Annotated in this window: 33 protein-coding genes (1 of these 33 running past the window's edge); 17 read left to right on the plus strand and 16 right to left on the minus strand. The window is 61.7% G+C overall.

Going from position 1 to position 57,671, the window contains the following annotated elements:
* The first annotated feature begins 30 nt into the window (after nucleotides 1–30).
* Nucleotides 31–339: a DUF6124 family protein gene (locus ACIOWA_RS07040; protein ID WP_401159062.1), complete on the plus strand. Its 309-nt coding sequence runs from the start codon at nucleotides 31–33 to the stop codon at nucleotides 337–339.
* A gap of 67 nt (nucleotides 340–406) precedes the next feature.
* Here ACIOWA_RS07040 and ACIOWA_RS07045 read toward each other — a convergent pair whose 3' ends face one another.
* The 4 genes from ACIOWA_RS07045 to inhA form a co-directional block, all read right to left on the minus strand.
* Nucleotides 407–880, minus strand: a complete 474-nt coding sequence (locus tag ACIOWA_RS07045) for a hypothetical protein (RefSeq protein WP_339432437.1) — start codon at nucleotides 878–880, stop codon at nucleotides 407–409.
* A gap of 333 nt (nucleotides 881–1,213) precedes the next feature.
* Complete coding sequence (locus ACIOWA_RS07050; protein ID WP_339432436.1) at nucleotides 1,214–2,779, minus strand: PAS domain-containing methyl-accepting chemotaxis protein; 1,566 nt, start codon at nucleotides 2,777–2,779, stop codon at nucleotides 1,214–1,216.
* Nucleotides 2,780–2,880: 101 nt separating this feature from the next.
* On the minus strand, nucleotides 2,881–3,672 hold the full coding sequence (locus ACIOWA_RS07055) for a CPBP family intramembrane glutamic endopeptidase (RefSeq protein ID WP_339432435.1): 792 nt from the start codon (nucleotides 3,670–3,672) through the stop codon (nucleotides 2,881–2,883).
* Nucleotides 3,673–3,844: 172 nt separating this feature from the next.
* On the minus strand, nucleotides 3,845–4,531 hold the full coding sequence (gene inhA / locus ACIOWA_RS07060) for an isonitrile hydratase (RefSeq protein WP_401158973.1): 687 nt from the start codon (nucleotides 4,529–4,531) through the stop codon (nucleotides 3,845–3,847).
* Between the two features lie 89 nt (nucleotides 4,532–4,620).
* On the opposite strand from inhA, the gene ACIOWA_RS07065 reads away from it, so the two are divergent.
* Nucleotides 4,621–5,604 carry a GlxA family transcriptional regulator gene (locus tag ACIOWA_RS07065; protein ID WP_401158975.1) on the plus strand — a complete coding sequence of 328 codons (984 nt, stop codon included), beginning with the start codon at nucleotides 4,621–4,623 and terminating at the stop codon, nucleotides 5,602–5,604.
* 12 nt (nucleotides 5,605–5,616) lie between these two features.
* Here ACIOWA_RS07065 and ACIOWA_RS07070 read toward each other — a convergent pair whose 3' ends face one another.
* The 3 genes from ACIOWA_RS07070 to ACIOWA_RS07080 all read right to left on the minus strand — a co-directional run bounded on the left by ACIOWA_RS07070 (nucleotide 5,617) and on the right by ACIOWA_RS07080 (nucleotide 8,877).
* Nucleotides 5,617–6,006, minus strand: a complete 390-nt coding sequence (locus ACIOWA_RS07070) for a hypothetical protein (RefSeq protein ID WP_339432432.1) — start codon at nucleotides 6,004–6,006, stop codon at nucleotides 5,617–5,619.
* 251 nt (nucleotides 6,007–6,257) lie between these two features.
* Nucleotides 6,258–8,084 (minus strand): glycoside hydrolase family 15 protein, encoded by a 1,827-nt coding sequence (locus ACIOWA_RS07075; protein WP_339464952.1) that lies wholly within the window; start codon nucleotides 8,082–8,084, stop codon nucleotides 6,258–6,260.
* On the minus strand, nucleotides 8,077–8,877 hold the full coding sequence (locus tag ACIOWA_RS07080; protein WP_401158977.1) for a glucose 1-dehydrogenase: 801 nt from the start codon (nucleotides 8,875–8,877) through the stop codon (nucleotides 8,077–8,079). The genes ACIOWA_RS07075 and ACIOWA_RS07080 overlap by 8 nt, the downstream gene beginning before the upstream one ends.
* Before the next feature lie 175 nt (nucleotides 8,878–9,052).
* Between ACIOWA_RS07080 and ACIOWA_RS07085 the strand changes: the two genes are divergently transcribed.
* Nucleotides 9,053–10,225: an MFS transporter gene (locus tag ACIOWA_RS07085; RefSeq protein ID WP_401158979.1), complete on the plus strand. Its 1,173-nt coding sequence runs from the start codon at nucleotides 9,053–9,055 to the stop codon at nucleotides 10,223–10,225.
* Nucleotides 10,226–10,245: 20 nt separating this feature from the next.
* Here the strand turns inward: ACIOWA_RS07085 and ACIOWA_RS07090 are convergent, their stop codons facing one another.
* A complete protein-coding gene (locus ACIOWA_RS07090; protein ID WP_401158982.1) occupies nucleotides 10,246–11,379 on the minus strand; it encodes a cupin-like domain-containing protein in 1,134 nt (377 codons plus the stop codon).
* A 129-nt stretch (nucleotides 11,380–11,508) separates the two neighbouring features.
* On the opposite strand from ACIOWA_RS07090, the gene ACIOWA_RS07095 reads away from it, so the two are divergent.
* The 5 genes from ACIOWA_RS07095 to ACIOWA_RS07115 all read left to right on the plus strand — a co-directional run bounded on the left by ACIOWA_RS07095 (nucleotide 11,509) and on the right by ACIOWA_RS07115 (nucleotide 41,188).
* Nucleotides 11,509–12,246 carry a thioesterase II family protein gene (locus ACIOWA_RS07095; RefSeq protein WP_401158984.1) on the plus strand — a complete coding sequence of 246 codons (738 nt, stop codon included), beginning with the start codon at nucleotides 11,509–11,511 and terminating at the stop codon, nucleotides 12,244–12,246.
* Between the two features lie 241 nt (nucleotides 12,247–12,487).
* Nucleotides 12,488–24,808, plus strand: coding sequence for a non-ribosomal peptide synthase/polyketide synthase (locus ACIOWA_RS07100; protein WP_401158986.1), 12,321 nt, complete (start codon nucleotides 12,488–12,490; stop codon nucleotides 24,806–24,808).
* Nucleotides 24,808–39,798, plus strand: a complete 14,991-nt coding sequence (locus ACIOWA_RS07105) for a non-ribosomal peptide synthase/polyketide synthase (protein ID WP_401158988.1) — start codon at nucleotides 24,808–24,810, stop codon at nucleotides 39,796–39,798. Before ACIOWA_RS07100 ends, ACIOWA_RS07105 begins: the two co-directional genes overlap by 1 nt.
* A gap of 68 nt (nucleotides 39,799–39,866) precedes the next feature.
* A complete protein-coding gene (locus tag ACIOWA_RS07110; RefSeq protein WP_401158990.1) occupies nucleotides 39,867–40,826 on the plus strand; it encodes an alpha/beta hydrolase in 960 nt (319 codons plus the stop codon).
* Nucleotides 40,827–41,020: 194 nt separating this feature from the next.
* Nucleotides 41,021–41,188: a metallothionein gene (locus tag ACIOWA_RS07115; protein WP_221733310.1), complete on the plus strand. Its 168-nt coding sequence runs from the start codon at nucleotides 41,021–41,023 to the stop codon at nucleotides 41,186–41,188.
* 23 nt (nucleotides 41,189–41,211) lie between these two features.
* Here ACIOWA_RS07115 and ACIOWA_RS07120 read toward each other — a convergent pair whose 3' ends face one another.
* Together ACIOWA_RS07120 and ACIOWA_RS07125 are read right to left on the minus strand one after the other, a co-directional pair.
* Nucleotides 41,212–41,484, minus strand: coding sequence for a hypothetical protein (locus ACIOWA_RS07120; RefSeq protein ID WP_339431910.1), 273 nt, complete (start codon nucleotides 41,482–41,484; stop codon nucleotides 41,212–41,214).
* Nucleotides 41,485–41,524: 40 nt separating this feature from the next.
* Nucleotides 41,525–41,752 carry a DUF6555 family protein gene (locus tag ACIOWA_RS07125; RefSeq protein ID WP_221734424.1) on the minus strand — a complete coding sequence of 76 codons (228 nt, stop codon included), beginning with the start codon at nucleotides 41,750–41,752 and terminating at the stop codon, nucleotides 41,525–41,527.
* 136 nt (nucleotides 41,753–41,888) lie between these two features.
* Between ACIOWA_RS07125 and ACIOWA_RS07130 the strand changes: the two genes are divergently transcribed.
* The 3 genes from ACIOWA_RS07130 to ACIOWA_RS07140 all read left to right on the plus strand — a co-directional run bounded on the left by ACIOWA_RS07130 (nucleotide 41,889) and on the right by ACIOWA_RS07140 (nucleotide 43,976).
* Nucleotides 41,889–42,665, plus strand: a complete 777-nt coding sequence (locus tag ACIOWA_RS07130) for an AraC family transcriptional regulator (protein WP_401158992.1) — start codon at nucleotides 41,889–41,891, stop codon at nucleotides 42,663–42,665.
* 149 nt (nucleotides 42,666–42,814) lie between these two features.
* A complete protein-coding gene (locus ACIOWA_RS07135) occupies nucleotides 42,815–42,988 on the plus strand; it encodes a DUF1427 family protein (RefSeq protein WP_095138741.1) in 174 nt (57 codons plus the stop codon).
* 31 nt (nucleotides 42,989–43,019) lie between these two features.
* Nucleotides 43,020–43,976 (plus strand): zinc-binding alcohol dehydrogenase family protein, encoded by a 957-nt coding sequence (locus tag ACIOWA_RS07140; RefSeq protein WP_401158994.1) that lies wholly within the window; start codon nucleotides 43,020–43,022, stop codon nucleotides 43,974–43,976.
* A 124-nt stretch (nucleotides 43,977–44,100) separates the two neighbouring features.
* Here the strand turns inward: ACIOWA_RS07140 and ACIOWA_RS07145 are convergent, their stop codons facing one another.
* Both ACIOWA_RS07145 and ACIOWA_RS07150 read right to left on the minus strand, forming a co-directional pair.
* A complete protein-coding gene (locus tag ACIOWA_RS07145) occupies nucleotides 44,101–45,123 on the minus strand; it encodes a purine-nucleoside phosphorylase (RefSeq protein ID WP_401158996.1) in 1,023 nt (340 codons plus the stop codon).
* A gap of 15 nt (nucleotides 45,124–45,138) precedes the next feature.
* On the minus strand, nucleotides 45,139–46,098 hold the full coding sequence (locus ACIOWA_RS07150; protein ID WP_401158998.1) for a nucleoside-specific channel-forming protein Tsx: 960 nt from the start codon (nucleotides 46,096–46,098) through the stop codon (nucleotides 45,139–45,141).
* Between the two features lie 295 nt (nucleotides 46,099–46,393).
* Between ACIOWA_RS07150 and selD the strand changes: the two genes are divergently transcribed.
* Complete coding sequence (gene selD / locus ACIOWA_RS07155) at nucleotides 46,394–47,428, plus strand: selenide, water dikinase SelD (RefSeq protein WP_339431915.1); 1,035 nt, start codon at nucleotides 46,394–46,396, stop codon at nucleotides 47,426–47,428.
* Nucleotides 47,428–48,531 (plus strand): tRNA 2-selenouridine(34) synthase MnmH, encoded by a 1,104-nt coding sequence (gene mnmH, locus ACIOWA_RS07160; RefSeq protein ID WP_401159000.1) that lies wholly within the window; start codon nucleotides 47,428–47,430, stop codon nucleotides 48,529–48,531. The genes selD and mnmH overlap by 1 nt, the downstream gene beginning before the upstream one ends.
* Nucleotides 48,532–48,585: 54 nt before the next feature.
* Here the strand turns inward: mnmH and ACIOWA_RS07165 are convergent, their stop codons facing one another.
* Nucleotides 48,586–49,260 (minus strand): histidine phosphatase family protein, encoded by a 675-nt coding sequence (locus ACIOWA_RS07165; protein ID WP_401159003.1) that lies wholly within the window; start codon nucleotides 49,258–49,260, stop codon nucleotides 48,586–48,588.
* Between the two features lie 226 nt (nucleotides 49,261–49,486).
* Here ACIOWA_RS07165 and ACIOWA_RS07170 point away from each other — a divergent pair, with 226 nt between their 5' ends.
* The 3 genes from ACIOWA_RS07170 to hemB all read left to right on the plus strand — a co-directional run bounded on the left by ACIOWA_RS07170 (nucleotide 49,487) and on the right by hemB (nucleotide 52,159).
* Entirely contained in the window at nucleotides 49,487–50,185 is a 699-nt protein-coding gene (locus ACIOWA_RS07170) for a glutathione binding-like protein (protein ID WP_401159005.1), read from the plus strand.
* Nucleotides 50,186–50,194: 9 nt separating this feature from the next.
* Nucleotides 50,195–51,037 carry a PhzF family phenazine biosynthesis protein gene (locus tag ACIOWA_RS07175; protein WP_401159007.1) on the plus strand — a complete coding sequence of 281 codons (843 nt, stop codon included), beginning with the start codon at nucleotides 50,195–50,197 and terminating at the stop codon, nucleotides 51,035–51,037.
* Nucleotides 51,038–51,184: 147 nt separating this feature from the next.
* Entirely contained in the window at nucleotides 51,185–52,159 is a 975-nt protein-coding gene (gene hemB, locus ACIOWA_RS07180; protein ID WP_221734359.1) for a porphobilinogen synthase, read from the plus strand.
* Nucleotides 52,160–52,273: 114 nt separating this feature from the next.
* Here the strand turns inward: hemB and ACIOWA_RS07185 are convergent, their stop codons facing one another.
* Both ACIOWA_RS07185 and ACIOWA_RS07190 read right to left on the minus strand, forming a co-directional pair.
* Nucleotides 52,274–53,809 carry an FAD-dependent oxidoreductase gene (locus ACIOWA_RS07185; RefSeq protein ID WP_401159009.1) on the minus strand — a complete coding sequence of 512 codons (1,536 nt, stop codon included), beginning with the start codon at nucleotides 53,807–53,809 and terminating at the stop codon, nucleotides 52,274–52,276.
* A 127-nt stretch (nucleotides 53,810–53,936) separates the two neighbouring features.
* The gene (locus ACIOWA_RS07190) at nucleotides 53,937–56,141 is read right to left on the minus strand and encodes a TonB-dependent receptor (protein WP_401159011.1); all 2,205 of its coding nucleotides are present in this window, start codon (nucleotides 56,139–56,141) and stop codon (nucleotides 53,937–53,939) included.
* Between the two features lie 190 nt (nucleotides 56,142–56,331).
* On the opposite strand from ACIOWA_RS07190, the gene ACIOWA_RS07195 reads away from it, so the two are divergent.
* Nucleotides 56,332–57,423: a DUF1615 domain-containing protein gene (locus ACIOWA_RS07195; RefSeq protein ID WP_401159013.1), complete on the plus strand. Its 1,092-nt coding sequence runs from the start codon at nucleotides 56,332–56,334 to the stop codon at nucleotides 57,421–57,423.
* 71 nt (nucleotides 57,424–57,494) lie between these two features.
* Here ACIOWA_RS07195 and ACIOWA_RS07200 read toward each other — a convergent pair whose 3' ends face one another.
* Nucleotides 57,495–57,671: the final stretch of a hypothetical protein gene (locus tag ACIOWA_RS07200; RefSeq protein ID WP_401159015.1), read on the minus strand. It continues 186 nt past the right edge of the window; the window shows 177 of its 363 coding nt (coding positions 187–363); its start codon lies beyond the right edge, outside the window; it ends in the stop codon at nucleotides 57,495–57,497.

The following is a 57,671-nucleotide window of genomic DNA, read 5'->3' on the forward strand; positions in this document are numbered from 1 at the left end:
TTATGGAGATCGATTTACCAGGTTGAACTGGTGAAAGAAGGGCTTGCCTTACGGCAGGCCGTTACCGGCCCGCACACAAAAAATCTGACACTCCCCCTGGCGACCCTGCCAAGCTCGCCCAGGTTTCGCCCCGTCTATCTCGTCGCCCCCACGCTGGATGACGAACCCCCGCGCGTCGAGGCCTGCGAGTCGCTTTCAAACGCCCATGCCATGGCCGGTAATATCGCCAGCTCGGTGGGCGGCCCGGAGCGCAAACCGCTACTGGCGCTGCAACAGGTGATCATGCTGAACGAACTGTCGGTCAATCGGCTATTGGATAAACTCCGTTTGCCGTCATAGCGGCGAAGATGATGAGTGGGGCGCTTGCCCCGCTCATCGGGCATAAACCGTAATGTCTGATGCTGATTTATTGATCGGTTCTTGTCAGTTTGAACGTGCCGTCCGGCTTTAAGCGATACCCAGCGGATTTGAATGTTGCGGTGAAATTGCCGGTGACCGTGCCTGTTTTCCGATCCAGTCTGATCGTGAGCTCCGCATCATCGGCATCGACAGTTGCGAATCCGGTGAAACCCGGTGGGGCCGGTATCGAATGGATATGGGAAACATGCAACCCTTGGCCGTCATTCAGTTTGTAGGTGTACTCCATCAAGTCTTCGTCCAGGTAAGGCACGCTCAAAAGCAAGGCGAAATAGTTTTCCTCCTCCCCCGTCCCGGTCGAACCGCTAAACACCCAACTTTCTTTGCCGGTCGGCGGGAAGACGCTGTAGTGAAACGAGCTGTCTTGAGCGTAGATTGGGCCCGCGTTGAAACTCCAGTGAAAATCATGGGTGGCGGGCTGAACACTGTTTTGCTTCGGGATGAAAATGCACTTGGCGCTCATGATGAAATCCTTCTTGGGGAATGAACAAAGACCGGCGAAAACACCTGAGTGCCCATTGATGGTGATTTTATGGACGCGTGTCTACTGTAAAACCTGACAGCTGGACGACCACGCGTAAGTGTGGGCGCTGAGTACAAATGTCCAGGTCGCGAGATACACGGTCCAGGATCGTTTGACCAGACCCCCTTGGGGGAGAGGGTTGGGGTAGGTCTCACCACAATAAAAAACCCGGAAGCTTTCGCTGTCCGGGTTTTTTAATGAAGCAAGATCAAAAATCCGCAGCCTTCGGCAGCTCCAGAGATCGGTGTAGAGGCTGCTGCGATCTTTTGATTGTCAGCGGTTAAACCGCTCCACCAGCGAATACTGCGTATTGGCAGTCTTGGTCAGCTCTTCACTCAGCAGCGCCGAGTTATGCGCCTGTTCCGAGGTCTGATCCGCCAGTTCCGAGATATTGCTGATGTTGCGGCTGATTTCTTCAGCCACCGCACTTTGCTCTTCGGTCGCGGCGGCGATCTGCGTGGTCATGTCGGTGATGTTGGCCACCGCCTCGCTGATGCCCACCAGAGCCTGATCCGCTTCCAGCACCCGTGCCACGCCTTCTTCGGCCTGGCGATGCCCGGCTTCCATGGTCTGCACGGCGCTGCTGGCGGTCTGTTGCAATTTGGCGATCAGGGTGTGGATCTGCCCGGTGGATTCGCTGGTGCGTTGCGCCAGTTGGCGCACTTCGTCAGCCACGACGGCAAAACCACGGCCCATTTCGCCGGCACGGGCCGCTTCGATGGCGGCGTTGAGCGCCAGCAGGTTGGTCTGGTCGGCGATGCCTTTGATCACGTCGACCACGCCGCCGATTTCGTCGCTGTCCTTGGCCAGTTGGGTCACGGTCAGACCGGTTTCCCCGACGACAACGGACAGGCGCTGAATGGCTTCGCGGGTTTCACCGGCGATGTCACGACCGCGACCGGTCAGGCGATTGGCTTCCTGGGTAGCGTCGGCGGTGCGCTGCACATGGCTGGCCACTTCCTGCGTGGTCGCGGCCATCTGGTTGACGGCGGTGGCGACCTGTTCGGTTTCCACGCGCTGACGTTCCAGGCCGCTGGAGCTGTTGTGCGCCAAAGCGTCGGACTGCTTGGCCTGATCGGTCAGGTGTTCGGCGGTGTCCTGCAGTCGGGTCAGGCAGGTTTTCAGGCGTGCTTCCTGGCTGAGGATCGACATTTCCAGACGCGCTTGGGCGCCACGGCTGTCGGTGTACATCTGTGCGATCAATGGGTCGGAGGTGGTCTGCTCGGCCAGGCGCAACAGGCGTTTGAGCCCGCGTTGCTGCCATTGCAGGCCCATCAGGCCCAACGGCACCGACAAACCGGCCGCCAGGGCAAAGCCCCAGTGCGAGTTCAGGGTCGCGCCGATCACGAAGCTCAGTTGGCTGACCAGAATGAACGGCAGCCAGTCTTGCAGCACGGGTAGCCATTTATCGCTGGAAGGGATCGCCGACTTGCCCTGGTTGATGCGTTGGTAGAGCGCTTCGGCACGGCGGATCTGTTCGGCAGTGGGTTTGATCCGCACCGACTCGTAACCGATCACTTGACTGCCATCGAACACCGGCGTCACGTAGGCGTTAACCCAGTAGTGGTCGCCCGTCTTGCAGCGATTCTTGACAATGCCCATCCATGGCAAGCCTTGTTTCAGTGTGCCCCACATGTGCGAAAACACCGCCGCCGGCACGTCGGGGTGACGGACCAGGTTATGCGGCGCACGGATCAATTCTTCACGCGAAAACCCGCTGATCTCGACGAAAGCGTCGTTGCAGTAGGTGATCATGCCTTTGGCGTCGGTTGTGGAAATCAACCGTTGCTGAGCCGGAAAGGTCCGTTCGCGTTGTGTAATGGGCTGGTTGTTACGCATGTTTTTCAATCCGCAAGGCTTTGAAAGGTTGTCGGCGCTGTCAGCTTTTTATTGAAGTTTTTTTTCAGTTTTAAGTACGGCGTCGCAAAACGGCTCTTGCTTCAGCCAGCGAGCATCGGATAAGTGAACAAGCCGAAATGGAGCAGGTTCAGTCCGAAGTGTGTGGCGATCGCCGCACCGAGTCCGCCAAATCGGTAGGCCAGACCATAGCCGACACCTGCCAAACCCGCCAGCAACACCCATGTCCAGCCTGCGCCGATATGCGCCAGTGCAAACAGCGATGAAGCCACTAGCAGGGCAAGGTTTTCGCCATAAGGCAGGTGTTTGAAGTGTCGGCTCAGACCGCCCTGTATATAGCCACGAAACAACGCTTCCTCGACCAGTGTCACCAACAGAAGATTGTTCAACACCCACAGCCACGCCGGATCCGGCCATTTCGGCGCCCAGGCGATCACGCCGAGCAACATCGCGCCGCCCAAAGCCAGAATGACGCTCAAGGTCAGGGCCAAAACAGTGGCGTAGACCGTCAGGCGCAACGACCGCCGCGCGACAATCCACGGGCACACCAGCAACAGCCAGAAACCGATCAGCGGTTTGTCGAGATTGAGGTACATCGAAAACGGCACGGCGTTGTCGGTGAAGCGTTGCGGGGCGATGGCCCGGCCGTTATAGAAGCCGGGCAGCCAGTGCAGGGCCAGCGCCACGGCCAAAACAATGAACAGACCATGCCCCAGATAACGTCCGACCGGCACCTGCTGCTGGCGTACGGCGAAGCCTGCGAATAACAGAAGCGCGATCGAGATCAATGCCAGCCAGCCGAGTTGGCCGAGGCTCAGCGCCAATCCGTAGCCGAGGCCGAGCAGTGCCAGATAGAACCATGGCAGAGACTTCATGGAGGGTCCTTGTGCAGAGGGTGTGGAGGGGCTTTCTACACGGACGGGCGGCGGGGGACAAGTGAAGGTGAAGTGAGAAACCGGGACAGCACCAAAGCCATTGGCCAAACACAAATCCCAATGTGGGGCTTGCTCCCACCGGGGATTTGTATTCCACCGGGGGGCAGGGGGATTAGCGCAGGTTGAGTTTTGCCGCTGCGCGTTCGGTAATTTCTGTGCGCAGCTTCAACGATGGCGCGGCGAGCAGACGGGCCTGGTCGACAATTGCGCTCGGTGCGGTGTCAGGAGAGCCGGAGTTGAACGGCGGTGCGGGCGCGTATTCGAGTTGCAGTTGCACCCGTTGTGCCGTTTCGGCATCGACCAGTTCAGCCGCCAGCACCAGCGCAAAGTCGATCCCGGCCGTAATTCCGCCCCCGGTGAACAGATTGCCGTCACGCACCACCCGTTCCTTCACCGCAATCGCGCCCAAGGTTGGCAGCAACTCGTGGTACGCCCAGTGCGTGGTGGCGCGCTTGCCTTGCAGCAGACCGGCGGCGCCGAGTACCAGCGAACCGGTGCACACCGAGGTCACGTAACGCGCTTGGGCGGCCTGGCGTTGAATGAACGCTAGGGTCTGCTCGTCTTCCATCAATGGCCCGACGCCGCCACCGCCCGGCACACAGATCACATCCAGATCCGGGCAGTCTTCGAACGTCGTGGTCGGTTTGAGCAGCAGACCGGTGCTGGCGGTGATGGGCATCAGATCCTTCCAGATCAGGTGCACCTGCACATCCGGCAGCGAAGCGAGCACGTCATACGGGCCCGTCAGGTCGAGTTGCTGAACCTGCGGGAACAATAGAAAACCGATCTGCAACGTCATGGTGTTTTTCTCCATTGAAGGGGTGGACGGCTTCACTGTAGGCGCGTAGGTTCTGGCGTATACGCCAATTACCCCACGAATTACGCCAAATGCCCAAAGCCATTCACGTACTCGCGTTTGCCAACATGCAGATCCTCGACGTCACAGGGCCTTTGCAGGTATTCGCCTCGGCCAACGACATTGCCCGCCAGCGCGGTTTGCCGATTCCGTATGCGCCGACGGTGATTGCCCGCGAGGGCGGGGCGGTGATGTCGTCGGCAGGCTTGGCGATATTGGCCGAACCGCTACCGCAAGAGCCCAGCGACACGCTGATCATTGCGGGCGGCTGGGGCATTTATCCGGCGGCTGAAGATGTGGCGCTGGTGGATTGGGTGCGCGAACACGCGGCGAAATGTCGGCGCGTGGCTTCGGTGTGCACCGGGGCTTTCTTGCTCGCAGCCAGTGGCTGGCTCGACGGTCGTCGCGTCGTCACCCACTGGACCCGTTGCGAACAACTGGCGCAGCAGCACCCGAAACTGCAGGTCGAGGCCAATCCGATTTTCATCAACGACGGCCCGGTCTGGACCTCGGCCGGCGTCACCGCCGGCATCGATCTGGCACTGGCGATGGTCGAGCAAGACCTCGGTCGCGAGATTGCGCTGGACGTCGCCCGGCATCTGGTGGTGTTCCTCAAACGCCCGGGCGGGCAGTCACAGTTCAGCGTGACGCTTGCGTTGCAAAATCAGGGCAATCGCTTTGATGACTTGCATGCCTGGATCGCCGAGAACCTGACCTGCGATTTAGGCGTGCCGACCCTGGCCGAGCAGGCGGGCATGAGCGAGCGCAGCTTCGTGCGCCACTACCGCGCCGACACCGGCCAGACCCCGGCGCGGGCGATTGAGCTGATTCGCGTCGAAACGGCGAGGCGGTTACTCAGTGATACGGGCTTGCCGGTCAAACGCATCGCCGCCCACTGCGGGTTTGGCAGTGAAGAGACGCTGCGCCGCAGTTTTCTGCGGGCGATTGGCGTGACGCCGCAGGCTTATCGGGAGCGCTTTTCGGTCAGTGCTGCAAAAGATCCAGCACTGCCCTGAGCGTTGGCCCGGTCAGGCTTCAGCTTCCGCCACCTGATTGAAATACTTGCTCCGATCCGGGGTAAACGTGACCCGCATCTTTGTCCGCGAACAGGTCAGCGAGCGTTCTTCACTCAAGTGAATATCCAGGTCTTCCCCGCGCAACCCCTGCCACTGGGCGAGGTATTTGAGCGAGCCGTACTTCTCGCTTTTCTTCAAGCTACGGCTGACGCCGCCTTTCCAGCCGAGTACCGGCAATTCGTCGGCGAGGCACTGTTGGGCGAGTTCGGGGAAACGGATGGCGCGCTGGCGGCCGATTTCCCAGCATTTGATCAGGCCTTTGTCGTCGGCCTCCCACAGTTGAGTGCGGGTCAGGCCGGTGCGCAGGGGCGAGTCGATGGTGCGCTGGACGTGGTGGGTCATTCTGGTTCCTTGAATCGGGTTTTGTTGGACAGCTCCGCTGTGCCCGTTGCGGTGGATGGTAGGGGCGGATTAAACAGCTGGCAACAAGGTATTTCGGGGTGTAAGTGCAAGTTGCAGGGGGAGGATGGATCAAGGGCTGTTGAGTATTTGTAGTCCCTCGCCGCAGGGACAGGACTTTCCTGCATCAGTGGCGGGTTTTAGTCCTACAGCGAGGGTTATTTGAGTGAAATTTCCGACAGCCTCTGACGACATTACGGCTGCCAAGCATTCTTTTCTCCGCTCAAACGACGATCCAGAAAACTTGCCGCGCTGATCAACGCCAGGTGTGTCAGCGCCTGTGGCGTGTTGCCCAAGTGGCGTCCATGGGTGTCGAACTCCTCGGCATACAGCCCCAGCGGGTTGGCGTAGCGCAGCAACTGTTCGAATTGCAGGTGCGCTTTGTCCACTTGCCCGGCGCGCGCCAGGCATTCGACGTACCAGAATGAGCAGGCGGCGAACGCGCCTTCGGTGCCGGGCAGGCCATCAATGCCGTTGTCGTCGTTGCGATAGCGATAGACCATGCCTTCGCGCACCAGGCTTTTCTCGATGGCTTGCAGCGTTGCCAGCCAGCGCGGGTCCTTGGCACTGACGAAGCGCATCAACGGCATCAGCAGCATCGAGCCGTCCAGCGCGGTGCCGCCCTGGTACTGAACAAAATGCCCATGTTCTTCGTTCCAGAAGTTTTCCCAAATGTCGCTATAAACGGCCTGTCGGGTTTGATCCCATCGCGCAAATGGCGCGGGCAGCGAGCGTTTGTAAGCCAGGCGAATCGCGCGATCCAGCGCTACCCAGCACATCAGCCGTGAGTGCAGAAAATGATGCTGCTCACCGCGCATTTCCCAAATTCCTACATCTTTGTTCTGCCAAGTCTCACAGACGCGGTCGACTATTTGCCGGACATGATTCCAGCCCTCGTGAGAAATCGCATCGCCGTACTTGTTGACCAGGTACACCGCGTCCATCAACTCGCCAAAAATGTCGAGCTGGATTTGGTCGTAGGCTTCGTTGCCGATCCGCACGGGCTGGGCGCCGCCGTGACCTGACAGGTGAGTCAGCTCGGTTTCCGGCAACCGCTGGCGCCCGTCGATACCGTAAAGAATATTCAGTTTCATCGATTTGCCGTGGCCATCGCTGACCCGGCCACGCAGCCAGCGCATGTAGTCGTTGGCTTCCCCGACAAAGCCAAGACGCATGAACGCATATACGGTGAATGAGGCGTCGCGGATCCAGGTGTAGCGATAGTCCCAATTGCGCGACCCCCCCGGCGTTTCCGGCAGGCCGAACGTGGCGGCGGCGAGGATGGCGCCGTGTCTGCGTGAGGTCAGCAGCTTGAGTGCCAGCGCCGAGCGGTTGACCATCTCGCGCCAGCGTCCGCGATAGCTGGACTGGCTGATCCAGTCGCGCCAGTACTTCAGGGTGCGCGCCATGCACAGGTTGCCGGCCCCTTCGGCAAAGCGAGGATCCTGGCTCTCACCGAGCATGAATGAGGCTTGCTGATCCTGCTGCAAGGTGAACGTTGCGACAGCCGCGCCTGCGTCAATGTTCAGCGCCTGGTCGGCAGCCAGCCGCAGGGTTGGATAACCGCTGGCACTGAATAACACGTCTTGCCTGTCCATCCGGGCGCTCGTTTCGGCGCGGGCGTAGTCATGCTTGACGGCGCAGCGCATATGAAACGTCGCCTGACCGCTGGCCACCCGAACCCGCCGCATGAGTACCGGCATGTCATCTTCGTTGTCGCCGATGGGAAGCAGGTCGGTGACTTCGACCACCGCGTGCTCACTGAGCCAACGGGTCTGCAAGACGTTGGTGCCCGGCAGGTAAATCTGTTCGCGCCGTGCATCGGGCAAGTCCGGTGCCAGTTGAAAAATCCCTGCTTCAGGGGTATCCAGCAGCGAACAGAAAATCGACGGGCTGTCGAACTCCGGCCAGCAGAAAAAATCCACGCTGCCCTTGTCGTTGACCAGTGCCGCACTGCGCATGTCGCCGATGATGCCGTGGGCGTCGATCGGGCTTTGTCGTTCTTGATGATGTTCAGCCATTGCCGCGAAACTCCGGATAGAGGCTCATGCCGCCGTCGATGAACAGGGTCGTACCGACGATGTAGTCGGACGCGTCAGAGGCGAGGAAGACCAGGGCGTTGGCGACGTCTTCAGCTTCGCCGATACGTCCGTAGGGAATCAGCTCGAGCAGTTTTTCGCCGGCATCCCCTTCAGTGGCCGCGGTATTGATCGCCGTGCGAATCGCTCCCGGCGCAATGCCGTTGATGCGAATGCGCTGATGGCTGACTTCCTGAGCGAGGGTCTGCATCAACTGATCGACGCCTCCCTTGGAGGCCGCGTAGTTGACGTGCCCGGCCCATGGGATGCGCTGATGCACCGAACTCATGTGAATGATCTTGCCAGCGGCCCGGGAGACGCCTTCGCGAATACCTTGGCGCTGGAAAATCCGCAGCGCGGCGCGGGCGCAGAGGAACTGGCCGGTGAGGTTGACGCCGATCACCGTGTTCCAGTCGTCCAGCGACATATCCACGGCGGCGGCGTCTTTTTGCAGGCCGGAATTGGCCACCAGAATATCCAGTGAGCCAAAGGCTTCCAGGGTGTCAGTGAACATCCGTTCGACCTCATCCTCTTTTGACACATCGGCGCCAATGGCGAGGGCTTGACCACCGTCGGCGATGATCTGCCGGACCAGCGCTTGGGCGGGTTCGGCATGACGATTGTAGTTGATGACGACCGCAGCGCCGGCAGCGGCGAGGGCTTTGGCAGCCGCATGACCGATGCCGGAGCTGGCGCCGGTGATGAGTGCCACTTGATGGGCGAGGGAAATCTGCATGCGAAGTCGCGCCTGGATTGAGGGCTTATTTAGCTGACTGATGGCCGGCGGCCAGAGTTCATCGACGAACATGAAATAAACGATAGGAAGGCTTTCACACTCCACCAACAATTCCCCGCTTCCACGCTCATCAGCCTTTATGGCAACTTGGCCGCCCCTGATGAGGCTGCAACCGATGGCAAACCCTTACCGCGAATTGTTCAATGCCCCCGGCGCCCGAAATTTTGTGCTCGCGGGGATGATTGCGCGTATGCCGATTTCCATGACGGGCATCGGCGTGATCACCATGCTGTCGCAGTTGAAGGGCGGGTATGCGCTGGCGGGTGCGGTGGCGGCGACGTTTGCCTTGGCCACCGCGTTTTGTGCGCCGCAGGTGTCGCGGCTGGTCGATCGGTTTGGTCAGGGGCGCGTTTTGCCGCTGTCGGCATTGATCGGTGGCGGGGCGTTGTTGATGTTGTTGCTGTGTACGCGGTTGCAGGCGCCGACCTGGACGCTGTTCATCTTCGCCGCGTTGGCCGGTTGCATGCCGAGCATGTCGGCGATGGTGCGCGCGCGCTGGACGCAAATCTATCGCGGCCAGCCACAACTGCAGACCGCGTATGCGCTGGAGTCTGTGCTCGATGAAGTCTGCTTTATCGTCGGCCCGCCGCTGTCGGTGGGATTGTGCGTGGCGGTGTTTCCCGAAGCCGGGCCGCTGGCGGCGTTGTTGATGTTGGCGATCGGCGTAACGGCGTTCGTGGCCCAGCGCAGCACCGAGCCGGCGGTGCATCCCCACGCATCCCATCACCAAGGCTCGATCATTCGCTCGACGGACGTTCAATGGTTGCTGCTGTTGATGACCGCCATGGGCATCATCGTCGGCGTGATCGATGTGGTCAGCGTCGCGTTCGCCCAGCATCAAGGGCAGCCGGCCGCGGCGAGCATTGTGCTGTCGGTGTACGCCATCGGCTCGTGCCTGGCTGGGATCGCGTTTGGTGCGATGCGTTCGAAACTGCCGTTGCCGCGATTGTTTTTGTATGGCGGTATGGCGACGGCGGTGACAACCTTGCCGCTGCTGCTGGCGAGCAATATTTTCGGGTTGTCGGTGGCGGTGTTTATCGCCGGGCTATTCTTCTCGCCGACGCTGATTGTGGCGATGGCGTTGATTGAGCGTATTGTGCCGCCGGCCAAACTGACTGAAGGGCTGACCTGGCTGGTGACCGGTCTGAGCATCGGCGTCGCTGTCGGTGCTGCCGGGTCCGGGGCGCTGGTGGATGCCTTTGGCGCGCGTAGCGGTTTCTGGCTGGCGATTGCGGCCGGAGCGGTGGTGCTGGTTTCGGCGGTGCAGAGCTTCCGACATTTGAAATGAGCTCGTCCTTGTGGGCGCGGTCACCAACCGCGCCCCGAGTTGACCCAGAAGTTCACCGACAGCGACGTCGACACCGACACCACTTGATGGAACCAGCCCTCCGGCAAGAACAGCAGGTCCCCTGCCTCCAGCGTCACCCGCAGGAATGTCACATCCCGCGCCGCCGGGAAGCGTTCGTAGTCCGGCGCATCCGGGTTGAAGTCACAGCCATCCAGACCGCCCTTGGGCGCCGTCGACCAGGTGCCCAGCGCTTCACGGTGATGAGGCGCGGCGAGGGTGAACGTCTTCTGCCCCCAGACCTGAGCAAACAGATTGTCGGTGTCGTCGCGATGCAACGGCGTCAGCGTGCCTTTGGGGCCGATCCAGATTCGTGGCGGGATGAACAGCGTGGCATCGAAGTAGGGCGGGTATTGGATCTGCTGCATCAATTGCGTCGGCAGAATGTTGTTGCCCATGTACGCCGGCGGTTCACCGTCTGCACTTTTGGCCGCTGGCGTGTCCAGCGAGGCGATGAAGTCGGCCATCGATGTCGAACGGAAATCACGTTCGGTAGAGAAGGTTTTCTTCACGTAATCGCCATGGCGAGTGATGCCTTGCAGTTCGGCGAAATGCACCAGCGATTCTTCGCGGCTGAGTTTGAACAACGGCCAGTCGTGCAGCGCGTTGCTGATCACCACGGGAATACCGTTAGGCAAGTACTTGCTTTTGAATTCGCTGACCGACAACTCGTTGCGCGCGCGTCGCTCGATGCTGATCTGTGTCGGCAGGCTGGCGGTGAGTTTTTCACTGAAGCGCGGCGGGGTCGGATAGCGCTTGTTCATGTCGACCTTTTCCGTCACGGGGCCACCGTGCATCGCATGCTCGATGATCTGCGGCAGCAGCGTCGCCATGCCCATGTTGCCGCCGATCCTCAGGCGACCGCTGGCGAACAGTTCTTCGACGTTGGCCATGCCGCCCATGATCCCGAGAAAATCACACTCGGCGACTTCGATGGTCACATCGGGGCTGGCATGTCGGCCCGGCACAGTGCGGCTGCTGGCCTTGACCTCGGACCAGTAGGCCTGCTGCGGGCCAAACACGAATTGGAAAACGCCTTCGATGCCGACGGCACCGGCATTGGCGAACAACTTGCCCAGAATGCGCTGCAGGTCCACGGTGAATCCTCATTATTGGTTTTGGTCTGAACAGTTAACGAGCGCCTGTATGCAGGATTTACTGGCTGGCGACTAATTTGTTCAGGGCGCAATCCGTTTCTCACTACGGATAGTTTTTTTGAGGAGCGCATGGTGACCAAGCTGACCCTGCTGTGCCTGCCGTACTCCGGCGCCAGTGCCATGGTGTACAGCCGCTGGCGGCCGAAGATGCCGCAATGGCTGCACTTGCAACCTGTAGAGCTGCCGGGGCGCGGCGCACGTTTCGGTGAGCCATTGCACACCGACATGCGTGCACTGGCGAGGCAACTGGCTAAAGAGTTGTGCCCGACACTCAAGACGCCTTACGCGTTGTTCGGCCATAGCCTTGGCGCGTTGCTGGCCTGCGAAATGGCGCACGCCTTGCGTGCCCTCGGTTGCCCAGAACCGGTTGCACTGTTCGCCTCGGGCACGGCAGCGCCGACGATGCGCGCCGATTACGATCGCGGGTTTGCCGAGCCGAAAACCGACGCCGAGCTGATCGATCAATTGCGCACACTCAATGGCACCAGCGAAGAAGTGTTGGCCAACGCGGAGTTGATGAGCCTGACGCTGCCGATCCTGCGCGCGGACTTCCAGCTCTGCGGCAGATTCGAGCCGTTACGGCGACCACTGCTCAATTGCCCGGTGCATGTGTTCGGCGGCAAGGCTGACCGCGCCACCGCCGAGCAGTTGATCGGCTGGAGCAAGGAAACCCGTGGCAGCTTCTCGGTGGACATGCTCGCCGGTGGGCACTTTTTCATTCATGAACATGAGGCCAGGGTGCTGAAGGTGATCAAGGATCAACTCGACCTGCATCATCGCCGGCATGCCAGCGCCGCAACCGCATGATCACGGCAATACCTGCGGGGGCGGGCTTGCTCGCGAATGCGGTGTTTCGGTTGATGTATTGCTGACTGATAAGCGCATTCGCGAGCAAGCCCCTCCCACATTTGATTTGTATTAACTGAAAAATCCCCGTTCTGCTTCCCGCCTGACAGTTGTTCTCATTCGCTAATTTTTCCGGTCTGCATTCGTTTTATAGGGACGACGTGCCTTTGTGCTGCCTGCCTACTGATCCGGATGCTGAGAAATGAATGCTGAAGACTCCTTGAAACTTGCTCGCCGGTTTATCGGACTGCCGCTGGAAAAGCGCCAGATGTTCCTTGCGGCTTTGCAAAAGGAGGGCGTGGATTTCGCCCGGTTTCCGATCCCCGCCGGCATCGAGGCCGAGGATCGTCAGGCGTTGTCCTACGCGCAGCGGCGCATGTGGTTTCTCTGGCAACTCGATCCGCAAAGTGGCGCCTACAACTTGCCGGGCGCAGTGCGTCTGAGTGGGCGCTTGAATGTGGCGGCGCTGGAGCAAGCCTTCGCCTGTCTGGTGGAGCGTCACGAAACCCTGCGCACGGTGTTCCAGCGCCAGGCCGATGACCGCCTGCTGCAAGTGCCGGCCAGCGCACCGCTGGTGATTGCCCGTGAAGATTTCAGCGCTCTGCCGCAGGCCGAACGCGAGCAGGCTGTGGTTCACGCCGCCGAGCAACAATCGGTGCTGCCGTTCGATCTGGCAGTCGGCCCGCTGCTGCGGGTCAATGTGCTCAAACTCGCGGAGCAGGAACACGTCCTGTTGCTGACCTTGCACCACATCGTCTCCGATGGCTGGTCGATGAACGTGCTGATTGATGAATTCATCCGCTGCTACGACGCGTTCGATGGCGATCAGCCGCCGCTACTGGCGCCGCTGCCGATTCAGTACAGCGACTATGCCCTGTGGCAACGGCGCTGGCTGGAGGCGGGCGAGCAGGCACGCCAACTCGACTACTGGCAGGCGCAACTGGGCGACGAACATCCGGTACTGGAATTGCCGCTGGATCATTCGCGCCCGACGGTGCCGAGCTATCGCGGTACCCGCTACGAATTTGCCGTCGACGCTCAGTTGGCCGAGCAACTGCGCAACACCGCGCAGCAGCATCAGGTCACCTTGTTCATGTTTTTGCTCGGCGCCTTTAACGCGCTGCTGCACCGGTATACCGGTCAGACGGATATCCGTGTCGGCGTACCGATTGCCAACCGCAACCGTGGGGACATCGAAGGGCTGATCGGCTTCTTCGTCAACACCCAGGTGCTGCGCACGCAACTGGACGGCCAGACCCGCGTCGATGATCTGCTGCGCGCGATCAAGGAAACCGCGCTCGGCGCCCAGGCTCATCAGGATCTGCCGTTCGAGCAACTGGTCGAAGCGCTGAAACTGGAACGCAGCCTCAGCCACACGCCACTGTTCCAGGTGATGTACAACCACCAGCCGCAAGTGGCCGACGTCGCCGCGCTGAGCACCGCGTCGGGTCTGGCGCTGAGCAGTCTCGACTGGCAGAGTCGTACCACGCAGTTCGACCTGACCCTGGATACCTGCGAGAAGGGTGGCAAGCTGCACGCCGCATTGACCTACGCCAGCGACCTGTTCGACGCCGCGACCATCGCACGCATGGCTCGTCACTGGCTGCGCTTGCTGGCAGCGATGGTCGCTGATCCGTCGCAGCGGGTTGGCGAGTTGCCACTGCTGGAGGTCGATGAACATCACGCGCTGGTGCACGCCTGGAACGATACGCCGGCGCTTTACCCGACCGAGCAGTCGATTCATCAACTGATCGAAGCGCAGGTTGCCCGTACGCCGAATGCGCCAGCGCTGGTGTTTGGTGAGCAGACCTTGAGCTACGTCGAGCTGGATGCCCGGGCCAATCAACTGGCGCAGCTGCTGCGTGAGCAAGGCGTACAGGCCGACAGTCTGGTCGGCATCTGCGCCCAGCGCTCTCTGGAGATGGTCGTCGGCCTGCTGGCCATCCTCAAGGCGGGTGGCGCCTATGTGCCGCTGGACCCGGAGTATCCGCAGGAACGTCTGGCCTACATGATCGAGGACAGCGCCATCACCTTGCTGTTGACCCAAGCGGCGCTGCTGACATCCCTGCCGACTGACGGCGTCAAGGTCATTGCGCTGGATCAGCCGGGCCTGCTCGACGGCTACAGTGAAAGCCGTGCGGATGTACCGGTTGATCCGTTGAATCTTGCGTACGTGATTTACACCTCCGGTTCCACCGGCAAGCCCAAGGGGGCCGGCAACAGTCATGCCGCGCTGGTCAACCGCTTGTGCTGGATGCAGGAAGCTTACGCTCTGGACGCCAGTGATTCGGTGCTGCAGAAAACCCCTTTCAGCTTCGACGTATCGGTCTGGGAGTTCTTCTGGCCGCTGCTCAGCGGTGCGCGTCTGGTCGTCGCTGCGCCTGGGGCGCACCGTGATCCGCGGCAGATGATCGACACCATTAACCGCCACCGCATTACTACGCTGCATTTTGTGCCATCGATGTTGCAGGCGTTTATTCACGAGCCGGGCGTCGAAACGTGCGCCGGCCTCAAACGCATCGTGTGCAGCGGTGAAGCATTACCACTGGATGCGCAACTGCAAGTCTTCGCCAAACTGCCGAATGCCGGCCTCTACAACCTCTACGGTCCGACGGAGGCGGCCATCGACGTCACCCACTGGACGTGCGTCGACGAAGGCGCCGACAGCGTGCCGATCGGTCGTCCGATCGCCAACCTGCGCACCCATGTGCTCGACGCCGAACTGTCGCCGGTGCCAAGTGGCGTGGCCGGCGAACTGTACCTGGGCGGAGCGGGGCTGGCGCGCAGCTATCACCAGCGTCCGGCACTGACCGCCGAACGTTTTGTGCCGTGCCCGTTCCATGAGGGCGCGCGCCTGTACCGTACCGGTGACCGTGTGCGTCAGCGAACTGACGGCGTGATCGAGTACCTGGGTCGTCTCGACCATCAGGTGAAACTGCGCGGTTTGCGCATTGAACTCGGTGAAATCGAAACCCGCCTGATGCAGCACTCGCGGGTGCGTGAGGCCGTGGTGCTGGTGCAGGGCGGCAAGCATCTGGTGGCTTATCTGGTGCTGGAAAATACTCAGCCGCACGAGCAATGGCAGCAGGACGTCAAGGCCTGGCTGCTCGGCAGTCTGCCGGAATTCATGGTGCCGACCTACCTGATGACCCTGGCCACACTGCCGGTCACCGCCAACGGCAAACTGGATCGCAAGGCTCTGCCGCAACCTGACGCCGCGCCGCAGCAAGCCTTCGTTGCGCCGCAGGACACGATGCAAAAAGCCCTGGCGGCGATCTGGGCCGACGTGCTCGGTCTTGAGCGCGTCGGCCTCGAAGACAACTTCTTCGAGCTGGGCGGCGACTCGATCATCTCCATTCAAGTGGTCAGCCGGGCGCGACAGGTCGGGATTCGCGTCAGTGCGCGTGATCTGTTCCAGTACCAGACCGTGCGCAGCCTCGCACGGGTCGCCACGCTGGACAGCCAGACGTCGGTGGATCAAGGGCCAGTGACCGGCGACGCCGTACTCGGGCCGATCCAGCAACACTTCTTCAGCCATGCGATGCCGGTGCGTGAGCACTGGAACCAGTCGCTGCTGCTGACCCCGCGCGCCACTTTGAACGCTCAGTGGCTCGATACCGCGCTGGCGCACGTCATCAACCACCACGATGCCCTGCGCCTGCGCTTCGTCGAAAACGCCGAAGGCTGGCAGCAAAGCCACGGCCCACGGGTTGAAAACGCTGGGCTGTGGCAGCGCGACGCCGACTCTGTCGAGCAGTTGAACGCCTTATGCAACGAGGCCCAGCGCAGTCTTGATCTGCGCAACGGCCCGCTGGTGCGCGCGTTGCTGGTCACGCTGGCCGATGGCAGCCAGCGTCTGGCGCTGATCATTCATCACTTGGTGGTGGATGGGGTTTCCTGGCGAGTGCTGCTGGAAGATGTGCAGCAGGCCTATGAGCAACTGGCGGCGGGCGGCGGCATTCAATTGCCGGCAAAAACCACAGCCTTCCAGAGCTGGACAGCACGCCTCGAAAGCGCAGCGTCGCGTTTCGACGACCAACTGAGCTATTGGAAAGCCCAGCATCAGGATGCCCGGGATCTGCCGTGCGAGCGTCCGGATGGCAGCCTGCAGAACCGGCATGGCGAGAAAATCCAATGGCGCCTCGACGCCGAGCGCACCCGTCAACTGTTGCAACAGGCGCCGGCAGCGTATCGCACGCAGGTCAACGATCTGCTGCTCACGGCACTGGCGCGCACCATCAGCCGCTGGAGCGAGCAACCGGGCACGCTGATCGAGATGGAGGGGCATGGTCGCGAAGATCTGTTCGATGACATCGACCTGAGTCGCACTGTGGGCTGGTTCACCAGCCTGTTCGCGGTAAATCTGATTGCCGACGACGATCTCGACGGTTCGATCAAGTCGATCAAGGAGCAACTGCGCGCGGTGCCGGACAAAGGTCTGGGCTATGGCGTGCTGCGTTATCTCGCGGCGCCGTCGGTATGCGCCGAATTTGAGTCGCTGGCGCCGCCGCGCATTACCTTCAACTATCTCGGCCAGTTCGACCGCCAGTTCGACGAGGCGGCGCTGTTCGTACCGTGCGCTGAAAACAGCGGTGTCGCGCAGGATCCAGAGGCGCCGCTGGCCAACTGGCTGGCCGTGGAAAGTCAGGTGTATGGCGGCGAACTGTCGATGAGTTGGGGGTTCAGCCGCGAGATGTTCGACGGCGCAACCGTACAGAAACTGGTGGATCAATACGCCGTCGAGTTGCACGCGCTGATCGAACATTGCTGCACCCTGCAAACCGCGCAAGCGACGCCGTCGGACTTCCCGCTGGCGCAGGTCACGCAGGCGCAACTCGATGCACTGCCGGTGCCGGCCGGTCAGCTCGATGACCTTTATCCACTGTCGCCGATGCAGCAGGGTTTGCTGTTCCACACCCTCTACGAGCAAGCGGGGGGTGAGTACATCAACCAGTTGCGCGTCGATGTGCAAGGCATTGATCCCGAGCGTTTCCGCGCCGCGTGGCAGGCCACGGTCGATGCGCAGGACATTCTGCGCAGCGGTTTCGTCTGGCAGGGCGAACTGACGCAACCGGTGCAGATCGTGCACAAGCAGGTGCAATTGCCGTTCACCACTCTGGATTGGCGCAGCCGCGACGATCAACCAGCCGCTCTTGCAGCGTTGGCCGATGCCGAACGTCAGCAAGGCTTTGATCTGACCTGCGCGCCATTGCTGCGACTGGTGCTGGTGCAGACCGGCGCCGAGCAATGGCACCTGATTTACACCCATCACCACATCCTGATGGACGGCTGGAGCAACTCGCAGTTGCTTGGCGAAGTCTTGCAGCGTTACGGCGGCCGGACGCCGGTAAGCGGCGGTGGACGTTATCGCGATTACATTGCCTGGCTGCAACGGCAGAACAGTCAACTCAGTCAGGACTTCTGGAGCGAACAACTCGCTGCGCTGCAAGAGCCGACCCGACTGGCCCGCGCCGCCACCGGCGGGGAAAACCTCAGCGGTCACGGCGATCATTACTTGACGCTGGACGTGTCACGCACCCAGGCACTGGAAGCGTTTGCCCGTCAGCAGAAAGTCACCGTCAACACCTTGGTGCAAGCGGCTTGGCTGCTGTTGCTGCAACGCTACACCGGTCACGAAGCGGTGTCGTTCGGCGCGACCGTGGCCGGGCGTCCGGCGGATCTGCCGGGCATCGAGCAGCAGGTCGGTCTGTTCATCAACACCTTGCCGGTGATCGGTGCGCCGCGTCCGGACCAAACCGTCGGCCAATGGCTGCAAGCGGTGCAGGCGCAGAACCTCAGCCTGCGCGACTTCGAACACACGCCGCTGGCGGACATCCAGCGCTGGGCCGGGCAGGGTGGCGAAGCGCTGTTCGACAACATCCTGGTGTTCGAAAACTACCCGATTGCCCAGGCCCTGAGTCAGGCCGGGCAAGGGCTGGTGTTCGGTGGCGTGGGCAATCTGGAGCAAACGCACTATGCGCTCAGCGTAGCGGTCACGCTCGGCGAGCAACTGGCGTTGCATTACAGCTTCGACCGTGGCCAGTTCGCCGGCGATGTCATCGCCGGCATCAGTGCGCACCTGCTGCAACTGCTTGAGCAGTTTGCCGTGTCGGCTGAACGCAACCTCGGCGAAATCGGCCTGGCCAGCGCTGAAGAGCAGGCGCGCCAGCAAGCCGAAAACCATCCGCAACCGTACCCGGTGGACATCGGCGTGCATCAGCGTATTGCCGCGCTGGCCGGCGAAAGTCCGCAACGCACGGCGGTGATCTTCAACGGTCAGCGCTTCAGCTATGGCGAAATCGATCAGCGCGCCAACCAATTGGCCTACGCGTTGATCGCCCGTGGCGTCGGTGCGGAAACCCGCGTCGGTGTGGCCCTGCCGCGCAGTGAGGCGGTGATCGTCGCGTTGCTGGCGGTGCTCAAGGCTGGCGGCGCATACGTGCCGCTGGACACCAGCTATCCGCGTGAACGTCTGGCCTACCTGATCGAGGATTCGGGGCTCGCGCTGTTGATCAGCGACTCGTCGGTGTCGGCGCAATTGCCTGTGGCCGAATCGGTGCCGCTGCTTGAACTCGATCGCCTCGACTTGCGCGAATGGCCGATCACCGCGCCGCCCGTGCAACTCGATCCGCATAACCTCGCGTATGTGATTTACACCTCCGGCTCCACGGGTAACCCCAAAGGCGTCAGCGTCGCTCACGGCCCCTTGGCGATGCATTGCCAGGCCATCGGTCAGCGTTATGAAATGCGCGACAGCGATTGCGAATTCCACTTCATGTCGTTCGCCTTCGACGGCGCCCATGAGCGCTGGCTGACCAGCCTCACCCACGGCGCCTCGTTGCTGATCCGCGACGACAGCCTGTGGACACCGGAGCAGACCTACAACGCCATGATTGAGCATGGCGTGACCGTGGTCGCGTTCCCGCCGGTGTACCTGCAACAACTGGCCGAACACGCAGAGCGTGTGGGCAATCCGCCCAGAGTGCGCATCTATTGCTTTGGCGGCGACGCGGTACCCAACGCCAGTTTCGAGCGGGTCAAACGGGCGCTCGATCCGGACTTCATCATCAACGGCTACGGCCCGACCGAAACCGTGGTCACGCCGTTGATCTGGAAGGCCGGTCGCGATGTGCCGAGCGGCGCCGCTTACGCGCCAATCGGCAGCCGCATCGGTGACCGTAGTGCCTACGTGCTCGACGCCGATCTGAACCTGTTGCCGCAAGGTATGGCTGGTGAGCTGTATCTGGGTGGCACGGGGCTGGCCCGGGGGTATCTGAATCGTCCGGGGCTGACTGCCGAGCGTTTTGTCGCTGATCCGTTCAGCCGCACTGGCGGCTTGCTTTATCGCACCGGCGACCTCGTTCGCCAGCGCGCCGATGGCACATTCGACTATCTGGATCGCATCGACAATCAGGTGAAGATCCGCGGTTTTCGCATTGAACTCGGCGAAGTCGAAGCCGCCCTGCAAGCGCTCGACGGCGTGCGTGAAGCCGTGGTCGTGGCCCAGGAAGGCAGTGCCGGCAGCGGCAAGCGTCTGGTCGCCTATGTGGTGGGTGATTCTGCCCGCGCCGACTTCACCGAAGAGCTGCGTGCGCAGCTCAAGGCAACCCTGCCGGGCCATATGGTGCCGGCGTATGTGTTGCGTCTGGAACGCATGCCGCTGACGCCGAACGGCAAACTCGACCGCAAGAACCTGCCGAAACCGGATGTCAGCCAACTGCAACAGACCTATGTCGCTGCGCAGAACGCGCTGGAGCAACAATTGGCGACGATCTGGCAAGACGTGCTCAAGCTTGAGCAGGCCGGTATCAGCGACAACTTCTTTGAGCTGGGCGGCGACTCGATCATTTCCATTCAAGTGGTCAGCCGTGCGCGGCAGGCGGGTATCCGCTTCACGCCCAAAGACCTGTTCGAGCACCAGACCATTCAGGCGTTGGCCGTTGTCGCGCAGACGGGCGAAGCGCTGCAAATGATCGATCAGCAACCGGTCACGGGCAGCACGGCACTGTTGCCGATTCATCAGGAATTCTTCGCTCAGGCGATTCCTGATCGTCATCACTGGAACCAGTCGGTGATGCTCAAACCGAGTCAGGCGCTCGATGGCTACTTGCTTGAGCAAGCGCTGGATGCGTTGGTGCTGCACCACGACAGCCTGCGCCTGGAATTTGTCGAGCAGGCGGATGGCTGGTCGGCGCAATATCGCGACGTTGTGACCCAGGCGGGTGAAACGATCCTCTGGCAAGTCGCGGTTGCCGACCTCGCAGCCCTTGAGGCATTGGGCGACAAGGCCCAGCGCAGCCTGCAACTGAGCGGTGGCTCGCTGATTCGCGCGGTGCTGGCGAACCTGGCCGATGGCAGTCAACGCCTGCTGCTGATCGTCCATCATCTGGTGGTCGATGGCGTGTCGTGGCGGATTCTGTTTGAAGATCTGCAAAACGCTTACCGGCAGATCGCTACGGGCAATGCCGTGCAGTTGCCGGCCAAGACCCATGCGGTCAAAGCTTGGGCGCAGGCCTTGCAGGAATACGCCGCCACGCCTGCGCTGCAGTCTGAACTGGGCTTCTGGCAGCAACAGTTGCAAGGTGCATCGGCGACGTTGCCTTTCGACCGTCCCGACGGTGGGCAGCAACACGATCAGGCGCTGACCATTCGCAGCAAACTGGACCAGACCCTGACCCGTCAGCTGTTGCAGGATGCGCCGGCGGCTTATCGCACGCAGGTCAACGATCTGCTGCTGACGGCTCTGGCGCGGGTGATGGTGCGCTGGACCGGTGCCGACCATGCGCTGGTATTGCTCGAAGGTCACGGTCGCGAAGACCTGTTCGACAGCGTCGACCTGACGCGCACTGTCGGCTGGTTCACCAGTGTGTTCCCGGCGCGCCTTTCGCCGGTTGCCGAACCGGGCGCATCGCTCAAGCAGGTCAAGGAACAACTGCGGGCGATTCCGCACAAAGGCATCGGCTTCGGCGCGCTCGCGCATCTGGGCGATGAGCAGGCTCGCCAAGCCCTGCAAGCCTTGCCGACACCACGCCTGACCTTCAACTATCTGGGCCAGTTCGACGGCAGTTTCGATGCCGCCGCCGAAGCCCTGTTCGTGCCGACCAGCGAGTCCGGCGGTGCCGAAGTCAATCTGCAAGGCCCGTTGGGCAACCCGCTGGCGCTGAACGGCAAAGTCTTTGGCGGCGAACTGGATCTGAGCTGGACCTACAGCGGCGCGATGTTCGACGCGGCGACCATCCAGCGTCTGGCCGATGACTACGTGCAGGAATTGACTGTGCTGATCGGCCATTGCTGCGACAACGCCAACCGTGGCGTGACACCGTCGGACTTCCCGCTGGCGCAACTGTCGCAGGCGCAACTCGATGCGCTGGTGCTCGAACCGCAAAGCATCGATGACATCTACCCGCTGTCGCCGATGCAGCAGGGCATGCTGTTCCATACGTTGCTCGAACATGGCAACGGCGACTACATCAACCAGATGCGCCTGGACGTCGACGGCGTCGATCCACAACGCTTCCAGGCGGCGTGGCAAGCGGTGGTGGATGCCCATGACATTCTGCGCACCGGGTTTTTCTGGCAGGGCGATCTGCCGCAACCGGTGCAAGTGGTGCAGCGCCAGGTTGAAGTGCCGTTCAGCGTGCTCGACTGGCACGACAAAGCCGGGCTGGACGCGGCGCTGCAAACCCTCGCCGACGAAGAGCGCGCACAGGGGCTGGATTTGACCTGTGCGCCGCTGCTGCGCCTGGTGCTGGTGCGCACCGCGACGGATCGTCATCACCTGATTTACACCAACCACCACATCCTGATGGACGGCTGGAGCAGCGCGCAGTTGCTCGGCGAAGTGTTGCAGCACTACAGCGGCGAAACGGTCGCACGTCCGGCAGGGCGCTATCGCGATTACATCGGCTGGCTGCAACGCCAGGATGCGGCGGCGGCCGAGGCCTACTGGCTGGCGACGCTGCACAACCTGCAAGAGCCAACGCGTCTGGCCAATGCCATCGCGCGGCCGCATGACGGTTTGCCGAGCGTCGGCTATGGCGATCATTACCAAGTGCTGGACGCGGATCTGACTCGGCGTCTGGGGGAATTTGCCCGGGCTACGAAAGTCACGGTCAACACCGTGGTGCAAGGCGCCTGGATGTTGCTGTTGCAGCGCTATACCGGCAAAGACTGTGTTGCGTTCGGCGCCACCGTCGCCGGGCGTCCGGCGGATTTGCCGGGTGCCGAAGCGCAGATCGGTCTGTTCATCAATACCTTGCCGGTGGTTGCTGCGCCGCAGGCGCAGCAGAGTCTGGTCCGTTGGCTGCAAGGCGTGCAGGCGCAGAACCTGGCGTCGCGCGAGTTCGAACACACGCCACTGGCCGATATTCAGCGTTGGGCCGGGCAGGGCGGTGATGCGCTGTTCGACAGCCTGATGGTGTTCGAGAACTACCCGATTGCCGACGCGCTGGAACGTGGCGCGCCGCAAGGTTTGCGTTTCGGCGCGGTGGCCAATCAGGAGCAGACCAACTATCCGCTGACCCTGCTGGTAAACATGAGCACGCAACTGACGGTGCATTTGAGCTATCAGCGCGACAGCTTTGCGGCGGCCAACGTGGCGCAGTTGGGCGCGCATTTGCAGCGTCTGCTGAGCCAGATGACTGAGTCGGGCGAGCAGTCGCTCAGTGAGTTGAACCTGATCGAAAGCGTCCCGAGCGTCGCTGCCGATTTCGCCACCGAGCTGTGCATTCATCAGGGCATCGCTCGTCAAGTCGTAGCGACGCCTGATGTGCTGGCGGTGACCTTTGGCAGCACGCAACTGACTTACGCCGAACTCGACGCGCAAGCCAACCGCTTGGCGCACAAACTGATCGAGCTCGGTGTTGGCCCGGAAGTGCGCGTGGGCGTGGCGATGCCGCGTTCCGAGCAGTTGCTCATTGCCTTGCTGGCGGTGCTGAAGGCCGGTGGCGCGTATGTGCCGCTGGACCCGGATTACCCGGCGGATCGTGTCGCGTACATGATCGAGGACAGCCGCGCGCGGGTGCTGCTGACCGAGCAAGCCGTCGCCGCGACCCTGACGGTGCCTGGCGAAACGCAAGTGTTGCTGCTGGATCAGGTGTCGCTGAATAGCTATTCAGATGTCGCGCCTCAAACATCGGTCGTTCCAGACAACCTTGCCTACGTGATCTACACCTCGGGCTCCACCGGCAAACCCAAAGGCGTGGCGATTGCCCATCGCAACGTCATGGCGTTGATCGACTGGTCGGCCAAGGTCTACAGCCGCGACGATATCCAAGGCGTACTGGCCTCGACCTCGGTGTGCTTCGACCTGTCGGTGTGGGAGCTGTTTGTCACCCTGGCCAACGGCGGCTCGCTGATCATCGCCCGTAATGCCCTTGAGCTGCCGCAACTGGCGGCCCGCGATCAGGTGCGCCTGATCAACACTGTGCCGTCAGCCATTGCTGCATTGCAGCGCGCCGGGCAGATTCCGCCAAGCGTGCGGATCATCAATCTGGCCGGTGAACCGCTCAAGCAAGGGCTGGTTGACGCGTTGTATCAACAGTCGACGGTCGAGCATGTCTACGACCTCTACGGCCCGTCGGAAGACACCACCTATTCGACCTGGACTCGGCGCAGTGCCGGTGGTCAGGCGCGTATCGGCCGTGCCCTCGACCACGGCGCCAGTCACGTGCTCGACGCTGATTTGCACGCTGTCCCGCAAGGGGTTTCGGCTGAGCTGTACCTGTCGGGCGCCGGCATCACGCGCGGCTATCTGGGGCGTGCGGCGATGACCGCTGAACGCTTCGTACCCAACCCGCTCGCCGACAATGGCGAGCGGATGTACCGCACCGGCGACCTGATCCGCGAGCGTGAAGCGGGCGAACTGGAGTACATGGGCCGCATCGACCATCAGGTGAAGATTCGTGGATTGCGCATCGAGTTGGGGGAGATCGAGGCGCGATTGCTCGCCCAACCGGCCGTCACCGAAGCGGCGGTGCTGGCCGTCGAAGGTGAGGCTGGCGCGCAACTGGTGGCCTATGTGGTCGCCCCGCCACTGGATCTGTGCGACGGCCAAGCGCAGCGGCTCCTGCGCGACGGACTAAAGACTGGCCTCAAGTCTTCGTTACCTGACTACATGATTCCCGCGCACCTGCTGTTCCTTGAGCAGTTGCCACTGACCCCCAACGGCAAACTCGACCGCAAGGCCTTGCCAGCGGTCGATGCCAGCCAGATGCAGGCCGCCTATGTCGCGCCGCACAGTGAGCTTGAGCAGCGGGTCGCGGCGATCTGGCAGCAAGTGCTCGACGTGCAACGCATCGGCCTGAACGATCACTTCTTCGAACTGGGCGGGCACTCGCTGCTGGCGGTCAACGTGGTGTCGCGCATGGCCCTCGAACTGGGCCTGACGCTGACCCCGCAACTGTTATTCCAGCACCCCGTCCTGAGCGACTTTGTCGCTCACCTCGATACAGGAGGCGGGGCAATCAACGAACAGAAACTGAGCAAGCTGGAAGCCCTGCTTGACGATATGGAGGAAGTCTGATGGACAAGAGTGTTGCTTTGAGGGTAGCCAAGCGCTTTATCACTCTGCCGCTGGACAAACGTAAGCTGTACCTGGAAAAGATGCTCGAAGAGGGCGTCTCTGCGGCCAACCTGCCGATCCCGGAGACACGTTCCGGGTTTGCGGCGATTCCTCTGTCGTATGCCCAGGAACGTCAATTGTTCCTCTGGCAAATGGACCCGCACAGCACCGCGTATCACATCCCCAGCGCCCTGCGCCTCAAGGGGCGGCTGGATGTTGCGGCGCTGGAACGCAGCTTCAATGCCGTGGCCGCGCGTCACGAAAGTTTGCGCACGACCTTCGCCGAGCAGGGCGAAACCTTCTGCCAGGTGATTCATCCGCAACTGCCGCTGAACATCAGTCTGGTTCCGCTGCCCGAAGGTCTTGATGCCGCCGGTGAAGAGGCTGCGATCAAGGCGTTCGTCGAAAGCGAAACCGCACGCCCGTTCAACCTGCAACAGGGCCCGCTGCTGCGCGTGGCGCTGCTGAAAGTGGCGCAGGACGATCATGTGCTGGTGCTGATCCAGCACCACATCATCTCCGATGGCTGGTCGATCAAAGTGCTGGTCAATGAGCTGATCCAGCATTACGCCGCCGACACCCGCGGGCAGCCCTTGACGCTGCCGGCGCTGGACGTGCAATACGCCGACTACGCGATCTGGCAGCGTCACTGGCTGGAAGCGGGCGAGCGTGAGCGGCAACTGGCTTATTGGATCAAGACGCTGGACGGCGAGCAGCCGGTGTTGGAGTTGCCCATCGATTTCCCCCGCCCGGCGGTGCAAAGCCTGCGCGGTGCGCGCCTTGAGCTGGACTTGCCGGCGGATCTCGGCGACGCCCTGAAACAACTGGCCCAGCGCGAAGGTGCGAGCCTGTTCATGGTGTTGCTGGCGTCGTTCCAGGCCTTGCTGCATCGCTACAGCGGCCAGGCGCAGATTCGCGTCGGTGTGCCTGCGGCCAACCGTAACCGCGTCGAGACGGAGGGCCTGATCGGCTTTTTCGTCAACACTCAGGTATTGAATGCCGAGGTGAACGGGCAACTACCGTTCAACCGCTTGCTGGTGCAGGTCAAGCAAGCGGCGATGGATGCTCAGGCGCATCAGGATCTACCGTTCGAGCAATTGATCGAAGCGCTGCAACCGGAGCGCAGCCTGAGCCATAGCCCGGTGTTCCAGGTGATGTTCAACCACCAGCCCCGCCGTGATCAGCAGCGTGGCGCGGTGCAACTGCCGCAGTTGAGTGTCGAGGATGTGCAGTGGGAAGGGCGCACCGCGCAGTTCGACCTGACCCTCAATACTTATGAATCCAGCGACGGTTTCGCCGCCGAGCTGACCTACGCCACTGACCTGTTCAAGCCTGAGACCGTCGAGCGCATTGCTCGTCACTGGCAGAACCTGCTGCGTGGCATCGTGGCCGCTCCGACCTGCCGCGTCGGCGAATTGCCGTTGTTGGACAGTACCGAACGCGATGTGCTGTTGCAGGACTGGGTACGCGTGGCCGATCACACCACGCAGGGCGGTTGCGTGCAGCAGGTGTTCGCGTTGCAGGCGCAACAAACCCCGCAAGCGACCGCGCTGATCATCGGCGCAGACGTGCTGAGCTATGGCGAACTGGATGCCCGGGCCAATCAACTGGCACACAAACTGATCGAGGCCGGGGTTGGCCCGGATCAACGGGTCGGCATCGCCGTCGAGCGCAGCGTCGAAATGATCGTCGGCCTGCTGGCGATCCTCAAGGCGGGTGGTGCGTATGTGCCGCTGGACCCGGCGTACCCGCAAGATCGTCTGGCCTACATGATCGAGGACAGTGGTTTGCAGTTGCTGCTGACCCAGTCGCACTTGCAGGCGCAGTTGCCGATCCCGGCGAACGTGCAGATGCTGTTGCTGGATCAGCCACACGGCTGGCTGGCGGCGTATCCTCAGACCGCGCCGGATGTTGCGGTCAACGGCGAACATCTGGCCTATACGATTTACACCTCCGGTTCCACCGGCAACCCCAAAGGCGTGATGGTGCGTCACGCGGCGCTGAGCAACTTTGTCGCGAGCATGATCAAGCAACCAGGGATCGCAGCCACTGATCGCATGCTGTCGCTGACCACGTTCTCGTTCGACATTTTCGGCCTGGAAATCTACGGCCCATTGCTGGCCGGCGCCGGCGTGGTGCTGACCGGCAAGGACGTGCATCAAGACCCGCAAGCGGTGCTCGAACTGGTCGAGCGTCACGCCGTCAGTGTGCTGCAAGCCACGCCGTCGACCTGGCGCATGCTGCTGGACAACGAACACGCCGCGATCCTCAACGGCCGCACGTTCCTTTGTGGCGGTGAAGCGCTGCCGCAGGAACTGGCGCAGCGCATGCTGGCGCTGACGCCACGCGTGTGGAACCTCTATGGCCCGACCGAAACGACGATCTGGTCAGCACAACATGCGCTGAGTGCGGACAACAGCCGTCCGTTCCTCGGCACGCCCATCGACAACACCGCGTTGTACATCCTCGGCAGTGACCTTGAGCTCAATCCGCTCGGCGCGCCGGGTGAATTGCTGATTGGCGGTGACGGTTTGGCCCGTGGTTATTTCCAGCGCCCAAGCCTCACCGCCGAACGTTTTGTGCCGGATCCTTTCGCGAAAAACGGTGCGCGTCTGTACCGCACCGGTGACCTGACGCGCTATCGCGCCGAGGGTGTGATCGAGTACATCGGGCGGATCGACCATCAGGTGAAAATCCGGGGTTTGCGTATCGAACTCGGTGAAATCGAAGCGCGTTTACTCGCGCTCGACAGCGTGCGCGAAACCGTCGTGGTCGCGCAGGACGGCCCGACCGGCCCACAACTGGTGGCCTACGTGGTGCCATCGGTCAATGATGTTTCGCAAACCGATTTGCGTGCCGCGCTCAAGGCCAGCCTCAAGGCTGAACTGCCGGAGTACATGGTACCGGCGCACCTGTTGTTCCTGGCGCAACTGCCGCTGACCCCCAACGGCAAAGTGGATCGCAAAGCCTTGCCGGCGCCCGACGCCAGCCAGTTGCAATCGACCTACAGCGCACCGCAAACCGCCACCCAGCACACCGTCGCCGAGATCTGGCAAGCGGTGCTGAAGCTGGATCGCGTGGGCCTTGGCGATAATTTCTTCGAACTGGGCGGCCACTCCTTGTTGGTCACTCAAGTGATCTCGCGGGTGCGTCAGGTACTGAACGTTCAGGTGCCGCTGCGCACGCTGTTCGAACACAGCACGCTGCAAGATTTTGTCGCCGCGCTCGGTATTGATCAGGCGACTTGGGAACCGCCGATTGTCGCGCTGCCGCGTCTGCAACCGTTGGCGCTTTCGTATGCTCAGGAGCGCCAGTGGTTCCTCTGGCAACTGGAGCCGACCAGCACCGCTTATCACGTCCCGGCCGCGCTGCGTCTGCGCGGTGAACTGGATCTGGTGGCGTTGCAGCGCAGCTTCGATTCTCTGATCGCCCGCCACGAAGCCCTGCGCACCTGCTTCGTCGAAGAGCAGGGCCAGACCCTGCAAGTGATTCAGGCCCACGGCACGCTGGATCTGCACGTTCAGGACGTTGCCGCCGATCTGGACGAGGCCGCGCTGCAAGCGCTGGTCGCCGAAGAAACCCTGCACCTGTTCAATCTTCAGCAAGGCCCGCTGCTGCGAGTCAAATTGCTGCGTCTGGCAGATGACGACCACGCACTGGTCATCACCTTGCACCACATCGTTTCCGATGGCTGGTCGATGACGGTCATGGTCGATGAACTGGTGGCGTTGTACGCCGCTTATAGCCAGGGGCAGGCGGTGCAATTGCCAGCGTTGGCGGTGCAATACGCCGACTACGCGGTGTGGCAAAAGCAGTGGATGGACGCCGGTGAACGCGAGCGTCAGTTGAACTACTGGACGGCGCAACTGGGCGATGGCGATCAGCCGCTGCTGGAGCTGCCGACCGACCGCCCACGTCCGCCTGAGCAAAGCTATCGCGGCGCCCGTCGTGATATCCCGCTGAGCCTGGAACTGGCGTCTGCGCTCAAGCAGGTTGCCCAGCGTGAAAACGTCACGCTGTTCACACTGTTGCTGGCCTCGTTCCAGACCTTGCTGCATCGCTACAGCGGTCAGGCCGACATCCGCGTCGGTGTGCCGGTGGCGAACCGCAACCGGGTCGAGACGGAAGGACTGATCGGCTTCTTCGTCAACACCCAGGTGCTGAAAGCCGAATTCGACAGCCAGCAGACGTTCCGCAGCCTGCTGCAGCAAGTGAAAAGCACCGTGCTCGGCGCCCAGGCTCATCAGGATCTGCCGTTCGAGCAACTGGTCGATGCGCTGCAACCGGAGCGCAGCCTCAGCCACAGTCCGTTGTTCCAGGTGCTGCACAATCACCAGAGCCAGGCCCGTCAGGCACAGGGCGCCACGCGCTTGCCGAACATCGAGATCGAAGGCCTGAATTGGGCGTCGAACACTGCACAGTTCGACCTGACCCTGAACACCTTCGAATCCACCGATAACGTCTGGGCCGAGTTGACGTACGCCACCGATTTGTTCGACGCCGCGACCATCGCGCGTCTGGCGCAACACTGGACGAATCTGCTGCAAGGCATCGTCGCCGACAGCGGTCAGCGCATTGCCGAGCTGCCGCTGCACGACGCAGCCGAACGCGCGGCGACCGTGCTGCAATGGAACCCGGCCGTGGCCGATTTCCCCAGCGAGCGGTGCCTGCATCAATTGATCGAAGTCCAGGCTGCGCGCGCCCCGCAAGCGATTGCCGTGACCTGCGGCGAACAGACGCTGACCTACGAGAAGCTCAACGGCCACGCCAATCAGATGGCCCGCCAATTGATCGCCAGCGGTGTCGGCCCGGACGTGCGTGTCGGTCTGGCGGTTGAGCGCAGCCTCGACATGCTGGTCGGGCTGTTGGCGATCCTCAAGGCCGGGGGCGCTTACGTGCCGCTGGACCCCAGCTACCCGCAAGAACGCCTGAGTTACATGATCGGCGACAGCGGCATCGGCCTGCTGCTGACCCAAAGCCATCTGCTTGATCGTCTGCCGGTGCCGGACTCGGTCCGCAGTTTGATGCTCGATCAGGACCGCGACGGTCTCCAAGGCTATAGCGACAGCAACCCGCAGGTCAGCATGAGCCCGGACAACCTGGCGTACGTGATCTACACCTCCGGTTCGACCGGCCAGCCGAAGGGCACCTTGCTGGCGCATCGCAACGTGCTGCGCCTGTTCGAAGCCACCGATGCGTGGTTCGGTTTTGGTCCGACCGATGTCTGGAGCCTGTTCCATTCCTGCGCCTTCGATTTCTCGGTGTGGGAGATTTTCGGTGCGCTGCTGTACGGTGGCAAACTGGTGGTGGTGCCTTACGAGGTCAGCCGTGCGCCGGAAGATTTCTACGCTTTGCTCTGCCGCGAAGGCATCACCGTACTGAACCAGACGCCCTCGGCGTTCAAGCAATTGATGCAAGTGGCGTGCGCCCCGCAACACGCCGCGCTTCAGCCGTCGCTGCGTTACGTGGTGTTTGGCGGCGAGGCGCTGGAGGTCAAGAGCCTGCGCCCGTGGTTCGAACGCTTCGGCGATCAGGCGCCGCAAATGATCAACATGTACGGCATCACCGAAACCACCGTGCATGTGACTTACCGCCCATTGTCGATGGCCGATCTGCAAGGCGATGTCGGCAGCCCGATCGGCGAGCCGATTCCGGATTTGTCGTGGTATTTGCTCGACGGAGACCTGAACCCGGTCGCCAAAGGCTGTATCGGCGAGCTGTACATCGGGCGCGCCGGCCTGGCGCGGGGTTATCTGAACCGTGCCGATCTGACCAGCCTGCGTTTTATTCCCGATCCGTTTGCCGCTGACGGCGGGCGTCTGTACCGCACCGGTGACCTGGCGCGTTACCGCGCTGACGGCGTCGTCGAATACGTCGGTCGAATCGACCATCAGGTGAAGATTCGCGGGTTCCGTATCGAGCTGGGTGAAATCGAAGCGCAGTTGCTCGAACAAGCCGTCGTGCGCCAAGCCGTGGTGCTCGCGCAGCCGGGCCTCAGTGGTCAGCAACTGGTCGCCTGGCTGGTGCCGGACGATGCCGCGCTACTTGATGCCAGCCCGGCCGAGCAAGGCCTGTGGCGCGACCGTGTGCGTGCCGGGCTCAAGGCAAACCTGCCGGATCACATGATCCCGGCGCACCTGTTGCTGCTGGCGCAACTGCCATTGACCGCCAACGGCAAACTCAATCGCAGCGCCTTGCCGGCCCCGGACGCGAGTCAGGCGCAGCAGGCTTATCAGGCGCCCCAAAGCGAACTGGAGCAGCGCCTGGCGGCGATCTGGCAAGACGTGCTGAAGCTGCCGCGAGTGGGTCTCAACGACAACTTCTTTGAACTGGGCGGCGACTCGATCATCTCGATTCAGGTGGTCAGCCGTGCCCGTCAGGCCGGTATTCGTCTCAATCCCAAAGACCTGTTCCAGCACCAGACCGTGCAGCGTCTGGCGCTGGTCGCACAGTTGGGCGATGACTCGTCGACGATTGATCAACAGGCGGTGACCGGCGCGGCGGTACTGCTGCCGATCCAGCAGCAGTTTTTCGAAGACGAGATCCCTGAACGTCACCACTGGAATCAGTCGGTGCTGCTCCAACCGCGTCAGGCGCTGGACGCCGCCAAGGTCGAGCAAGTGCTGCGCGCGCTGGTGGCCCATCACGATGCCCTGCGCCTGAGTTTTTCGCAGCAGGATGGCGTGTGGCAGGCCGAACACCGAGCGGTGGAAGACTCATCGCAGAACCTGCTCTGGCAGGAGGACGTCGCCGATGCTGCTGCGCTGGAAGCCTTGGGCAACCGCGCCCAGCGCAGTCTCGACCTGCAAAACGGGCCGTTACTGCGCGCTGTGTTGGCAAATCTGGCCGACGGCACTCAGCGTTTGCAGTTGGTGATTCATCACTTGGCGGTGGACGGTGTGTCGTGGCGGATTGTGCTTGAAGACCTGCAAAACGCTTATCAGCAATTGCTCGATGATCAGCCGCTGAGCCTGCCATCGAAGACCAGCGCCTTCAAGGACTGGAGCGAGCACTTGCAGCGCTACGCCAACGGCCCGGCGTTGCAGGCAGAGCTGGGTTACTGGCGGGCCTGTCTGAGCGATGTCAGCACCGACCTGCCGTGCAAACGCGTGGACGCCGGTCAGCACAATCGACTGGCGCAGACTGTGCAGACCCGACTCGGCGCCGAGCTGACCCGGCAATTGCTGCAAGAAGCGCCGGCGGCGTATCGCACTCAGGTCAATGACCTGTTGCTGACGGCACTGGCGCGGGTCATCGGCCGTTGGAGCGGACAGGCGTCGACGCTGATTCAGCTCGAAGGCCATGGTCGCGAAGCGCTGTTTGACGGCGTCGATCTGACCCGCACCGTCGGCTGGTTCACCAGCCTGTTCCCGGTGTGCCTGACCCCGGCCGCGACAGCGGGTGAGTCAATCAAACAGATCAAGGAACAACTGCGCTCGATCCCCGACAGGGGCATTGGTTTCGGTGTGCTGCGCCACGTCGGTGACGCTCAGGCGCAGCAGAGCCTGCGTGCCTTGCCGAGCCCGCGTATCACCTTCAACTACCTTGGCCAGTTCGACGGCAGTTTCGAGGGCGATGACAGCGCATTGTTCGTGCCATCGCCGGACAACGCCGGCCTCGATCAAAGCCCGGACGCGCCGCTGGGCAACTGGCTGACCCTCAATGGTCAGGTGTATGGCGGCGAGTTGCGCGTGGGCTGGACCTTCAGCAGCGAACGCTTCGACAGTGCGGTGATCGAAGCACTGGCCGCCGATTACGCCGAAGAACTGGCCGCGTTGATCGGCCATTGCCTGACCCCGGGCGTCGAAGGTCTGACCCCGTCGGACTTCCCGTTGGCCGGCCTGACCCAGACGCAACTCGACGGCTTGCCATTGCCGGCGCAACAGATTGCCGATGTCTATCCGCTGTCGGCAATGCAGCAGGGCATGTTGTTTCACAGCCTTTACGAACAGGCCGCTGGCGATTACATCAATCAGGTTCGCCTCGACGTCGAAGGCCTTGATCCGCAACGCTTCCAGCAGGCCTGGCAAGCGGCGGTGGACAACCACGATATCCTGCGCACCTGTTTTGTCTGGCAGGGTGAGCTGGCGCGACCGGTGCAAGTGGTACACAAGCAACTGGACATGCCGTTCAGCGTGCTCGACTGGCGCGAGCATGGCGATGGCCAGGGCGAATTGAATGCACTGGCTGCTGCCGAGCAGGCGCAAGGTTTCGACCTGAGCCAAGGGCCGCTGCTGCGCATGGTCGTTGTGCGTCTGGATGACCAGCGCTGCCATTTGATCTACACCAACCATCACATCCTGATGGATGGCTGGAGCAACTCGCAGTTACTCGGCGAAGTGCTGCAACGCTACAGCGGCATTGCTCAGCCAGCGCTTGCCGGGCGTTATCGCGATTACATCGAGTGGTTACAGCGTCAGGACGTGCAGGCCAGCGAACATTACTGGACCGCGCAACTGGCTGACCTGGAAGCGCCAACACTGTTGGCGCAAGCACTTCAGGCGCAGCGTGGCGACGCTCCACGGGACGGTCATGGCGAGCACTTCTGTGTTGTCGATGCCCGGCAGACCCTACGACTGGGCGATTTCGCTCGCCAGCAAAAGGTCACGCTCAACACGTTGATTCAGGCGGCCTGGCTGCTGCTGTTGCAGCGCTTGACCGGCCAACAAAGCGTGGCGTTCGGTGCCACGGTGGCGGGGCGTCCGACTGAACTCAAAGGTGTCGAGCAGCAGATCGGCCTGTTCATCAACACCTTGCCGGTGATCGCCAGCCCCCACGCGCAATCGAGCGTGGGTGAGTGGTTGCAGAGCGTACAGGCGCAGAACCTTGCCCTGCGCGAGCATGAACACACGCCGTTGTTCGACATTCAACGTTGGGCCGCACGCAACGGTGAAGCATTGTTTGACAACATTCTGGTGTTCGAGAACTACCCGGTGTCCGAGGCGCTGGAGCAGGGCGCGCCGCAGGAGTTGCGCTTTGGCGAGATCAACAATCACGAACAGACCAACTACCCGCTGACGCTGCTGGTGCATTTAAGCGACGAGTTGTCGATGCACTTCAGCTACCAGTGCGAGCGTTTCGCGGCGCACAGCGTGACGCAGTTGGGCGAGTACTTGCAGCGCCTGCTCGGGCAGATGAGCGAGTCGGGCGACCGGTCGCTCAGTGAGTTGAACCTGATCGAAAGCGTCCCGAGCGTCGCTGCCGATTTCGCCACCGAGCTGTGCATTCATCAGGGCATCGCTCGTCAAGTCGTAGCGACGCCGGATGCGCTGGCGGTGACCTTTGGCAGCACGCAACTGACGTACGCCGAACTCGACGCGCAAGCCAACCGCTTAGCGCACAGACTGATCGAACTGGGTGTTGGCCCGGAAGTGCGCGTGGGCGTGGCGATGCCGCGTTCCGAGCAGTTGCTCATTGCCTTGCTGGCGGTGCTGAAGGCCGGTGGCGCGTATGTGCCGCTGGACCCGGATTACCCGGCGGATCGTGTCGCGTACATGATCGAGGACAGCCGCGCGCGGGTGCTGCTGACCGAGCAAGCCGTCGCCGCGACCCTGACGGTGCCTGGCGAAACGCAAGTGTTGCTGCTGGATCAGGTGTCGTTGGGCGGTTATCCGAGCAGTGCACCGCTAACATCGGTCGCGCCGGATAACCTCGCCTACGTGATCTACACCTCCGGCTCCACCGGCAAGCCAAAAGGCGTGGCGATTGCCCATCGCAACGTCATGGCGTTGATCGACTGGTCGGCCAAGGTCTACAACCGAGATGATATTCAAGGCGTACTGGCCTCGACCTCGGTGTGCTTCGACCTGTCGGTGTGGGAACTGTTTGTCACGTTGGCCAACGGCGGTTCGCTGATCATCGCGCGCAATGCCCTGGAGCTGCCGCACTTGCCGGCTCGCGATCAGGTTCGTTTGATCAACACCGTGCCGTCGGCGATTGCTGCGCTGCAACGCACCGGGCAGATCCCGCCAAGCGTGCGGATCATCAATCTGGCCGGTGAACCGCTCAAGCAAGGGCTGGTTGACGCGTTGTATCAACAGTCGACGGTCGAGCACGTCTACGACCTCTACGGCCCGTCGGAAGACACCACCTATTCGACCTGGACTCGGCGCAGTGCCGGTGGTCAGGCGCGTATCGGCCGTGCCCTCGACCACAGCGCCAGTCACGTGCTCGACGCTGATTTGCACGCTGTCCCGCAAGGGGTTTCGGCTGAGCTGTACCTGTCGGGGGCCGGCATCACGCGCGGCTATCTGGGCCGCGCGGCGATGACCGCTGAACGGTTCGTACCCAACCCGCTCGCCGACAATGGCGAGCGGATGTACCGCACCGGCGACCTGATCCGCGAGCGTGAAGCGGGCGAACTGGAGTACATGGGCCGCATCGACCATCAGGTGAAGATTCGTGGCCTGCGGATCGAACTCGGCGAAATCGAAGCGCGTCTGATGGCCCACGCCGCCGTGCGCGAAGGGGTGGTCGTGGCCAGTGAAGTACTGGGCAGCCAACAATTGATCGCCTACCTGGTGCCGGCCGATCCGACAACGCTGGATGCCAGCACTGAGCTGCAACGTGAACTGCACGACGACATCAGCACCTGGCTGGGCGCGACCCTGCCGGAATACATGGTGCCGACTCACCGTCTGTGGCTGGCGCAGCTACCGCTGACCCCCAACGGCAAGATCGATCGCAAGCGCTTGCCGGCGCTGGTGCTCACGGCCGCGCAACAACATGTCGAACCGGCCAATGCTACCGAGCAGACGCTGGTGGACATCTGGAAAGACGTGCTGGGTCTGGCGCAGGTCAGCACCACCGACAGCTTCTTCGCCTTGGGCGGCGACTCGATCATCTCGATTCAAGTGGTCAGCCGCGCCCGTCAGCAAGGCCTGGAACTGAGCCCGAAAGACCTGTTCCAGCACCCGACCATCGAGCAACTGGCGCCACGCGTCGCCAACACCTCGCACGTACCGGTGGCAGCGCTGGTCGACATGCCTCTGCACGGTCTGACCGACGCGCAAATCGCGCAGTTGCCGCTGCCGCAGGATCAGTTGGCAGGGCTTTATCGCTTGTCGCCGATGCAGCAGGGCATGCTGTTCCTCGGCCTGAACTCGCCGGAGTCGGACCTCTACATCAACCAGTTGTGCATTCCGGTGCAAGGCCTTGAGCCTTCGCGCTTGAAAGACGCCTGGGAAACCGTCAGCCGTCGTCACGACATCCTGCGCACCGGTTTCCTCTGGCAGGACATGGCCGAACCGCTGCAATTCGTCCTCGCCGATCCGCCGTTGCCGCTCAGCCTGCTCGACTGGCGCGAACAGGATCACTCGGCCCAAGCCTTGCAGGCCTTGGCGGACGGCGAGCGGGCCCAGGGCTTCGACCTCGATCAGCCACCGCTGCAACGTCTGACGCTGGTGCAAATGGGCGAGGACAGCTATCAACTGATCTGGACCTATCATCACATCCTGATCGACGGCTGGAGCAGTTCGCAGTTGATCGGCGAAGTGCTGAGCCAGTATTCCGGCAAGCCGCTGGCCGACGCGGTGCCGTATCGTCGTTACATCAACTGGCTGCAACAACAGGACGGCAATGCCAGCGAAGGGTTCTGGCGTCAGCACCTGAGCCAGCTCGAGGAGCCGACCTACCTGGCCGACACCGTGGCGCGTACTGGCAGCGGTCGTGGTCACGAGGCACTGTATAGCCGCTTGGGCGAGCCGCGCACCGAACAGCTCAAGGCCTTTGCGCAAGCTCAGCAAGTGACCCTCAATACCTTGGTGCAGGGCGCCTGGCTGATGCTGCTCAGCCGCTACAGCGGTCAGCGTTGTGTGGCGTTCGGCGCGACAGTGGCGGGGCGCCCGGCGAGCCTGCCGGCGTCGGAATCGATCCTCGGCCTGTTCATCAATACCTTGCCGGTGATCAAGGATGTGCCGGCCGAGCAGTCGGTCGGCGAGTGGCTGCGTGATTTGCAGGCCTTCAACCTGGAAATGCGTGAGCGCGAGTACACCCCGCTCACCGATGTGCAGCGCTGGGCCGGACGTGCCGGGCAATCGCTGTTCGACAGCATCATCGTTTTCGAGAACCACCCGATCGATCAGGCGCTGCGCGAATGGCGCGATGACTCGCTGAAATTCGGCGAAATCAGCAACGCCGGCCTGACCAACTTCCCGATGGACCTGATGGTCACGCTCGAAGAAGGTCTGGTGATTGAGTACATGTTCCTGCGTGAGCATTTCGACCGGGTGACTGTGGAAGGCATCCGCAGCAACATGGAAGGTCTGCTCGCCGCGTTGGCGCAAGACGCCGCGCAGCCGCTGGGCCGCATCGGTCTGCCGACCGGCCAGCGTTTGTTGGGGCCAGTCGTTCGGATGCCAACGCACGCGCCATGGGTGCATCAGCGTATTGGCCAATGGGCTGCCCGGCACCGCGAACAAACGGCGCTGATCTTCAACGACGAAGCGTTCAGCTACGGGCAGATAGACGCCCGGGCCAATCGTCTGGCCCATGCACTGATCGCCGAAGGTGTCGGCCCGGAAATCCGCGTCGGTGTGGCCCTGCCGCGCAGCGAAAACATGATCGTCGCGCTGTTGGCGGTGCTCAAGGCCGGAGGCGCTTATGTACCGCTGGACGCGACGTATCCACGCGAACGCCTGAGTTATCTGATGCGCGATTCGGGCATCGCCTTGTTGCTCAGCCATTCGAGTCTGCGTCAGGTGATGCCGACCGGGGACAACCTGCATGTGCTGGAACTCGATCACCTGGATCTGAGCGCTCAGCCAGAGGTGGCGCCGCAGGTCGCGGTGCAAGCGGACAATCTGGCCTACGTGATTTATACCTCCGGCTCTACCGGCCAGCCGAAAGGCGTCGGTGTCGCTCACGGGCCATTGGCGATGCACTGCCAGGCCATCGGTCAGCGTTATGAGATGAGCGAAGCCGATTGCGAACTGCACTTCATGTCGTTCGCCTTCGACGGTGCCCATGAGCGCTGGTTGACGACACTGACCCACGGTGCGCGCCTGCTGATCCGTGATGACAGCCTGTGGACCGCCGAGCAAACCTACAACGCCCTGCATGAGCATGGCGTGACCGTGGCCGCGTTCCCGCCGGTGTACTTGCAGCAACTGGCCGAGCACGCTGAACAGCACGGCAACCCGCCGGCGGTGCGCATCTATTGCTTCGGTGGTGATGCGGTGCCGGTGGCGAGTTTCGAGCTGGCGAAACGGGCACTGAAACCGCAATACATCATCAATGGCTATGGCCCGACCGAAACCGTGGTTACGCCTCTGATCTGGAAGGCCGGCGCTGACGATCAGTGCGGTGCGGCCTATGCGCCAATCGGCAGTGTGGTCGGTGAGCGCTGCGGTCATGTGCTCGACGCCGACCTCAATCCGCTGCCGGTGGGCCTTGCCGGCGAGCTGTACCTGGGTGGCGCGTTGGCCCGTGGGTATCTGGGACGTGCCGGCGGCACTGCGGAGCGTTTCGTGGCCAACCCGTTCAGCGCTGATGGCAGTCGCCTGTACCGTACCGGCGACCTGGTTCGCCAGCGTGAGGACGGCACCGTCGACTATCTGGGGCGGATCGACCATCAAGTGAAGATCCGTGGTTTCCGTATCGAGTTGGGCGAAGTCGAGGCGCGTCTCAAGCAACAACCGGGTGTGCGCGATGCCGCGGTGGTTGCCCGAGAGGGTGTCAGCGGCAAGCAGTTGCTCGGTTTTGTACTGGCCACAGCCGAAACGGCAACGGACGGCTTGTGTGAACGCTTGCGCGAGCAGCTCAAGGCCAGCCTGCCGGACTACATGGTGCCTGCGCACCTGATGTTGCTAGAGCGCATGCCGCTGACCCCAAATGGCAAACTCGACCGCAAAGCCCTGCCCAGCCCCGACGCCGAACAACGTCAGGATTACGTGGCGCCGCGCACCGAGCTTGAACGGGCCATGGCGAAGATCTGGCAAGAGGTGCTGAAAATCGAACGCGTCGGCCTCACCGATAACTTCTTCGAACTGGGCGGTGATTCGATTCTCAGCCTGCAAGTGGTGGCGCGCAGTCGCGTGCTGAAAGCTCAAGGGCTGAGCCTGAAACTGCGCGACCTGATGCAGAAACCGAGCATCGCCGAACTGGTTGCCAGTGTGCAGGGATCCGCCGAAAAAGCCTCCGGGTTGCTGGCGATGAACGCTGAGGTCAAGGGCGTTGCGCCGTTGTTCTGCATTCACGCCGGCTTCGGTACGGTGTTCGACTACGAACCATTGGCGCGCCGCTTGAGCGGGCGCCGGCAGGTGTTGGCGATTCAGTCGCGCATGCTGCTGGATCCGGCGTTCAACGATGTGTCGTTGCAGGACATGGCCAGCGATTATGTGGCGCAGATCCGTGAGAAACAGCCAGACGGGCCGTATTACCTGTTGGGCTGGTCGCTGGGTGGGACGTTGGCGATGTTGATGGCCGCGCAACTCGAACAGGTCGGCCAGACAGTCAAGTTCGTTGGTCTGGTGGACAGCTTCGTACCGTCGGCCAAGGTCAACGAAGGCACGGTGGATGATTGGCAGGCTGATCTGCGTGACTTCCTGCGGGTGACCCTGCCGGGCGCTGCGCCGGGCTTGAGCATCGATGGTGAAGAAACGCCGCAGAACCTGCGCGCTTTGTTCGCCGGGGCCATGAGTGCCGACCGTGGGGCTTCGACCTACGTGGCACTGGGCGCCGATGAACTGGCCCATGTGTTCAGCGTGGCGCGTCGACTCAAGCAACTGTCGTTGCAACTGGATCGCTGTGCACCGTTGGCGCTCAACCCCATCTGCTGGTGGACACTGGGGCGCGAAGAGGAGGCCGTGGAACTGGCGGCGCAACTCGGACAGCCGGGCATGGGCGGCGAATGGCTCGATTGCGGGCACTTCCAGATCCCGCGCGATGAAACTTTCCTGTCCGAGGCTGAAGAAATGCTCGGCGAGATCGTTGAACCAGTAGCCATGTCCTGAAATTTGCTCTGAAACCGGAAAGAAAGCATTCGGGCGCTCATCGCGTGCGAATGCTTTTGGAGAATTGAATGCCTTTGAACCCTGATATCGCCGCATTCCTGCAACTGGTCGGTAACGGCCGTGCCAGTGGCAAACGTGTTGGCATGCATGAGCTGAGCCCGGCAGAAGCCCGCGAGCAATTTGATCGGTCGTCACTGTTGATGGATGCCGGCGGCGAAGACTTGCAAGTGGTGAATGAACTGCAATTACCCGTGCGCGATGGTACGCGCCTGAACGCACGGATCTACAGCAATCAGCCCTTGTATGCAGGTGCCGGACGTCCGGCGCTGTTGTATTTCCACGGCGGGGGGTATGTGGTCGGCAGCCTCGATTCCCATGATTCGCTTTGCCGGGCATTGGCGTCGATGGCCGATTGTGTGGTGCTGTCGGTGGCTTATCGGTTGGCGCCGCAGTTTCGCTTTCCAACGGCGGCCGATGATGCCCGGGATGCCTGGGATTGGCTGGTGGTCAGTGCCGAGGATATGGGCATCGACGCCTCGCGCCTGGCGATAGCCGGTGACAGTGTCGGCGGCAGCCTGGCCACGGTACTCGCCGCGCAACTGGCGGGCGCCGCCGTGCAGCCGCGCTTGCAGGTGCTGATTTATCCGGTCACGGATGCCAGTCGCAGCACGCCGTCGATCGAGCGTTTTGGCGAAGGGCATTTGCTGGAGAAAGATTCGCTGCATTGGTTCTACGAGCACTATCAGCGTGATGTCAGCGATCGTCTCGATCCTCGGTTTTCGCCGTTGCTGGCGCAGGTCAACGCCAATGTCGCGCCGGTGCTGTTGGTGCTGGCCGAGTGTGATCCGTTGCACGACGAGGGCGTGGCGTATGCGCGTCATTTGCAGGCGGCGGGGGTTGAGGTGCAATTGAAGGTTTATGAGGGCATGACCCACGACTTCATGCGCATGGGCGCGATTATCGATGAGGCTCAAGAGGCGCAGCAGCATATTGCTGAGCGTTTGGTCGAGGTGTTTGCTGTGGCTTGACGGGATGGGTGAATATCCGTTGCTTTGGGCAACCCTGAGCAGCCGTTGCCGCGGCAACGGATATGCTCACAAACCTCAAGCTCAAATCCGCGGAAAAACCAAATCAAAAGATCGCAGCCCTCGACAGCTCCTACACTGATTGCTATGGCTTGCCCTTCAAGCCTCAGACAACCACCACTGAAGGAGTCTGTCCCATGCCTGTTACTTCTGAAAGCACCTGTGACTGTCCTAAATGCAACTGCAAGCTCGGTGAACATCCGATTGCGCGCCACGGCAAGCACTATTGCTGCGAAGGCTGTGCCAAGCACCACGAACATGGTGAGGCGTGTTCAAGCAAGGGCTGTAAATGCGCACACGGCTAACGACCGCCCACAAAAAGTGGAGCCTAATCAGGCTCCACTTGCAGTTTCAGGCTGTCGTCATCCTGCCGTTCGGTATGCCGCACTGTGCCTTGCAATCGTCGGCCTTCAACCCTGACCACCACGGTTTTCGCTTGGTCAAGGCTGTCGGGGAGCGGCGCTGACACGCGCAGGGCGAAGCTGAACGGGTCGTCTTCGACAGCTTCCAGCCCCACCTGACAATCGACACTTTTGGTGATACGACCGAACAGTGTGTCCAGGCCGTAATCCAGATGCGCCGGACTGCTGATGGTGCTCATGGTGCATTCCCCCCGATTTTTTCCAATCGCCAGGCAAAGCCTAGCTCGCCGGTCGCCACATGACGTTTTCCACGCCGAATTTTTCCGCCATAGGTTTGCTGGTCTTCTGCACCTTTTCGCGGCCGAAGCGCGGAATTCGACCCACTCCCGCGTCGCAGCTCGCCCAGTGCCACGCCTCGGCGTTGTCCATTTTGTCCGAGCGGATAATGAACGACTTGGGCGTGCCGTGAAGGGTGTAATCGATGACAAACAGTTTTGCGTTGTTCATAAAGCCCGTAATCCTCCCTGTGGTAATAGAAGGATCGCGGCGCGAGCGGAAAATTCACTCGGATTGTCGGACGGTATCTATCCATGGCGACGCGGTGGCGCACTGGTTACCATGACGGCTTCACCAACCCCAATGAATGCTCGCCATGGCCCTCGCCGCGCCCCCCGATCTCAGTGACACCGATGTCCCCGTGCAGCCGCTGGCGCGTACATATCCGCGTGGTTTGTATATCGAGCCGCATGAGCATGTCTGGGGGCAGTTGTTGTATGCGATGAGCGGGGTGATGTGGGTTGAAACCCCGCACGAGGCGCTGGTGGTGCCGCCGCAGCGGGCGGTGTGGTTGCCGCCCGGGGTACCGCACGGGATTCGCGTGGTGTCGGATTTGCAGATGCGCAATATCTACTGGCGTCCGGCGCTCGCGGCGACACTGGATGAGACGGTGCAGGTGATCGAGGTCGGCGGGTTGCTGCGTGAGTTGATCGTCGGGCTGGTGGAGCAAGGCGACAGTGGTGAGCCGGCCTACTACGAGGCGATGGTCGGTCTGGCCTTGCTGGAGCTCAAACGCGCCAGGCGTTCGCCGTTGAAGATCCCCTTGCCGAACCATTCCGACCGGCGCTTGATGAATGTGTGTCAGGCGGTGATGGCCGCACCGTCGCTGGAGATTTCTTTCGAACAGCACGCGGAACACGCCGGGGCCAGCGTGCGGACATTGGCGCGGTTGTTCAAGGACAGCCTGGGCATGGGCTTCGCCGAATGGCGGCGGCAAGTGCAACTGGCGACGGCGGTGGCGCAGTTGATCCAAGGCGTTGCCGTGAGCGCCATCGCCCGTGAGCTGGGCTATTCGCCGAGCAGTTTCAGCGACATGTTCCGCCGGGAGCTGGGTGTTCCCCCCTCACAATTCACGGCAGACTGAACGCAGATCCTGTGGGAGCGGGCAAGCCCGCCACAGGGACTGTCGGCGTACTTCAGGCATTTGGCCGATAATCAGAAGTCCTTGGCCGGTAGCGATCAAGTCCTTTCCCTAGACTCTGCCCATTCCCTTTACGCGGCGGAGTTTTCTCCATGAACTACCTGATTTCGCTGGGCATCGGCCTTGGTGTCGGCCTGCTCTACGGTGCGCTGGATTTCCGTTCTCCAGCCCCACCGGCCATTGCGCTGGTTGGCTTGCTGGGCATGCTCGCGGGTGAGCAGTTGTGGCCGATGGGCCGGCAACTGGTGGCCGGTTGGTTGTCCTGAAATCCCTCTTTCTTATTCGGTGGATGTGTCCATGAAAGCACTGCAATTCGATCAAACCGGCGACTTGTCTTCCCTGCGCTACGTTGAAGTGCCGACCCCGGTGCCCGGCGATGATGAAGTATTGGTCGAGATCAAGGCCGCCGGCCTGAACCCCAGCGACGTGAAAAACGTCCTCGGGCGTTTTCCCTACACCACGCTGCCACGCATTCCCGGGCGGGATTTTGCCGGGGTTGTGGTCCAAGGCCCGCAGGCGTTGATCGGTCAGGAAGTCTGGGGCACCGGGCGTGAGCTGGGGTTTTTCGCCGATGGCTCCCATGCGCAATTCGTCAAACTCCCGATCAAGGGCGTTGCGCATAAACCGTCGCACCTGAGTTTCGCCCAGGCTGCCAGCCTCGGCGTGCCGTACACCACGGCGTGGGATGCGCTGGAGCGCAGTCTGGTCACCGCCGAAACCCGTTTGCTGGTGATCGGCGGCGGTGCGGTGGCCACGGCGGCGTTGGCGTTGGCCAACGTTCGCGGCGCGCGGTTGTTGGCAGCGGCGCGGCGGCCGGAGCAGGTCAAGGACTTGCAAGCGCAGGGCTACCAGACGCTGCAATTGGATAAACCTGAAGACCTCGGCGCGCAGGTCAACGCGGTGTATGCCGGCGGTGCCGATGTGATCTTTGACACCACGGGTTTCTGGTTGCCGGCCTCCGTTGCGGCACTCGCGCCGTTCGGCCGCATCGCCATCATCGCCGCGCCGACCGACGGCCATGTGCAGTTGCCAGCATTGGCGCTGTATCGCAAGGGCGGTTCGGTGGTCGGCATCAACTCGCTGCTGTACGGCGTTGAAGCGTGCGCGGCCATGTTGGAACAATTCGGGCGCCTCTTCGATGAAGACTTGCTGCCGTTGCCCCAAGGGCTGGTGGAAGCGCCGCTGGCCGAAGGCCTGGCGCGGTATACCGAGGTCAATCAGGGCCGTGGTGACAAGGTCATCCTGATTCCCTGATACACCACAACGCAAAACGGTGGGCGGGCTTGCTCGCGAATACGGTGTGTCAGGCAATAGAAATATCGACTGATACGACGCTTTCGCGAGCAAGCCCGCTCCCACCGTTTGTATTGCGTGGGGTTCAGGATTGCGGGACGCCGTTTTCCCAGGCAGACCAGTGCTTGAGGATGTCTTGCACCAGCGGATTGCCGGCGCGGTAGAGGTTTTCGAGTGCCGGGACAAAACCGCCCTGATCGGCGTATTTGAGCAAATTGTCCACTTCACTGCCGCCCGGGGCCGGGCGGTCGAAGTCGGAGCCGGCGCGCACCACGGCCAGGCGCTGCACGTCGACCAGACCTTCGCGGCTGGCGCGCAGCAGCGCTTCATAAGTCGAGTTGTCTTCCTGTTGCGTCGTGCAGTATTGGCCCTTGTTGTCGGTCAACAGTTTGGTCCAGACCTCGGCCCGTTCGCTCAGGCGCGTGCCGGAGAACCAGGTGTTGCCTGCCAGTGTGTCGCAGCGAGTGACGACTGGCGGCTGATTGGCCGGGGCGGTGGGGTATTTCAGGCGCCACGCGGCGGATTCCTTGCTCTCGCTCAGTGCCACGTCGTGGCTCAGCGCGAAGGCTTTGGCCTGCAATGTCGGGTTGAGTTCGAAGACTTCGGTCTTGTAGTCCAGCGGCGGTTTTTCGTTCGGGCCCCGGGTGTTGATGCCCAGATAACCGGTCGGCCAGCTCGACGGTGCGTCGCGTGAATCCAGCTCCCACTGCGTGCCGAACTCCACCAGGTAATGCGCCCACGCGGCGGTGCCGAGGGTGCCGTGTTTGGGGCTGATCCCGGCAATGCCGGCGATCAGGAAATAGCTTTTGCGCAGGTCGAATTTCGGCGACAAGGCCAGTGCCAGGGTCGACGCGGCAGCGTTGGTCTGGCCCATGCCGGTGGTCAACAGGCACACCTGCTGCGTGTTGCAGCGGATGGTCGGGTATTCGGCGGACAGGCCCGGCACGCGGATTTGCTGCTTGAGCTCCAAGCGATCAATCCAGTTCTGTGCCTCGGGGGCGAACATGGTGATCAGGACAACCTTGGGCTGGATCGGCGCTTCGACAGCCCACGCCGTGGAAGAGAGCAGGGCGGCTGCGGCCAGTGAAACTCGCATCATTGCTTGCATGAACATCTCCTGGATTCAGAACTGATAACCGATGCCGGCGTAGTAACCCCAGCCGTTGGAACGGGCGCGGAAATTACCGTCGCCGAAGTTCAACTCACTGCCGTCCTCCCAGTTGCCGCCGTTGTGGAAATAACGCCCCACCAGCGTGAAGCGCAAATGCGTGAACGAGTACAACAAGACATTGGTCGCCACCGTGGCGTTGGCGGTGCGTGCCGGATTGTCCTTGTGCATGTCGGAGCCGAAGTCGAAGTTGGTAAAGCCGATATAGGTTAGCGAGGCGCCGTTGCTGTAGCTGTCGATGGGGATGATGTACTTGAGTTGGGCGCGGTAGCCGTCCCAGGAATACTCATTGCTCGCACCGTAGTTTTCCCACTGGTAACGCCCATACAGGTTGGCCGACAGATTGACCCGCGAATGGGTGTCGATGTCGGTGCCGAAGCCGCTGTAGAGGGTGTTGGCGCGGTTCTCTTTGCGGCTGCCGTGGTCGTATATCCAGTCGAACGCTACGTACCATTCCTTGAACGGGCCGATGGCCAGGCTGCGGCCGGCGAGGTAGTCGATGGAGATGCGCGGTTCGTGCTCCATGAACACCGGCGAACCGTGGTCCCACACGCCTTTGTCATGGCTGTTGCCGATGTTGAAAATCTTTGGCACATCAATGTAGCCGTACAGCTCGAACGGGCCTTTGCGTCCGAAATACTCGTATTCCAGGTAGATATCGTCGGCCGGTTGAGGGCCGAAGCTGATGTCCTTGCTGCCGATCAGGGTCAGGTCCTGGTTATACCAATCCGACAGGTACGCCCCTTTTTTCGGCGGGCTGGCTTTGGGGCTGAGGGTTTCGCCTTGGGCGGACTCTTCGGCTGGCGTCGATTGTGCCAGAGCACTTTGGCTGAGAAGTCCGGTAACGCCGGCCAGTAGCAAGGAAACAGCAAACGTGCGCGAAAATGGGGCGCGAAGAAGCGAGGCGCTGTGCATTCAAAGTCCTTTTTTACGGATCAAGGCCCGGGTCTGCGGGCCTGTAAGGTTTTGTGACGAAAATGCCGGTATTGACGGCTCGCAAACGTTTGCATAAGCCGTACCAATTCTTTCTTGAACGTTGAAAATCCCCAGTGGGAGCGCGCTTGCTCTGCCTGCAGACTGGCTCCCGCAGGCGAACGCATTCCAAATGTGGGAGCGGGCGTGCTCGCGAAGGGCTCCTGCGGTTCACCGCACAAATCCGCCACCCCGCGCTCTGCTAGAATCCGCCCCATTCCCTGCCAGAGACTTCCCCATGAGCGAGCCGATTCGTTTGACCCAATACAGCCATGGCGCCGGTTGCGGCTGCAAGATTTCCCCGCAGGTGCTGGAGGTGATCCTGGCCGGCAGCGGCGCGCAGAACCTCGACCCGAAACTGTGGGTCGGCAACGCCTCGCGTGATGACGCGGCGGTGTATGAGATCGATGCCGAGCGCGGCGTGGTGTCGACCACGGACTTTTTCATGCCGATTGTCGATGACCCGTTCGACTTCGGCCGCATTGCCGCCACCAACGCGATCAGCGACATCTATGCGATGGGCGGTGATCCGCTGATGGCGATTGCGATCCTCGGCTGGCCGGTCAATGTGCTGGCGCCGGAAGTGGCGCGGGAAGTGATTCGTGGCGGGCGTGCGGTGTGCGACGAGGCGGGGATTACGCTGGCGGGCGGGCATTCGATCGATGCGCCGGAGCCAATCTTCGGTCTGGCGGTCACCGGTCTTGTCGAAAAGCGCCACATGAAACGCAATGACACCGCCACGGCCGGTTGCCTGCTGTACCTGACCAAACCGCTGGGCATCGGCATCCTCACCACCGCTGAAAAAAAGGGCAAGTTGCGCGCCGCCGATGTCGGTGTGGCCCGCGACTGGATGTGCACTTTGAACAAACCCGGCAGCCGTTTCGGCAAACTCGCCGGTGTCACCGCGATGACCGACGTCACGGGGTTCGGCCTGCTCGGGCATCTGGTGGAAATGGCCGATGGCAGCCAGCTCACGGCGCGCATCGCCTATGACCGTGTGCCACGCCTGGACAGCGTCGAGTATTACCTTGATCAGGGTTGTGTGCCCGGCGGCACGTTGCGCAACTTCGACAGCTATTCGAGCAAGGTCGGCCGCGTGCAGGAACTGCACAAGCGTGTGCTGTGCGACCCGCAAACCAGCGGGGGCCTGCTGATTGCCGTAACGCCTGAAGGCAATGACGAGTTCCTCGCCGTCGCCGCCGAACTGGGCCTGAACCTTGCGCCAATCGGCGAACTGGTTGAGCGACAGACCACCGCAGTCGAGGTGATTTGATGCTCCGCGACTGCACCGATTACCGCGACATTTTCCTCAACGACCGACCGCTGATGGACGCCCGCGCGCCGATTGAATTTGCCCACGGCGCGTTCCCCGGTGTGGTCAATCTGCCGCTGATGAACGACATCGAGCGGCAGAGAATCGGCACCTGCTACAAACAGCAGGGTCAGCAAGCGGCCATCGAACTGGGCCATCAACTGGTGTCCGGTGCGGTGAAGGCCGAGCGCATTCAGGCCTGGGCCGACTTCGCCCGGGCCCATCCTGATGGTTATCTCTATTGTTTTCGAGGAGGCTTGCGTTCGCAGATCACCCAGCAGTGGTTGCGTGACGAGGCCGGCATCGACTATCCACGCGTCGGTGGTGGCTACAAGGCGATGCGCGGTTTTCTGATCAACACCCTTGAGCAAGCCATCGCGCAATGTGATTTCGTCTTGCTGGGCGGCATGACCGGCACGGGTAAAACCGAAGTGCTGGTGCGGTTGCGCAATGGGCTGGACCTGGAAGGACACGCCAACCATCGCGGCTCCAGTTTTGGTAAACGTGCCACCGGGCAGCCGTCGAATATCGATTTTGAAAACCGTCTGTCAATCGACATCCTCAAGAAGCGCGAGACTGGCATCGAGCAGTTTGTGCTGGAGGACGAAAGCCGGGTGGTCGGCAGTTGTGCGTTGCCGCTGCCGCTGTATCAAGGCATGCAGCAGTACCCGATGGTCTGGCTGGAAGACAGTTTTGAGGATCGTGTCGAGCGGATTCTGCGTGACTATGTGGTGGACCTGTCGGCTGAATTTTCGGCGGTGCATGGCGAAGATGGATTCGTGCTGTTTTCGCAGCGGCTGCTGGAAAGCCTGAACAACGTGCAGAAGCGTTTGGGGGGCGAACGTCATCAACGCATGTTGACGTTGATGGAAGAGGCGCTGGCCGAGCAGGCCCGCAGTGGCGCGGTGGATCTGCATCGCGGCTGGATCGAGGGGCTGCTGCGTGAGTATTACGACCCGATGTATGTGTTTCAGCGGGAGAAGAAGGGCGGGCGGATCGAGTTTGCCGGGGAGCGGGCGGCGGTTCTTGAGTATCTGCGTGAGCGGGTGAGTCAGAAAAATTGATGTTGGTTTGAATGGCCTCTTCGCGAGCAAGCGCCGGATCAGACGACATCGCCATCAGGTGGGACAGGTTTGCTTGCCATGATCCAGCCCTTGCTTGTAGCTGTGGCTCTGCAAACTGGCCTTGCCGTTGTGCCAGGTCAGTGTCAGCACGTACAGCGAATCGAAATCACTGGAGGCCCAATCATCGGTGATGGTCTGTTTCTCACCCACCGCTTTGCCGGCCACCTTGTTGATCAGCTCCGGCAGATAGCCATGGGACCAGGCGGTGTAGATCGTCGAGTTGTGATACTTGTCTTCGAGCAGTTCGCGGGCCAGGTCGCTGGTGTCATTGGCCGAAAACTCGATGTTCACGGGCAGGCCGAGTTTGATCGCGGCGGGGCTGATGGTCATCAGCGGACGAATGTAGCTGTAGGCGTTGTCCAGCTCACCTTCCTCGACATTGCGCGTCGGATTGGCGGCGAACACATAATTGGCCTTGCCGAACTTTTCCGGCAGCAGCGTCGATAGATCGATGGCGCGATTGAGGCCCTGGCAGTTGAGCTGACCGAGACCGCCCTCGGGTTTTTCCGCGTGGCGCAAAAACACCAGCGTCTGGGTACCGTCGACCGGTTGTGCGCGGCTCTCACTGGACTCAAGTGACAGAAACAATGCACTGACTGCCAGCAGCGAGGGCAGGGCCACATAAGCGCGTTGTTTGAAGCGTTTGGCGAAACTCAGCAGGTTCGTCATGAAATAAAAGGTTCTTCAGCATATTCGGTTAAGGCTGACAAACCTCTGCACCTCGGGCTCCCAGCACCGGGTGTTTTCCATGTCGTGAACGGCGTCCTTTGCAATAAAGGCATAGCTCAGAGTCCCCTGAGGCCGGTTTGGTTCGATCCTGGCTTTTGCACGTTAGCCGCAGGATGTGACGATTGATGCATTATGATCGGGTCTCTTTTGTGACTGGATGCTTTCCATGACCGATCTGTCCGCGTTCCCGATCACCCAGAAATGGCCGGCGCAGTACCCCGACTGGATTCAGCTCTATTCCTTGCCTACCCCCAACGGCGTCAAAGTCTCGATCATGCTTGAAGAGATCGGCCTGCCGTACGAGCCGCACCGCGTCGGTTTCGACAGCAACGATCAGTTGTCCGCCGAGTTCCTGTCGCTGAACCCGAACAACAAGATCCCGGCGATCCTCGATCCCCACGGCCCGCAGGACCAACCGCTGCCGCTGTTCGAGTCCGGCGCGATCCTGATTTATCTGGCTGACAAGAGCGGTCAGCTCCTGGCCCAGGAAGGCGCCCTGCGCTACGAAACCATCCAGTGGCTGATGTTCCAGATGGGCGGCATTGGCCCGATGTTTGGCCAGCTCGGTTTCTTCAATAAATTCGCTGGCAAGGATTACGAGGACAAACGTCCGCGTGATCGCTACGTGGATGAAAGCAAACGCCTGCTCAACGTGCTCGACAAGCGCCTGGAAGGCCGCGACTGGATCATGGGCGAGCGCTACACCATCGCTGACATCGCCACGTTCCCGTGGGTGCGTAATTTGGTGGGTTTCTACGAGGCGGGTGATTTGGTTGGTATTGAGAACTTCCCGAATGTCACCCGTGTGCTGGAGCGATTTGTGGCGCGGCCGGCTGTGCTGCGTGGCTTGAGCATTCCTCAATAAGGACGGTGTATGCGTTCGTTCGATTTCAAGCAAGTCGATGTTTTCAGCCAGAGAGCGCTTAAAGGCAATCCGCTGGCGGTGGTTTTTGGCGCCGACGCTCTGAGCGACCAGTGCATGGCCGCCTTTGCCTCCTGGACCAATTTGAGTGAGACCACCTTCATTCTTGAACCGCAAGATCCGCGCGCCGATTATCGGGTGCGGATCTTCACGACCCTGAGCGAATTGCCGTTTGCCGGTCATCCGACACTCGGCACCTGCCATGCCTGGCTGGAAGCAGGTGGGGTGCCCAAAGGCAATGACATCATTCAGGAGTGCGGCGTCGGGCTGGTACGGATACGCCGCGAGGGCGCAGAACTCGCGTTTCTCGCCCCGCCATTGCTAAGGTCGGGCCCTGTCGAGGCCGAAGTCATGGCGCGGGTGCAGCGGGGGCTGGGGCTTAGCGGCGACGCCATTGTCCACGCGCATTGGGTGGACAACGGCGCTGGGTGGTTGGCGGTGATGCTCAAGGACCGGCAGCAGGTGCTGACTCTGCAACCGGACCATTCACAGATGCATGGGTTGGCGGTAGGCGTCATAGCGCCGTGGAATCCTGAGCGTGACGGCGATGAGGCCCAGTTCGAGGTCCGTGCGTTTATTTGCGGTGATGGGATGCCGGAGGACCCGGCCACCGGCAGCTTGAATGCCGGGATTGCCCAATGGTTACTGGGCGAGGGCATGGCACCAGACGCTTATACGGTCAGTCAGGGCTTGAGCATGGGCCGGGCCGGGCGGATTCGGATCAGTCGCCTTGGCGATGAAATCTGGGTCGGCGGGGCTGTGGTGACGTGCATTGCAGGACAGCTGACGCTCTGACCGCAAAATGCATCGGGGCGAAGCCATTCATTGTTGCGTACGCGGTAATGCACTCTTGATTGATCCAGGTTTGTACCGCGCCCCCCGCAAGGCATAAGCTTGGCCCCCTACGACTTTCGTCTCATCTGCAGGTTTCAGGAAAGCCCCATGTCCAGTCAGTTCCCCGAAGCACGTCCCCGCCGTCTGCGCCGCAATGCGAGCCTGCGCAGTCTGTTCCAGGAAACCGAGTTCAGCCTGAACGATCTGGTGCTGCCGATTTTCGTCGAGGAAGAAATCGACGACTTCGTGCCGATCAAGAGCATGCCCGGGGTAATGCGCATTCCCGAGCGCAAACTGGCCGGCGAGATCGAGCGTTATGCCCGTGCCGGCATCAAATCGGTGATGACCTTCGGCGTCTCCCATCATCTGGATGGCAACGGCAGCGACACCTGGCGCGAAAACGGTCTGGTCTCGCGCATGTCGCGGATCGCCAAGGACGCGGTGCCGGAAATGATCGTGATGTCCGACACCTGCTTCTGCGAGTACACCGATCACGGCCACTGCGGCGTGATGCACAACCATGAAGTGGATAACGACCAGACCCTGGTCAACCTCGGCAAACAGGCCGTGGCGGCGGCCCGTGCCGGCGCTGATGTGATTGCGCCGTCGGCGGCAATGGACGGCCAGGTGCGGGCGATTCGTCAGGCGCTCGACGCGGCCGGTTTCACGCAGATTCCGATCATGGCCTATTCGACCAAGTTCGCTTCGGCGCTTTACGGCCCGTTTCGCGAGGCCGGCGGCAGCGCGCTCAAGGGCGACCGCAAAAGTTACCAGATGAACCCGATGAACCGCCGTGAAGCCCTGCGCGAGTCGCTGCTGGACGAACAGGAAGGCGCCGATGCGCTGATGGTCAAACCGGCGGGTGCGTATCTGGACATCATCCGCGACATCCGTGAAGCCTCCAACCTGCCGCTGTCGGCGTATCAGGTCAGCGGCGAGTACGCGATGATCAAGTTCGGCGCTCAGGCGGGTGCGATTGATGAAGATCGCGTGGTGCGCGAAAGCCTCGGCGCGATCAAACGTGCCGGTGCGGATCTGATCTTCACTTACTTTGCGATGGACCTGGCCCTGGCCGGCATCTGACAAACACCATCAATCCAGACGGTGGGAGCGGGCTGGCTCGCGAAGGCGTCGTACCAGGCAACTATTGGTTGCTGATACACCGCTTTCGCGAGCCAGCCCGCTCCCACATTGATGTCAGGTGCAGGCGAAAAATGGTCTGATCCCGTGATCGTGGAAATAGCGTTCGATCACTTTCGGATCAGCGCTGTTATCGGCAATCGCCACGTAGGTGTCCGGGCGCAGCAGATAGAAGCCGTTACGCGCCAACCCCGCCGTTTCAAACGCCGGGCGCCAGTCGAGCACATGCAGCGGCAGATGATGTTCGTGGCACCAGGCAATCATTTCGTCGCTGGTGTCGCCGTACACATGCACCTGCCAGCACGGCTGCCTCAGCGGCTCGTAATTATCCCCCTCACCGTCATGGGCCCACGGCAAGCGATCACCGCCGTGAACGTGGCCGGCCACGCCTTGGCTGAGCGGCATGCCACGGTAGTTGAGGGTGACTTGCGACACAGTGCGAAAGAGGAACTCGCGGCTCGTTTCGAATGAGGCCAGTTTCGGGATCAGAAACGGTGCCAGCCGTGTGCGCAGCAGGTCGGCCATGCGCCCCTCGGCGGTGACGAAGCTGAAGACTTTGTCGGTGGTCGATACCAACCGCCGGGCGAAGGCGATGCGTTCCGTTTCGTAAGTATCGAGCAGTCTGGCCTCGGCAGCGCCGCTGAGCACGGCGGCGAGTTTCCACGCCAGATTGATCGCATCGCCAATACCGGTGTTCATGCCCTGACCGCCCGCCGGGCTGTGGACGTGCGCGGCATCGCCGAGCAGAAAGGCGCGGCCGCTGCGAAAGTGCTCCGCCACGCGGTGATGCACGCGGTAGGTGGAGAACCAGTGGACATCTTCGATTTGGACTTTCAAATGTTCGATGGCGCGGCGGCTGACGTCGGAAAACTCCAGGGTGTCGGCGCGCTGCGCACGTTCGTCGCGCACCGTCCCGATCAACCGCGCCCGCCCTTCGCCCGCCAACGGGAAGACCGCGAGAAAATCCGCTTCATCCAGATCCAGGTGCAGCTCGCCATTCATCGCCGGGCCGCTCGCCTTGACGTCCGCGACGTAGAAAATCTGCTGATAGGTGCCACCGGGAAAGCCCGTGTCGAGGGTGTTGCGCACCACGGAACGGGCGCCATCACATCCCGCCAGATAACAGGCCTGGCAGATTTCCTGCTCGCCATCGGGCAGGCGCAAATGCGCGGTGAGGCCGTCACCCGTTTCCTCGAAGCGCTCAAGTTCGGTATGACGCTCGACCACGACGCCGTAGTCTTCGAGACGCTCGATCAACAGCCGTTCGTGTTCGTCCTGCGGGAAGATTTCGACGAAGGCGTAGGGCGTCAGACCTTCGCCGATGCGGTTGAGCGGTAGCTGCGCAACGGGTTTGCCATTGACCCAGAAATTTGCCGCCGCCACTCGGTGGCCGTTGCGTACGAGGGTGTCGGCCAGGTCCAGTTGCCGGTACAGCTCCAGGGTTCGCGCCTGTACCGCCAGTGCGCGGGAGGTGGTGCCCGGGGCTGAAGTCTTGTCGATGATGCGCACGCGCACGCCCAGTTTGCTCAGCCACAGGGCCAGCACCAGGCCGGTGGGGCCGGCGCCGATGATCAGGATGTCGCTGCGGTTCATGGGCCTGTCCTCCGTTTGCTGTGGAGCAAGTATGGATCAGAAGGAGAGGGTGGCCAGTTGATCAGCCAGACGGAAAAAAGCCCCGCAACCGTGACGTTGCGAGGCCTCTTTCGGGCTACGACGTTGCTTAGAAGTCGATCGTGCCCGACAACTTCGCCACTCGCGGTTCACCTTGCGTCAGATAACCGCCCTGAGCTGATGCCCAGTATTTCTTGTTCGCCAGATTCTCCACGCCCAGACGCAAGGTCACGTCTTTTTCCGAGACCTTGAAGGCGTAACGCGCGCCGGCGTCGAAGCGGTTCCAGGTCGGCAGGCTGAGGTTGTTCGCCGCGTCGGCGTATTGGCCGCCGGTGCGCAGCATCCGCGCATTCAGCGCAACGCCTTGCAGGCCGGGTACATCCCAGTCCACGCCCGCGTTGAACTGGAAGGTCGGCACGCCGATGGCACGGTTGCCGTCGTTGGCGCCGTTGAGGGTGTTCTTCAGTTCGGTGTCCATCAAGGTCAGGCCGCTGATCAGGCGCAGGCCGTTGATCGGCTCGCCGAACACGTTGATTTCCACGCCTTTGTTGATCTGCTCGCCTTCACGCACGTAAGTGCAGGTGCTGGCGCTGTCGATTTCACAGTAGCCGTCGCTCGGTTGCTCGATGCGGTATACACCCAGGCTCGCGCCGTAGGTGCCCATGTCGACTTTCACCCCGGCCTCGGTCTGCTTGGAACGGGCCGGTGCGTAGACTTCGTTGCCATTGGTCACGCGAAAGCCGCCGGAGCTGGTCGGCGAGGTCGGGCCCTGGGCCAGACCTTCGATGTGGTTGGCGTAAAACGACACATGCTCCCACGGCTTGAACACGATGCCGTACACCGGCGTGGTGATCGATTCGTCGTAGCTCGACGAGCGCGGGCCGCTGCCATAGCTGGCGTAACCGTAACCCTGGACGACCAGTTGCTGACGACGCAGGCCCGCGGTGATCAACAGGCGATCATCGAAGAAACCGAGGGTGTCGGAGATCGCGAGGCTGCGGTTGAAGGTCTTGCCGACGATGCCCGGGTCGTTCACATCGCCACCGGCAAAGTTGCCCACCGGCGATGGGGTTTGCACCGGGTGATAGATATTGTTGCTGTAGCGGGTCAGGTCGAAATCATAGGCACTGCGCTGCTCGGCCCAGATCCCGGTCAGGCCGAAGTTGAGCTTATGGCTGACCGGACCCGTATTGAATTTACCGTTGAGGCCGGCCATGACGCTGGTGTTGTCTTCATCGTGGGGAATGAACGAGCCGGTGGTGAACGAGGCGCCGCTGTTGCCGACCAGGGTGGTCGAGTTGTAGCGCCCGACTTCACGGGTGTGCTTGGCGCCGCCGGCCGCGTAGGCGGTCCAGTTGTCGTTCAGGTCGTACTCGGCGCGGAGCATGCCGAAGGTGTCTTCGATGTCGGTGTAGCCCCACTTCGGCGCGTAGTTGGTGTCGGCCGAGGGTGCGTCCGGAATGTGCGTGGCAGTGCCGAGGTTGACCGAGCTGCGGCCACCGTTGACGCGCTCTTTCTGGTAAGCGAAATCACCGGAAATCCGCAGGGCATCACCACGGTAATCCAGGCCAATGGCGAACAGTTTGGAGCGCTGGTTCTGGTGATCGATAGCGGTATCGCCTTCGCGCTGGGACAGATTGATCCTTGCGCCGAAACGGTTGTCTTCACCAAAACGCTGGCCAATATCGAAGTGATGACCGATGCGCCCTTCGCTATTGATGTCGGTGGTGTAGCGACGCAGCGGCACGTCACCGGCGCGCTTGGGTTGCAGGTTGACACCACCGCCGATGCCCGAGCCGGTCGGGGTTACGCCATTGATAAAGGCGTTCGGGCCCTTGAACACTTCCACGCGCTCCAGAGCATCGGTGGAAATGATCTGCCGTGGCAGCACGCCGTACAGGCCGTTATAGGAAATATCGTCACCGTTGAGCGGTAGGCCGCGGATCATGAAAACCTGCGCCTGGTTGCCGTAGCCCGAGGCCTGGCGCACGGAGGAATCGTTGAGCAGCACATCGGCGACGTTTTCAGCCTGCTGATCCTGGATCAGTTGCTCGGTGTAGGACGCGGCGCTGAAGGGTACGTCCATCATGTCCTGATTGCCCAACACGCCCAATTGGCCGCCGCGAGCGACCTGACCACCGGCGTAGGCGGGGGGCAGGGCATCTGGCGCTGGGGCCTGAGCGTTGATGTTGACGTTGTCGAGCACCAGTTGTTTGTTATCGCCTTCGGCGGCGTGAGCGGTGACAGTCAGGGAGCACAGCAGGGCGAGAAGCGTCGGACGAAAGGGAGCAGCGAGTCGAGCTGAAGCGGGCATGTTTCGTACCTGGAGGCGCACGGCCAGTGAGAAAAATAAGGGCTGCGCGCAACTCCTTGCGCAAATGCGACTCCAGGTGCAAATGATAGGTTTTCTCAGTAACGTATTGCAATCAGTTTGTCATCACCTTGAGCTGCCGAAGGGATTGTGTATGGTTAACCCGCCTCAACGGACTGGATGATGGAGCCGCATGCACCCCCCTCGATTACTGATCACCCTCGCCGCCCTGCTCGTACTCGGCGGTTGCGCCAGTCAGCGCAGCGGCGAGCCCGCCCCGCGTCCTCCCGCCGAAGTGAAGGCCGAGATCGTGCGGCTGATGCCGGCCAAAATCGCCGATCGCCAAGGCTGGGCCACCGATATCTACGCCGCGTTCGCCGCGCAACACATCAGCCCGACCACGCAGCATCTGTGCTCGGTGCTGGCCGTTGCCGAGCAGGAGTCGACCTTTCAGGCTGACCCTACTGTGCCGGGCCTGGGCAAAATCGCCCGCGACGAAATCGACCGTCGTGCCGGCAACATTCATATCCCCGGTTTGTTGGTCAGCGGCGCCCTGCAAGTGCGTTCTCCCAATGGCAAAAGCTACAGCGAGCGCTTGAATGCGGCGCGTAGCGAGAAGGAGTTGAGCGCAATTTTCGACGACTTCATCGGCATGGTGCCCATGGGCGGCACGCTGTTTGGCGGCTTCAACCCGGTGCACACCGGCGGGCCGATGCAGGTCAGCATCGAATTCGCCGAGCAGCATGCCAAGGATTACCCGTACCCGGTGGCCGGCACGATCCGCCATGAAGTGTTCAGTCGTCGCGGCGGTATGTATTTCGGTATCGCCCATTTGCTCGGCTACCCCGTCAGTTATCGCGAACCGCTGTACCGCTTCGCCGACTTCAACGCCGGTTGGTACGCCAGCCGCAATGCCGCGTTTCAGAACGCCGTCAGCCGCGCTTCGGGCATCCCGTTGGCACTGGATGGCGACCTGATTCGCTATGACTCGATCATGCCCGGAAGCACTGAACTGGCCGTGCGCACCCTGGGCAAGTCCTTGGGCATGCGTAATCCGACCATTCGCGATCAATTGGAAAAGGGCAAAACCCTGGCATTCGAAGAGACCAGGCTTTATCAGCGTGTATTCGAGTTGGCCGAGAAAACCGAGGGTAAAACACTGCCGCGTGCGGTGTTGCCGGGGATCGTGCTGCAGAGCCCGAAAATCACCCGCAAACTGACCACCGCCTGGTTCGCCAAGCGGGTGGACGAACGCTACAAACGCTGTATGGCCAAGGCTGGCTGATTGTTGCAGACATAAAAAACCCGGCTGATGGGCGCCGGGTTTTTCTGGTTTGTTGCGATGACGCCATTCATTCAAGCGTTGCGCAGTTCGTTCAGACGATCAGCACCACCTTCAGCGACGGTGTTGCCGTGCAGGCGATCCGAGCCATCAGCGGCGACGGTGTTGCCTTGCAGGCGATCCGAACCGTCAGCGGCGACGGTGTTGCCTTGCAAGCGATCCGAGCCGTCAGCGGCGACGGTGTTGCCTTG

It is taken from the genome of Pseudomonas sp. NPDC087614, from assembly GCF_044743485.1.
GTDB lineage: Bacteria > Pseudomonadota > Gammaproteobacteria > Pseudomonadales > Pseudomonadaceae > Aquipseudomonas > Aquipseudomonas baetica_A.

Coding starts and splice junctions, on each gene's coding strand:
- mnmH (WP_401159000.1), top strand. CDS start 47,428: ATGCTCCGCGACTGCACCGATTACCGCGACATTTTCCTCAACGACCGA.
- ACIOWA_RS07105 (WP_401158988.1), top strand. CDS start 24,808: ATGGACAAGAGTGTTGCTTTGAGGGTAGCCAAGCGCTTTATCACTCTG.
- ACIOWA_RS07195 (WP_401159013.1), top strand. CDS start 56,332: ATGCACCCCCCTCGATTACTGATCACCCTCGCCGCCCTGCTCGTACTC.
- ACIOWA_RS07095 (WP_401158984.1), top strand. CDS start 11,509: ATGGTGACCAAGCTGACCCTGCTGTGCCTGCCGTACTCCGGCGCCAGT.
- ACIOWA_RS07150 (WP_401158998.1), bottom strand. CDS start 46,098: ATGCACAGCGCCTCGCTTCTTCGCGCCCCATTTTCGCGCACGTTTGCT.
- ACIOWA_RS07100 (WP_401158986.1), top strand. CDS start 12,488: ATGAATGCTGAAGACTCCTTGAAACTTGCTCGCCGGTTTATCGGACTG.
- ACIOWA_RS07080 (WP_401158977.1), bottom strand. CDS start 8,877: ATGCAGATTTCCCTCGCCCATCAAGTGGCACTCATCACCGGCGCCAGC.
- ACIOWA_RS07140 (WP_401158994.1), top strand. CDS start 43,020: ATGAAAGCACTGCAATTCGATCAAACCGGCGACTTGTCTTCCCTGCGC.
- selD (WP_339431915.1), top strand. CDS start 46,394: ATGAGCGAGCCGATTCGTTTGACCCAATACAGCCATGGCGCCGGTTGC.
- ACIOWA_RS07085 (WP_401158979.1), top strand. CDS start 9,053: ATGGCAAACCCTTACCGCGAATTGTTCAATGCCCCCGGCGCCCGAAAT.
- ACIOWA_RS07065 (WP_401158975.1), top strand. CDS start 4,621: ATGCCCAAAGCCATTCACGTACTCGCGTTTGCCAACATGCAGATCCTC.
- ACIOWA_RS07190 (WP_401159011.1), bottom strand. CDS start 56,141: ATGCCCGCTTCAGCTCGACTCGCTGCTCCCTTTCGTCCGACGCTTCTC.
- ACIOWA_RS07070 (WP_339432432.1), bottom strand. CDS start 6,006: ATGACCCACCACGTCCAGCGCACCATCGACTCGCCCCTGCGCACCGGC.
- ACIOWA_RS07110 (WP_401158990.1), top strand. CDS start 39,867: ATGCCTTTGAACCCTGATATCGCCGCATTCCTGCAACTGGTCGGTAAC.
- ACIOWA_RS07055 (WP_339432435.1), bottom strand. CDS start 3,672: ATGAAGTCTCTGCCATGGTTCTATCTGGCACTGCTCGGCCTCGGCTAC.
- ACIOWA_RS07130 (WP_401158992.1), top strand. CDS start 41,889: ATGCTCGCCATGGCCCTCGCCGCGCCCCCCGATCTCAGTGACACCGAT.
- ACIOWA_RS07135 (WP_095138741.1), top strand. CDS start 42,815: ATGAACTACCTGATTTCGCTGGGCATCGGCCTTGGTGTCGGCCTGCTC.
- ACIOWA_RS07185 (WP_401159009.1), bottom strand. CDS start 53,809: ATGAACCGCAGCGACATCCTGATCATCGGCGCCGGCCCCACCGGCCTG.
- inhA (WP_401158973.1), bottom strand. CDS start 4,531: ATGACGTTGCAGATCGGTTTTCTATTGTTCCCGCAGGTTCAGCAACTC.
- ACIOWA_RS07175 (WP_401159007.1), top strand. CDS start 50,195: ATGCGTTCGTTCGATTTCAAGCAAGTCGATGTTTTCAGCCAGAGAGCG.
- ACIOWA_RS07145 (WP_401158996.1), bottom strand. CDS start 45,123: ATGCAAGCAATGATGCGAGTTTCACTGGCCGCAGCCGCCCTGCTCTCT.
- hemB (WP_221734359.1), top strand. CDS start 51,185: ATGTCCAGTCAGTTCCCCGAAGCACGTCCCCGCCGTCTGCGCCGCAAT.
- ACIOWA_RS07050 (WP_339432436.1), bottom strand. CDS start 2,779: ATGCGTAACAACCAGCCCATTACACAACGCGAACGGACCTTTCCGGCT.
- ACIOWA_RS07075 (WP_339464952.1), bottom strand. CDS start 8,084: ATGGCTGAACATCATCAAGAACGACAAAGCCCGATCGACGCCCACGGC.
- ACIOWA_RS07170 (WP_401159005.1), top strand. CDS start 49,487: ATGACCGATCTGTCCGCGTTCCCGATCACCCAGAAATGGCCGGCGCAG.
- ACIOWA_RS07115 (WP_221733310.1), top strand. CDS start 41,021: ATGCCTGTTACTTCTGAAAGCACCTGTGACTGTCCTAAATGCAACTGC.
- ACIOWA_RS07045 (WP_339432437.1), bottom strand. CDS start 880: ATGAGCGCCAAGTGCATTTTCATCCCGAAGCAAAACAGTGTTCAGCCC.
- ACIOWA_RS07125 (WP_221734424.1), bottom strand. CDS start 41,752: ATGAACAACGCAAAACTGTTTGTCATCGATTACACCCTTCACGGCACG.
- ACIOWA_RS07165 (WP_401159003.1), bottom strand. CDS start 49,260: ATGACGAACCTGCTGAGTTTCGCCAAACGCTTCAAACAACGCGCTTAT.
- ACIOWA_RS07120 (WP_339431910.1), bottom strand. CDS start 41,484: ATGAGCACCATCAGCAGTCCGGCGCATCTGGATTACGGCCTGGACACA.